Consider the following 57671-nt stretch of genomic DNA (forward strand, 5'->3'; position numbering starts at 1 on the left):
ACATGGTCACGGCGCTGGAAGGTAACGGCTTGCTGGTTGAAGCGCATTACTACGCGGACGAACGTCATGGCTTTCGCAAGGCTGGCAATCAGGCCCATGCGCTGGAGCAGGAGTGGTTGTTTTATCGGCGGGTGATGGCGTTGGCGGACTGACGTCGGCGCTTAGTGCAGATATGGCGGTGCCTCATTCGCGAGCAGGCTCGCTCCCACATTCGACCGACAAAAAAACGCCCCACGTCGAAAGAATCAGGCATGGGGCGACGCGTTATACCGCGAGACGGTTCGGGAATGTGTGTAGGTAAGGTCCGATCAGACCGCAATCCCTTTGCGGCACTGCAATTGCGCGGTGCGTACGCGTGAGAACGCACGGGCCAGGCGCAGGAGCATTTCGTCGATGTTGGCTTTGCTGACGGTGAGGGCTGGCGTAAAGCGCAGGCAATCGGGTTGCGGGGTGTTGAGCAGCAAGCCTTCGTATAACGCAGAGTTTACGACGGCGTCAGCTGAATCGTCAGACAGTGTCAGTCCCCAGAGCAGTCCTTGCCCGCGTAATTCGCCGTGACCATATCGATAGGACAAACGCTCCAGGCCTTCGCGCAAGTGCTGACCGGTGTCCTTCACATGGTCGAGAAAGCCCTTGTCCTGGACGCTGTCGAACACGGCAAGTCCTGCCGCCGTCATTAGTGCATTGCCATGATGGGTGCCCATCATTTCGCCGATGTCGAAACAGCAGGCCTTGCCTCGCGCCAGCAACGCGGCCAATGGCACGCCACCGCCGAGCCCTTTGCCGAGGGCAATAATGTCTGCCCGAACGCCATAGGACTGTTCGGCGAGCAACGTGCCACAACGGCCCATGCCGGTTTGCACTTCGTCGAAGATCAACAGGATGCCCAGCTCACGACACAGGCGTTCGACGCCCTTGAGGTAATGCTCGGTGGCGGGAATCACACCCGCTTCGCTCTGGATGGGTTCGAGCATGATCGCGACGGTCTGCGCGTCGATCGCCGCATGCAATGCGCGAAGGTCATTGAATGGCACGTGGTGGAAGTCCGGCGTCGAAATCATCCCCAGGCTACGACCATGGCAGCCCTTGCTGGCAACGATAATGCGCGAAGCGCCGCCACGATGTCGTTGACCCCATTTACGCGCCAGCTTGATCGCCGCCTCACAGGCTTCACTGCCGCTGTTGAGCAGGTACGCCTGGTCACTGCCGGTGCTTGCGCACAGACGGTCGGCTAGGCTGAGCATGCCGCGGTTATGCACGCCGAAACCGGGATTGATCAGCGACTGCGCCTGCGCCGTGATGGCGTTGACCAGTACCGAGGGGCTGTGCCCAAGGCTATTGGCCCCCCCACCCTGGGAGAAATCCAGATAGGCGCGATCATCGCTGTCCCACAACCACGAGCCTTGGCCACGTACAAAAATGTGTTTCGGCCGCTCGACACTGGGCATCAAGCACTCGCTGCAAAGGTTATCGTCCCTGGATGGCTGAGTATGGTCCACGAACAGGTCATCAAGGCTCGGTGGATTGCGACGCAAACTGAACAGATTCAATTGAAAACACCTCGTCCGAGGTTTTTTGCCTTACCTATGTAAACACCACCAAAGTAAACGGTATTCATAGCGCTCTGTGGCCCTGTAAGCCTTGTGAATACGGTTAGACTAGGCTCAGGCAAGGCGTTCAGCCATTTCGATTTCTCAGCATTTTCGATAAGTATTACTTATGGATTTCAAGCAACTGCGTTATTTCGTCGCGGTCTACGAAGAAGGCCATGTCGGCCGGGCTGCCGAGCGACTTTCGATCTCTCAACCCGCGCTGTCGCAACAGATTCGTCACCTTGAACAGAACCTCGATGTCAGTCTGTTCGAGCGCAGCAGCAAACGCCTGCTGCCAACACTGGGGGCACACACGTTGTACAACCATGCCCTGCCATTGCTCGACGGCCTGCAACGGGCACGGGAAGCCCTTGGCAATTTCAAGGGACAGGCACTGCGCACGTTAGCCATCGGCGTATTGCAGACCGTCCACAGCAGCCTGGTGCCGCAGATGCTCGAACGGGTGCGCAAGGCGCAGCCGCATCTAGTGGTGCAAATCTACGAATTGTCGGGGCTGGAAATCGAACGGCGCTTGCTCAACGGCTCGCTCGACATTGGAATCAGCTATCTGCCGCCGCGGCAGCCGGGATTGCATGGCGTGATGCTGTACGAAGATGAATTGACGCTAGTCATCCCGGCAGACCACCCATTACGCGAATTCAAGAAAGTCTCTATGAGCCAGGCCGCCGAGTTGCCCATGTTGCTGCTCGGTGAGGAGTTTCAGGTGCGGCAGATCTGGCAGGCCCAACTGGCCAATCTGGGCAGACGCCCCCAGGTTCAGGCGGAACTGAACAACATGGCAGGGATTCTCGACAGTCTGCCTCACACTCGACTCGCCACGGTGCTGCCGGGGCGCTCGCAAAAGACCCTCGACACCCATGAACTGCTGTGGAAACCGCTGACCGAACCACGGGTACCGCTCAACGTCGGATTGGTGTGTCGCGATGTGCAGCGACAACAAGCCTCGCTGGCCCTATTGCGCACGCTGTTGGAAGAAGTGATAAACGGACCGGATGAGGCTCGAAAACCCTTGATGGGCTGAGCCGGGCCACTTTTCTGCAGGCAAAAGAAAACCCCGCCGAGGCGGGGCTTTGCAGACTGTTTCCCTGACATCCATTTCACTCCGCCGTCCTGGCAGAATCCTACGTGTCCGTGTTGTTGCTTTGCGCTTCCTGCGCTACGTCCATGAGCAGTAGATTAGCGGTGGATCCAATCTGCTTCTATGGGAGAACAGCAGTACGTTGTGTAAGAGAATGCTTACGTGACGTTACATTGTCAGAACTGTGCAGCGTCCAGCAGGAACAGCGACTCGCTACCGGCCTTCACCGACGCGCTCAACGAGTGAATGCGCGGCAGCAGGCGTGCGAAATAGAACCGCGCCGTGCCCAGTTTGCTCGCGTAGAAGTCGTCCTGTGCTTCTTTGCCCAAGGCCGCCTTGGCCATCAATGCCCACATATAGGCGTAAGCCACGTAACCGAAGGTTTGCAGGTACTCGACCGAGGCCGCACCGATTTCGTTCGGATTGTTTTTCGCCCGGTCCAGCAACCACGCGGTCAATTCGTCGAGCGTGGTCACGGCCTCGTTCAGCGGCTTGGTGAACTCGGCCAGCTCCGCGCTGGCGGTCGCAGTGAAATGACGAATCTCGTCAGCAAACAGGTTATAGAACGCCCCGCCCGTGCCGACGATCTTGCGTCCTACCAGGTCCAGCGCCTGAATGCCGTTGGTGCCTTCGTAGATCTGGGTGATGCGCACATCGCGCACCAGCTGCTCCTGACCCCACTCACGGATGTAACCGTGACCGCCAAACACCTGCTGGCCGTGAATAGTGGTTTCCAGACCGAGGTCGGTCAGGAACGCCTTGGCCACCGGGGTCAGCAAGGCCACCAGATCTTCCGCGCGTTTGCGGGTCGTGGCGTCTTCGCTGAACTTGGCCGTATCGAGTTGCATGGCCACGTACGTCGAGAAGGCACGGCCGCCTTCGTTCGAGGCCTTCATGGTCAGCAGCATGCGACGCACGTCCGGGTGGACGATGATCGGGTCAGCCACTTTGTCTTTGTCCTGCGCGCCAGTCGGCGAACGGCTTTGCAGACGGTCCCGGGCGTATTCAACGGCGTTCTGGTACGAGCGTTCGCCACTGGCCAGGCCTTGAATACCGACACCCAGACGCTCGTAGTTCATCATGGTGAACATCGCGGCCAGGCCTTTGTTCGGCTCGCCGACCAGGTAACCCACGGCTTCGTCGAAGTTCATCACGCAGGTTGCGGACGCCTGGATACCCATCTTGTGTTCGATCGAACCGCAGTTTGCCGGGTTGCGTGCGCCCAGGCTGCCATCGGCATTGACCATGAACTTCGGCACCAGGAACAGCGAAATACCTTTAGGCCCCGCCGGAGCGTCCGGCAGTTTGGCCAGTACCAGGTGGATGATGTTCTCGGTCAGGTCGTGTTCGCCACCGGTGATGAAGATCTTGGTGCCGCTGACTTTATAAGAACCATCGGCCTGAGGTTCGGCCTTGGTGCGAATGATCCCCAGGTCCGTACCGGCGTGTGGCTCGGTCAGGCACATGGAGCCGGCCCAGACACCGGCGTACATGTTCGGCAGGTACGCCGCTTTCAACGCTTCGCTGGCGTGGGCATTGATCGACAGGCAGGCGCCCGCGGTCAGCATCGGGTACAGACCGAACGACAGGCTGGCGGAGTTGACCATTTCTTCGACCTGGGCCGAAACAGCCTTGGGCATGCCCATGCCGCCATAGGTCGGATCGCCACCGACACCGACCCAACCGCCTTCAGCGTAAGTCTGATAAGCCTGTGGGAAACCTGCCGGCGTGGTGACAGCACCGTCCGCCCAGTGGCAACCTTCTTCGTCAGCCGCACGGCTCAGGGGCGCGATGCTTTTGCTGGTGACCTTGCCCGCTTCCTCAAGAATGGCTTCAACGGTTTCCGCGTCGACGGTCTCGGCCAGCGCAGGCAACTCGGCCCAGAGTTTGGCAACCTCGAAAACTTCATTGAGGACGAAGCGCATATCGCGCAGGGGCGCTTTGTAGTCAGCCATGGCAAACCTCGTAAGATCTAAACAGGTGATTCGTAGGAATGGTGCTTTTGTTGGGCCGGAGTGTACCCCAACAACTTTTGCGACACATAGGGTCAGCTCATGACCATTTTGTAAACTTTAGTCACTGACTATTCAGTCACAAAAAAAGCCCGCAGTCATGCGGGCTTCTTTGTGACTGGTTTTAAAAGATTAAAGCGCAAACAGCTCCGCTGGCAGCTTCATCAGGCAATCGCTACCCGCCTCGACAGCCGCCCGATGAGCGGTGGTGCGCGGCAAAAGACGCTTGAAGTAAAACTCGCAGGTTGCCAGTTTTCCTCGGCAGTAATCGGCATCTCCACTGCCCGAATCGAGCTGCGCCTGAGCCACCAGCGCCATGCGCAACCACAGGTAGCCGAGGATGATGTAACCGCTGTACATCAGGTAGTCCACTGACGCGGCGCCGACTTCGTCCGGATTTTTCATGGCCGCGATGCCGACCTGGGTGGTCAACTCGCCCCACTGCTGATTCAGGCTGTCGAGTTGTTCCACATAGCGGGCGAGTTGCGGATGCCCGGCATTCGCCGCGCAGAACCTGTGGACGATTTTGGTAAAGCAGCGCAGCAGTTTACCCTGGCTGCCGAGCACCTTTCGCCCCAGCAGATCCAGTGCCTGAACACCGTTGGTGCCTTCGTAGATCGGAGCGATCCGGCAGTCGCGAACCAACTGCTCCATGCCCCATTCACGAATGAACCCGTGACCACCGAACACCTGCATGCCGTGGTTGGTCACTTCCAGCCCGGTGTCGGTCATGAAGGCTTTGCAAATCGGTGTCAGGAACGCCAGCAGGTCTTCAGCGGCCTGACGCGCCGATTCATCCGCACTCAGATGTGCCACGTCCAACAGCTGCGCAGTGAAATAGGTGAGGGCGCGGTTGCCTTCATTGAAGGCCTTCATGGTCAACAACATCCGGCGCACGTCAGGGTGGACGATGATCGGATCGGCAACTTTCTCCGGCGCTTTCGGGCCGGTCAGCGAACGCATCTGCAGCCGGTCATTGGCGTACTTGATCGCTCCCTGAAAACTCGCCTCCCCCAGACACAACCCCTGCATGCCGGTCCCTAGCCGCGCGTGGTTCATCATGGTGAACATGCAGTTCAGGCCCTTGTTCGGCTCACCGATCAAGAAACCCTTGGCGTCGTCAAAGTTCAGCACACAGGTGGCCGACGCCTTGATGCCCATTTTGTGTTCGATGGAGCCACAGGAAACGCCATTACGCTCGCCCGCTTCACCCTCGACATCGGGTAGGAATTTGGGAACGATGAACAACGAAATGCCCTTGGTGCCGGCCGGAGCGTCGGGCAATTTCGCCAGCACCAGGTGAATGATGTTGTCGCTCATGTCTTGCTCGCCGGCCGAGATGAAAATCTTGCTGCCACTGATTGCGTAACTGCCGTCGGCCGCAGGCACGGCGCGTGTTTTGATAATGCCCAGGTCGGTGCCGCAATGGGCCTCGGTCAGGCACATGGTGCCGGTCCATTGGCCGGCGGTGAGTTTGCTCAGGTACGTCTGCTTTTGCGCCTCGGTGCCGTGGGCATGGATCGCCGACATCGCACCGTGGGTCAGTCCGGGGTACATGCCCCAAGAGATGTTGCTGGAACCGACCATCTCGCTGATGACCACCCCCAGTGAACTCGGCAAACCCTGGCCGCCGTAAGCCGGATCGGCCGCCAGACCGTGCCAGCCACCTTCAACATAGTGTGCGAATGCCTGCTTGAAACCTGTCGGCGTCGTGACCACGCCATTGTCGAAATGGCAGCCTTCTTCGTCGCCACTGCGATTCAACGGTGCGAGAACGTTCTCACAGAACTTCGCGCCCTCTTCGAGGATCGCGTTGACCATGTCCGGACTGGCGTCAGTGGCGCCCAGCGCGGCGTAGTTGCCGTGAAAATCAAAGACATGATCGATCAGAAAGCGCATGTCGCGCAGGGGGGCTTTGTACTCGGGCATGGTCATTTCTCCGGCAGCAGATTGCTCAAACCTACTGCCGTCGACCGTGCCCCACAATCACAGTCCAGACGCTGAATGCGCCATCATTACTCAACCCGCAGCGGCATCCATACGCACCGCGCCACGACGGGTCTGACCGAAGGCCACCACACAGTTTCGCCCGGCGCCCTTCGCGCTGTAGAGCGCCTCGTCCGCGGACTTCAGCACTTTTTCGGGGGTACGCTGCTCCACGCGCTCGGCAACACCGATGCTGACGGTCACCGACACGCTTGAGGCGCCTGAACCGGTGCGGCGCTGGCGCCCCTGTTGATCGTCCTGGGGACGGTTGTCCTGATTACGCAGTTGGATATTGTAAGTGGCGATGGACTCACGGATGACTTCCAGGTGCGGCATGCACTCTTCGAGGGTTTTGCCCGCGAACACCAGCGCAAATTCCTCTCCGCCGTAGCGATACGCCCTACCGCCCCCACCGATTTTCGACAGCTTGCTGGCGACCAGTCGCAGCACTTGATCGCCAACATCGTGACCGTGGGTGTCGTTGAATTTCTTGAAGTGGTCGACGTCGCTCATGGCCAGCACGTAATTGCGCCCCAGCCGTTGCATGCGCTCGTTCAAGGCGCGGCGGCCAGGCAGACCGGTGAGTTCATCGCGGAAGGCCATTTGATAAGCCTCATGGGCAACGGCGGCGGCGATCATTAGCATCACTTGGCTGCACATGATGTTCAGCGTGAACGGCAGGATGAAGGTTTTCGGTAACATCCAGAACAAACCGAGCAGGCCCACCAATTGTGCAGCGTGCAGAGGCCTGGGGTTACGCCAGTATTGCCAGCTCAACAAAATGAACGAGGCTATGAATACCGGGTAGGACAACTGAATCAGGCTCATCCAGGCGCCGTGCAAGGCGGGCCAACGAATTTCCGACAACCACATCAACAGCGCCTGTGGGTAACTTTGCTCCAGCCCCAACGCCACGCTGCCGATCGCCAGCAACACGGCAAAACGCGCCACCATGTCCTGAAACAGATGGGTACGTTCCTGCCAGGCGGCGAATATGCCAAACAGCAGTGGCAGCAACAGGCAACACAAATGAAACACCACGGCGGCATCGTCACGAACCTTGCCGTTGTCACGGTAATAGTCGGTCTGGGTGTCGAGCAGGAAGTAGGCGATATACACCGTCACCATCAGAAACAGTTCACGCTGACGCCGGTAGACCGCGCAGTAAGCACCGCCGAGCAGCAGCACCAGGGTGGGCAGCACATTGAACAGCGAGGTGAAGAAGACGTTGAGATCCTTCACGTACGCAGCCGCAAGCCCCGCGAGTAACAGCAGTAGTGAGGGCAAAAAATGACTGAAACGTACAGCAGAAGAACGCGGCAAGGGGTAGAACTCCGACCGTCAGATCAATAGATGGCATTGTGCCCTCACTTTAGCGGCCGATTGGCTTATTTTCTGAGTGATTTGCCAGGTTTTTTTATCAAGCGCGTTAACTCGGTGCTTAGGCGCCGTTATTAGTAGTTGTTCAAACACAAAAAAACCGCCACTCCCGAAGGAGCAGCGGTTTTTTTGAAGAACGGCGTTAAGGCTTAGTAGCCCAGCGCGAAGTTCTCTTCTTTCATGTCCATCAGGTTGTTAGCGCCTGACAGCATGGTGACAACGTGAGTGCGAGTACGCGGCAGGATGCGCTGGAAGTAGAAGCGCGCTGTCTGCAACTTAGCGGTGTAGAACGCCTCTTCGGTCGTGCCGGCAGCCAGTTTATCGGCCGCCAGGCGCGCCATATCAGCCCAGAAGTAAGCCAGGCAGGTGTAACCGGAGTACATCAGGTAGTCCACCGAGGCCGCGCCGACTTCTTCGCGGTCTTTCATGGCGGCCATACCGACCTTCATGGTCAGCTCGCCCCACTCTTTGTTCAGCGCAGCCAGAGGCTCGACGAACTCTTTGACCGCTTCGTTGCCTTCGTTGGTCTGGCAAAACTTATGGACGATCTTGGTGAAGCCTTTCAGTGCTTCGCCTTGGGTCATCAGCACTTTACGGCCCAGCAAGTCGAGTGCCTGAATGCCAGTGGTGCCTTCGTACAGCATCGAAATGCGGCTGTCGCGAACGTTCTGCTCCATGCCCCACTCGGCGATGAAGCCATGGCCGCCGTAGATTTGCACGCCGTGGTTGGCGGATTCGAAGCCGACTTCGGTCATGAACGCTTTGGCGATTGGCGTCATGAACGCCAACAGTGCGTCAGCCTTCTTCTTCTCTTCCTCGTCCACGCCATATTTGACGATATCGACCTGCTTGGCGGTGAAGTAAACCATCGCGCGGTTGCCTTCGGCGAACGCTTTCATGGTCAACAACATGCGACGCACGTCAGGGTGAACGATGATCGGGTCAGCGGCTTTTTCCGGCGCTTTCGGGCCAGTCAGAGAACGCATTTGCAGACGATCGCGAGCGTATTTCAGGCCGCCCTGGAAGCCGATCTCGGCGTGTGCCAGACCTTGCAGTGCAGTGCCCAGGCGCGCGGTGTTCATAAAGGTGAACATGCAGTTCAGGCCTTTGTTCGCCGGGCCGATCAGGAAACCGGTGGCCGCGTCGAAGTTCATCACGCAGGTGGCGTTGCCGTGGATGCCCATTTTGTGTTCCAGGGAACCACAGGTCACCGCATTGCGGGCGCCGATCGAACCGTCAGCGTTTGGCATGAACTTCGGAACGATGAACAGCGAAATGCCTTTGGTGCCCGCCGGTGCGTCCGGCAGGCGTGCCAGCACGATGTGGACGATGTTGTCGGCCATGTCGTGTTCACCGGCCGAGATGAATATCTTGGTCCCGGAGATTTTGTAGGAGCCGTCAGCCTGGGGTTCGGCCTTGGTGCGCAACATGCCCAGGTCGGTGCCGCAGTGCGGTTCGGTCAGGCACATGGTGCCGGTCCATTCGCCGGAAACCAGTTTGGTCAGGTAAGCCTCTTGTTGCTCAGGCGTGCCGTGCTCGGAGATGGTGTTCATCGCGCCATGGGACAGGCCAGGGTACATGCCCCACGACCAGTTGGCTTCGCCGACCATTTCGCTGACCGCCAGGCCCAGAGACTCCGGCAGACCTTGGCCGCCGTGCGCTACGTCGTGAGCCAGGCTTGGCCAGCCGCCTTCAACAAACTGTTTGTAGGCCTCTTTGAAACCTGTCGGGGTTTTAACGCCGGCCTCGCTCCAGGTGCACCCTTCGATGTCACCCACGCGGTTCAGCGGAGCCAGCACCTGCTCACAAAACTTGGCGCCTTCTTCGAGAATGGCGTCAACCATGTCTGGAGTTGCGTCCTGGCAAGCCGGAAGGCTCTGATAGTGCGCTTCGTAGCCGAGCAGTTCGTCACGAACGAAGCGAATATCACGCAAGGGGGCCTTGTAGTCAGGCATAGCGATAAACCTCTGCTGATGTAACCGGGAATGAACGACCGCGATGATCTGTTGCGCGATCAAACAGTTGTTTGAAACATACGTTTACGCCTAAACCTTGTCAAGCGCCGATCTTTTGTCATTCGTCATCACTCCACGGTAATACAACGCCCACAGCCGCTCACCGCGGCTGACAGAGTCACAGACGGTGCAGGAAAGATTAGAGCTGGGAGAAGGACTTACGCAAAAAAATGCCGCGGATATTCGCGGCATTTCAGGTGAGGTGTCAGCGAGGGATCAGGCAAAGGTATCTATCAATGTGCCGAGCATTTCATCGGAAGCCTTGGCGACTTTTACACCGGCCTCAACTTGAAATTTGCCTTGGGCCATCTCGACCCCACTGCCGGCCAGGTCCGATTGCTGGCTGCGATCAACCGAACGCAGGCGATCCACCTGGGCCTCGGAAGACTGGCTGGTCATCGAGCGTTCAACCGTGGTGTTGGCGATCTGGCCAGCGGCTTGGTCGACGCGGTTCTGCCCTGTCTGAATAGTGCTCAGACCGGCATAAAAAGCGCTGTTTCCTGAGATTTCCATGGGAAAACTCGTCCTTAAGAAGGATCAACAGCCGCCATTGAACCAGACACGCCAACAAAAGGCCCGACAAAAACACTAATGGCACAGTGCCTTGTCATAGTTAAAACCCTAGTCCAGCAGATCCAGTTGCAAATGTTCGGCGACCGCTTCAGCCGTCAGCAGCTTGAGTTTCGGGACGCGCCCCAGGCACGGCGCGGGAATTCGCTCGGCAAGAGTCGCGAGGTTCTCTTCCAGGCGCGAAGTCTTCGGATCGATGATGTTTGCCACCCAACCCGCCAACTGCAGACCGTCCTGGGCAATCGCCTCGGCGGTCAGCAACGCATGGTTGATGCAACCCAAGCGCACGCCGACCACCAAAATCACCGGCAGACCCAGGGCCATCGCCAGGTCCGACAGGTTGTTCTGATCCGCCAACGGCACGCGCCAACCGCCAGCGCCCTCGATCAAGGTAAAGTCGGCCTGCATATCCAGAAGCTGCAGCATCGGTGCCAACAGTGATTGCACCGTCAACGCCACGCCCGCCTCCCGTGCCGCCAGATGCGGAGCAATTGCAGGTTCGAACGCCACCGGATTGACCTGTGCATAAGTCAACGGCAGCGAGCATTCTGCCAACAACGCCAACGCGTCAGCGTTACGCAAGCCGTTGGGCGTCACCTCGCAGCCAGAAGCGACAGGCTTGCCTGCCGCCGTACTCATGCCTGCCAACCGCGCGGCATGCAGCAAGCCTGCGGCGACCGTCGTTTTGCCGACATCAGTGTCAGTGCCGGTGATGAAATAGGCTGCGCTCATAAGGGCTTCTCCAAAACGGCGTAGACCACTTGATAAGTCGCTGGCAGCCCCTTGGCCTGACGAAACTGCTCATAAGACTCGATCAATCCGAGGATTCGTGCCCTGCCGGTCAAACCACCCGGCCGACCGGGGTTCAGGTTATGGGCACCTAACGCCTTGAGTTCATGCGTCAAGCTGCGTACATCCGGGTAATGCAACACATGAGGACGGTTCTCCAGGCTGACGACGTTTAAACCGCTGGCCACGCAAAGCTGTTGATAAACGTCGAACTCGCGGAAGCGGTTGACGTGCACCATGCCGTCCACCTGACGCCAGCTGTCACGCAGTTCAAAAAGAGTGCCTGCACACAGACTAGCAAACGCGAAAATGCCACCCGGTTTCAGCACCCTATGCGCCTCGCTGAGCACTGAGGCAAAGTCCGCGCACCACTGCACGGCGAGGCTGGAAAAGATCAGGTCGCAGGTCGAGTCCTGCAATGGCAAACGCTCGGCATCGCCGGCGATGAAATGCGTGGCACCGCCCAATGGGCGAGCGTGATTGAGCATGCCTTCAGCAATGTCCAGTGCCACCCCATGACCGGTCGGAAACCGCTCACCCAGCCCGCGACTGAAATACCCGGTGCCACAGCCCACGTCCAGCCAACGACTCGGCACAAAACCTTCCGGCAAACGGTTCGACAATTGGCTGCCGACATCACGCTGCAGCTCGGCCACACTGTCGTAGCTCGCCGCCGCGCGGGAAAAGGAGGCTGCCACCTGGCGTTTGTCAGGCAAACCGCCGGGCAGGTTGGGAAAGGATAAATCAGTCATCACCGGACTCGTGCAAAAAGGCCTGAATCGCCCCCGCCACACCGTGGGGGTCTTCCAGAAGAAATGCGTGGCTGGCCTGTTCAATCAGACCGATTTCGATATCCGGCAGCAACGTCAGCAGGTCCCCCGCCGCTTCGGCCGGAACCAGTCCGTCGAGGCCGGCGAACACGTGCAATTGCGGTCCGCGGAATGCTAGCAATGCCTCGCGGGTATCCAGTTGGGCGAGCAACTCCAGGCCACTCATCAGCACCTCTGCCGTCGTGTGTGGCGCGCCACCGAGCAACAGCCGCGACAACCCGCGCGGGTCTTCGGCGCCTTGAGCGCAGAGCAGCGAGAAGCGTTTCAAGGTTATGCGCGGATCAGCCTTACAGCCCGCCAGAAACGCGTCGAAGGTTTCACCGGGCATCGCGCTCGGCCATTGCTCATGGGCGACAAAAGAAGGATTGCTCGCCAGGGTCAGCAAGCCGCAGCAACGATCGCCACGCCGGGCCGCCAACTCGGAGGCGAGCATGCCACCCAGGGACCAGCCACCGAGCCAGGCATCCTGTGGCACCGTCGAATCGAGTTCATCCAGCCATTCTTCAAGATTGCTCGACGCCAATTCTGGCAACGGCTCGATTTCGATGCGCAGGTGCTCATCCAGCCCCTGCAAAGCGGCCGCCAAGGGTTCCAGCGGCGATACTCCGAGGCCCCAACCGGGTAGCAGAATCAGACGATCACGCATGGCTTGGCTCCGGTCCCAGTTGTGCAAAACAATCGGCCAGTGCGTTTAACAATAGCTGCACCTGCGCTTCGCTGTGGGCGGCGGTCAGGGTCACACGCAGGCGGGCGCTACCGGCCGGCACGGTGGGCGGACGGATCGCCGTCACCATCAAGCCGCGCTCGCGCAGCATCTGCGACAGTCGAACGGCACGTCCGGCATCGCCAATCATGATCGGCTGGATCGGCGTGAAGCTGTCCATCAACTCCAGCCCGATCTGCTCGGCACCAAGGCGGAATTGGCCAATCAGCGTTTTCAGATGCTCACGTCGCCAATGTTCGCTGCGCAACAGTTCAAGGCTTTTCAGCGTCGCGCAGGCCAACGCCGGCGGCTGGCTGGTGGTGTAAATGTAGGGGCGGGCGAACTGAATCAGGCTTTCAATCAGCTCTTCGCTGCCGGCCACGAAAGCACCGGCGGTGCCAAACGCCTTGCCGAGGGTACCGACCAGGACCGGCACATCCTCCTGACTCAAGCCGAAGTGCTCGACAATGCCGCCGCCATTAGCGCCCAGCGGACCGAAACCGTGAGCATCATCGACCATCAGCCACGCGCCTTTGGCTTTCGCTTCGCGCGCCAGCGCCGGCAGGTCGGCGAGGTCGCCGTCCATGCTGAACACTCCGTCGGTGACCACCAGCGTATTGCCGGTGGCCTTCTCCAGGCGTTTGGCCAGACTGTCGGCGTCGTTGTGCAAGTAACGATTGAAACGTGCACCGGACAGCAGACCGGCATCGAGCAACGACGCGTGATTGAGCCGGTCTTCCAACACCGTGTCGCCCTGCCCGACCAACGCCGTGACCGCGCCGAGGTTGGCCATGTACCCCGTGGTGAACAATAACGCACGAGGGCGCCCGGTCAGGTCGGCCAGGGCTTCTTCCAGCGCGTGATGCGGGCTGCTGTGGCCGATGACCAGGTGCGAGGCGCCGCCGCCGACGCCCCAACGCGCTGCGCCGGCACGCCAGGCTTCGATCACTTGCGGGTGATTGGCCAGGCCCAGATAGTCATTGTTACAGAACGCCAGCAACGGTTGCCCGTCGACCACTACTTCCGGGCCTTGAGGGCTTTCGAGTAGGGGGCGCTGACGATAGAGATGTTCGGCACGACGGGCGGCAAGGCGTGCGGCGAGATCGAAAGACATGCAGGCCTCGGCTATCAAATGACACATGTCCACTGTGGGAGCGAGCCTGCTCGCGATGAGGATTTCACATTCAACATAAATGTCTACTGTTAGATCGCTATCGCGAGCAGGCTCGCTCCCACAGGGTTTTGCATTCCTTCAGAAGGACCGGTGGTGCGTTAAACAGCCGCGTTATAAAACTGCTCGCTGCTCTTCTGCTCGACCAGCGCCTGTTCGATGGCCGCTTGATGCACTTCGTCGGCGTGCTCTTCGCGGGCTTCCGGCAGGATCCCCAAGCGCCCGAACAGTTGCATGTCCTTGTCAGCCTGCGGGTTGGCAGTGGTCAGCAGTTTGTCGCCGTAGAAAATCGAGTTGGCGCCAGCGAAGAAGGCCAGCGCTTGCATCTGATCATTCATGGCTTCACGGCCAGCGGACAGGCGCACGTGGGATTGCGGCATCAGGATGCGGGCGACCGCGAGCATGCGGATGAAGTCGAACGGGTCGATATCGTCGACGTTTTCCAGCGGCGTACCGGCCACTTTCACCAGCATGTTGATCGGCACCGACTCCGGATGCTCCGGCAGGTTGGCCAGCTGGATCAGCAGGTTCGCGCGGTCGTCGAGGGACTCGCCCATGCCGAGGATGCCGCCGGAGCAGATCTTCATACCCGATTCACGCACGTAAGCCAGGGTTTGCAGGCGCTCGCTGTAGGTGCGGGTAGTGATGATGCTGCCGTAGAACTCAGGCGATGTGTCGAGGTTGTGGTTGTAGTAGTCGAGGCCGGCGTCGGCCAGCGCAACGGTCTGGTCCTGGTCGAGACGGCCGAGGGTCATGCAGGTTTCCAGGCCCATGGCTTTCACGCCTTTGACCATTTCCAGCACGTAAGGCATGTCTTTCGCCGAGGGGTGCTTCCAGGCGGCGCCCATGCAGAAACGGGTCGAACCGATGGCCTTGGCGCGAGCGGCCTCTTCGAGGACCTTCTGCACTTCCATCAGTTTTTCTTTTTCCAGGCCGGTGTTGTAGTGACCGGACTGCGGGCAATATTTGCAATCTTCCGGGCAAGCACCGGTTTTGATCGACAGCAGTGTCGACACCTGGACCCGGTTTGCATCGAAATGCGCGCGGTGCACCGTTTGCGCCTGGAACAACAAGTCGTTGAATGGCTGAACGAAGAGTGCTTTGACTTCGGCCAAAGACCAGTCATGACGCAGGTTTGCAGTGGTGCTGGCGCTCATGGGCGTTTCCTTGTTGTATGCATGGCTTGCGGCTGCGGAAATGGAATACCCACAGCCGCTACACGGATGTTCGGCATATTTAAGGAAGAGCGATGCGCTGTCAACCACCACGCGTAGGACCGGTCTACATCTGGTTAAACAATAATCAACTCTGCTTGCTATGTTCGGAACCGTCCGACAGCGACCTAACCATTTGCACAGCCTGTGAAACCGATTTGCCCTGGCTAGGCGACCACTGCCAGACCTGCGCCCTGCCCTTACCCGCCTCGGGGCTGACCTGTGGTCAATGCCTGAAGCATCCGCCGGCCTTCGAACGAGTCTCCGCGCCCTGGCTCTATGGCTTTCCAATAGACAGTTTGATCACCCGCTTCAAACACAGCGCGAAGTGGCCGTTGGGTCGCCTGCTCGCCGAACTGCTCGCTCAGTTCCTGCAACATCGTTTCGATGAAGACCTTGAACGCCCCGACCTGCTGATTCCCGTGCCGCTGGCCACCAAGCGTCTACGTCAGCGGGGCTTCAACCAGGCCGCGATGCTGGCCCGATGGCTGAGCGCAGGCCTCGACATTCCTTGCGATGAAGCATTGCTGTGCAGGACTCAGGACACCAGCGCGCAACAGGAGCTGAACGCCGACGCCCGCAAAAAGAACCTGCGCAACGCCTTCGCCCTGACCCCCGATGCGTCGATCAAGGGTCGGCATCTGGCGCTGGTCGACGACGTGCTGACCACCGGCGCCACCGCTCAGGCTCTGGCTCGGCTGTTAATGGACGCTGGCGCCGCCAGGGTTGACGTGTATTGTCTTGCACGCACCCCCAAACCCGGTGATATGACCTGACTTAGTGGTATTCCGGGTGGGAGTGACGGTGCGACGATTCGACCTGCTCGCGAAAGCGATTTAATATTCAACACGGAAGTTGAATGTTATGGCCTCTTCGCGAGCAGGCTCGCTCCCACAAAGATAGGGTCTGACTTGACTCCCAGGCTTCCAGCAGCCAACTTCCTCTCCATCGCAACAGCCCAAAGCATTTCGCCATGTCCTTGCCTACCTTGTTGTCCCAGCACATTGTCCGTCGCCCGCAGCGCATCGCGTTGCTGCAACACATCGCCGAACAAGGCTCGATCACCCGCGCCGCGAAAAGTGCGGGCCTCAGTTACAAAGCGGCCTGGGACGCCATCGACGAGCTGAACAATCTCGCGCAGAAACCGCTGGTGGAGCGCTGTGTCGGCGGCAAGGGCGGCGGTGGCGCCAAACTCTCCAGCGAGGGCGAGCGTGTCTTGCGGCTCTATCAAAAACTGCAAGTCTTGCAGGCTCAGGTGCTGGACGCGGCTGAATACGCGAGTGACCTCAACCTGCTCGGGCGGCTAATGCTCAGAACCAGCGCGCGCAATCAGTTGCACGGCAAGGTCGTGGCCATCGATACCCAGGGGCGCAACGACCTTATCCGCCTTGAATTGGCGGAAGGCTTGAGCATCGACGCGCAGATCACCCACGACAGCACGCTACGGCTGGAACTGGAAACCGGCACCGAAGTGGTTGCACTGATCAAGGCCGGCTGGTTGGAGTTGTTGAGCATCGATAAGCCCACAACATCCGGTAACAATTGCTTGCAGGGCATCATCGAAGAAATTCTCGACGCCGAAGACGGCCCCAGTGAAGTGCGCATCGGCCTGCCAAATGGCCAGACACTCTGCGCCCTGGCCGAATCGTTGCACTTGAGAACCCTCGGTCTTGCCGCGGATAAAGCGGTGCTGGTGCAGTTCTCCCCCTCCAACGTCCTGCTTGGCACCCCGCTCTGAAACATTAACGTCATAAACGCGACCTAGGGTGACTGCAAAAACCCGCAGGGAGCCTGATGTGAGCCTATTAGAAGACAACCAATCCACCGACCTTGAGAAAATGGTCGGCCTCAGCCGCCGAAGTTTCATCAGCGCTGGAGCCCTGTGCGGTGCAGCGATGTTCCTCGGCGGCAACCTGCTGAGTCGCAGCGTGCTGGCCGCCAGTGTCAGCGCAGGCACCAGTGAACTGTTGGGTTTTGACAGCATCCCCGGCGCCACCAACGACGCCATTAGCCTGCCACCGGGTTACACCTCCCAGGTATTGATCAGTTGGGGCGAGCCTCTGCAGAACAACGGCCCGGCATTCGACCCGAGTGGCAACGGCACCGCCGAACACCAGGAAGTCCAGTTCGGGGACAACAACGACGGCATGAGCCTGTTCGAGTTTCCGGGGGAGCAAGACCGGGCGCTAATGGCGATCAACAACGAATACACCAATTACCGTTACCTCTACCCTCACGGCGGCATGCCGCAGTCGGCCAAAGAGGTGCGCAAGGCATTGGCCTGTGAGGGCGTGTCGGTGATCGAAGTGCAGCGCAGGGACGGTCAGTGGCAATTCGTCCAGGGCTCGCCTTACAACCGCCGGATTCACGGCAATTCACCGATCAGGCTGAGCGGCCCGGCTGCCGGCCACGCCTTGCTGAAAACCAGCGCCGACCCGCACGGCAAGTACGTCCTCGGCACCTTCCAGAACTGCGCCAACGGTAAGACACCGTGGGGCACTTACCTGACGTGCGAAGAGAACTTCACCGACTGCTTCGGCAGCAGCAGCGCCGAGCAAACGTTCGATGCCGCGCAGAAACGCTACGGTGCGGTGGCGGCCAGCAAGGAGATCAACTGGCACCCGCACGACCCGCGCTTCGACCTGGCGAAAAACCCGAACGAGCTCAACCGCCATGGCTGGGTCGTGGAAATCGATCCATTCGACCCGCACTCGACGCCCGTCAAACGCACCGCGCTGGGCCGTTTCAAACATGAAAACGCCGCCCTCACCGAGACCCATGACGGTCACGCCGTGGTGTACATGGGCGACGATGAGCGCGGCGAATTCATCTACAAGTTCGTCAGCCGCGACAAGATCGACCACAAAAACCCCAAGGCCAACCGCGACCTGCTGGACCACGGCACCTTGTACGTGGCGCGCTTCAACGCTGGCGACAGTAATGCCGATCATCCGAAAGGCCAAGGTGAGTGGATCGAACTGGCCCACGGTAAAAACGGCATCGACGCCAGCAGCGGTTTTGCCGATCAGGCCGAAGTGTTGATTCACGCGCGCCTCGCAGCCAGCGTGGTGAAAGCCACGCGCATGGACCGCCCGGAATGGATCGTCGTCAGCCCCAAGGATGGCCAGGTCTATTGCACGCTGACCAACAACGCCAAACGCGGAGAGGACGGTCAACCGGTGGGCGGGCCGAACCCGCGCGAGAAAAACGTCTACGGGCAGATCCTGCGCTGGCGCACCGACCGCGACGATCACGGCTCGAATAGCTTTGCCTGGGACCTGTTTGTGGTCGCCGGCAACCCGGGCGTCCATGCCGGCACAGCGAAGGGCGGTTCGTCGAACATCACCCCGCAGAACATGTTCAACAGCCCGGACGGCCTGGGTTTCGACAACGCCGGACGATTGTGGATTCTGACCGATGGCGATGCGAGCAATGCCGGCGACTTCGCAGGCATGGGCAACAACCAGATGCTCTGCGCCGACCCGGTAACCGGGGAGATCCGCCGTTTCATGGTCGGGCCGATTGGCTGCGAAGTCACCGGGATCAGTTTTTCGCCGGATCAGAAGACCCTGTTTGTCGGGATTCAACACCCGGGGGAGAACGGTGGTTCAACATTCCCTGAGCATTTGCCGAATGGCAAACCGCGGTCTTCGGTGATGGCCATCACGCGTGATGATGGTGGCATCATCGGCGCCTAATCGGGCCCCATCGCGAGCAAGCTCGCTCCCACATGGGACTGCGGTGTGCACAGAATTTTTGACACACAGGAGATCACCTGTGGGAGCGAGCTTGCTCGCGATAGCGTCTGCCCAGACACCACTCATATGAAGCCCACCCCCTAAAGACGCCCCGTCTGCGCTACCATGCTTGGCCGGACGCGGCAGCCTGCTGCGCGCAGGAGTCAGCATGGCCCACCCGTTTGCAACCCTCACCCCAGACCTCGTGCTCGATGCCGTTGAAAGCATCGGTTTTCTCAGCGATGCCCGCATTCTGGCGCTCAACAGCTACGAAAACCGCGTCTACCAGGTCGGCATCGAAGACTCCGAGCCGCTGATTGCCAAGTTCTACCGCCCCCAGCGCTGGACCAATGAAGCGATTCTCGAAGAGCACCAATTCACCTTCGAACTTGCCGAATGCGATGTACCCGTCGTCGCGCCGATGATCCACAACGGCGCGAGCCTGCACGAACACAACGGTTTCCGTTTCACCCTGTTTCCCCGCCGAGGCGGCCGGGCGCCGGAGCCTGGCAATCTCGATCAGCTGTATCGCCTGGGCCAACTGCTCGGCCGCCTGCACGCGGTTGGCGCTACCAAGCCGTTCGAGCACCGTGAAGCGCTGGGCGTGAAGAATTTTGGTCATGACTCGCTGACAACCTTGCTTGAGGGCAATTTCGTACCCAAAAGTCTGCTGCCAGCCTACGAGTCCGTGGCCCGCGACCTGCTCAAACGTGTGGAAGAGGTCTACAAGGCCACGCCGCACCAGAACATCCGCATGCACGGTGATTGCCACCCCGGCAACATGATGTGCCGCGACGAGATGTTCCACATCGTCGACCTCGACGACTGCCGCATGGGCCCGGCGGTGCAAGACATCTGGATGATGCTCGCGGGTGATCGCCAGGAATGTCTCGGTCAGCTGTCGGAATTGATGGACGGCTACAACGAATTTCATGACTTCGACCCGCGGGAACTGGCGTTGATCGAGCCGCTGCGCGCGTTGCGCCTCATGCACTACAGCGCCTGGCTCGCCCGCCGCTGGGACGACCCGGCGTTCCCGCACAGTTTTCCCTGGTTCGGTACGGAGCGGTACTGGGGGGATCAGGTGTTGGCGCTGCGTGAGCAGTTGGCTGCGCTGAATGAAGAACCCCTGAAGCTCTTCTAACCACCACGCCGCCCTTGTAGGCGCGAGCTTGCTCGCGATGAATTAGAAGTCGCCGCATTTTCGAGACAGCACGCGTTATCGTTCGCGTCCATCGCGAGCAAGCTCGCTCCTACAGGGCTCAACACATCGCGCAAAATATCCCTACAATCCCCTCTTTGTTAGCTGCCTAAGCAAGGATTCTGCATGCAAGCTGCCAACCTGCGTCGCGGGTACATTCTGGGCCTGAGTGCCTACATCATCTGGGGATTGTTCCCGCTTTACTTCAAAGCCATCGCCAACGTGCCCTCCGTGGAGATCATCATCCATCGCGTGCTCTGGTCCGCGCTGTTCGGCACCTTGCTGCTGATGGTCTGGAAGCATCCGGGCTGGTGGCGCGAGTTGCGTGACAACCCGAAGCGCCTGGCGATCCTGGCCTTGAGCGGCACGCTGATCGCCGCCAACTGGCTGACCTACGTCTGGTCGGTCAACAACGGGCGCATGGTCGAAGCCAGCCTCGGTTACTACATCAACCCGCTGGTGAACGTGCTGCTGGGCATGGTGATCCTCGGCGAACGGCTGCGGCGCATGCAATGGTTGGCGGTTGCCCTGGCGGCGATTGGCGTCGCGCAACAAGTGTGGCAAGTCGGCAGCTTGCCGTGGGTGTCCCTGGTGCTGGCGGTATCCTTTGGTTTCTACGGCTTAATCCGCAAACAGGCACCGGTCAAGGCGTTGCCGGGACTGGTGGTGGAAACCTGGATGCTGGTGCCGATTGCGGTCGCCTGGTTGTTGTTCAACCCGTCGGCAGCGAGCGCTCAACCTGAATTCTGGACCACGTCCCAAGCCTGGTGGCTGGTGGCCGCTGGCCCGGTCACGCTGGTGCCACTGGTGTGCTTTAACGCCGCCGCACGGCATTTGCCCTACACCACGCTCGGATTCCTCCAGTACATAGCGCCGACGCTGGTGCTGTTGCAAGCCGTGCTGTTGTTTGGCGAACACCTCTCGTCCAGCACCTTGGTCGCGTTTATCTTTATCTGGGCCGGTCTCGCGGTTTACAGCGTCGATGCGTGGATAAGTCTGCGCCGCCGCTGATCAAAAATCGCACAAACCTCTACAGGCCACGTCCCTCGTGGCCTGCAACCATCCTTCCAAAGGTTATCCACAACGTGATCCCCGGCGTTTGTGCGCAACTTGTTGAAACTGATGGTTTTTTGATCAGATCTTGAAGAAGCCCGGCCGGCGTGGGCTGGCGGGCTGTCTCTACAGGTTATCCACAGGCAGGTGCACGTATAACTTGGATAACCCTGTCAGGGTTCGCTACGCAGCACCAATTCCACCATCAAGTCGTCCGCCAGGGTTTCCAGTCGTGATTGCAGCACCTCGAGTGACAAGGTCAGCGGCACGGCGAGAATCGCTTCGGCGTGAAACAGTGGCTCGCTGCTCATTGGCGCCGGCCGCACTTCGGTCACCAGTCGTTCCAGGTTCACCCCCTGCTCACTGAGCAAACGCGTAATGTCGCGAACGATGCCCGGACGATCATTGCCGACCAACTCCATGGCAATCGGCTTCCAGGTGCAGGATTGTTCGATGCCGCTTTCGGCGATCAGCACACGAATGCCTTGGGCGGACAACGCCTGCAGGGCATCCACCAATTCGTCGTAGGCCTCGGCCGGCACGCCCACCCGAAGTATGCCGGCGAACTGCCCGGCCATGCGCGACATGCGGCTTTCCAGCCAGTTGCCGCCGTGCTCGGCAATGCATTGGGCAATGCGCTCGACCTGCCCAGCCTTGTCCGGAGCGAATACAGTGAGTACGAGGTGGTCCATGGCGCAGCCCTCTTGTCATGACTTTTGTTATCGAAAACCAAGTATAGGCAAGGGGCGATTCCGTGTTGGTCCTGTGGTGAATCTCCTGACGCCTTCGCGAGCAGGCTCGCTCCCACAGGGATTGCGCGGACCTTTGTAGGAGCGAGCTTGCTCGCGATTGGATCACCGACAACAAGCCTGCCGAAAACAAATCGTGTACAAGTTTTTATATTTAACTGGAACAATCTAATAGTTTTTTGAGAACATCCCGTTCCCCGACATGACTGCAATGCGTCATGGGGTCGCAGAACGACGTAATTAGTCTGATTTTCACAACCGCAATTCATCATGTAGTATGCCGCAGCGCGCACTACATAACGTTGGATCGATGTCTGCCACAGGCGCAGTCGCATCCCTGAAAGCCCTATCAGCAAGGCCTCAACGCCGTTGATCGGTTCCATCCCAGCCGCCCGAAATGGCATGTACTGGTGGAAGGGGTTTGTGGTTTAAATAGCCAGAGGCTTCATTGTTAATTTGAAGAGCTGAAAAGCGAAATAGCTGAGCAGAGTGAGGCAAGCAATGACTGAACACGTTCAAGTCGGTGGCCTGCAGGTCGCCAAAGTCCTGTTCGACTTCGTGAACAACGAAGCCATTCCCGGTACCGGCCTCACCGCCGATAAGTTCTGGGCCGGTGCCGACAAGGTCATTCATGACCTGGCGCCGAAGAACAAAGCCCTACTCGCCAAACGCGATGATTTCCAGGCTCGTATCGACGGCTGGCACCAATCCCGTGCTGGCCAGGCGCACGACGCCGTGGCTTATAAAGCCTTCTTGCAAGACATCGGTTATCTGCTGCCAGAAGCGGCCGATTTCCAGGCAACGACGCAAAACGTCGATGACGAAATCGCCCGCATGGCCGGTCCACAACTTGTGGTGCCGGTAATGAATGCCCGTTTCGCGCTCAATGCTTCGAACGCCCGCTGGGGTTCGCTGTACGACGCGCTCTACGGCACCGACGCAATCAGCGAGGCTGACGGCGCGGAAAAAGGCAAAGGCTACAACAAGGTTCGTGGCGATAAGGTAATTGCTTTCGCCCGCGCGTTCCTCGACGAAGCGGCGCCATTGGCGGCGGGCTCTCATGTCGATTCCACCGGCTACAAGATCGTTGACGGCAAACTGGTAGTCGCCCTTAAAGGTGGCAGCAATTCCGGCCTGCGCAACGATGCGCAACTGATCGGCTTCCACGGCGACGCTAGCGCCCCAACCGCGATCCTGCTGAAGAACAACGGCCTGCATTTCGAAATCCAGGTCGATGCCAACACTCCGGTCGGCCAGACCGATGCGGCAGGCGTCAAAGACATTTTGATGGAAGCCGCGCTGACCACCATCATGGACTGCGAAGACTCTGTCGCCGCCGTCGATGCTGATGACAAAGTGGTGATCTACCGCAACTGGCTCGGCCTGATGAAGGGCGACCTGTCGGAAGAAGTCTCCAAGGGCGGTCAGACCTTTACCCGCACCATGAACGCCGACCGCACCTACACCGGCGTCGACGGTAAGGAACTGAGCCTGCACGGTCGTTCATTGTTGTTCGTACGCAACGTCGGTCACCTGATGACCATCGACGCGATCCTCGACAAAGATGGCAACGAAGTGCCAGAAGGCATTCTCGACGGCCTGGTGACTTGCCTCGCGGCTATCCACAGCCTCAACGGCCACAACTCGCGCAAGAACAGCCGCACTGGCTCGGTCTACATCGTGAAGCCGAAGATGCACGGCCCGGAAGAAGCCGCGTTCACCAACGAGCTGTTCGGTCGCATCGAAGACGTACTCGGCCTGCCGCGCAACACCCTGAAAGTCGGGATCATGGACGAGGAGCGCCGTACCACGGTCAACCTCAAGGCCTGCATCAAGGCTGCCAGCGAGCGCGTGGTGTTCATCAACACCGGTTTCCTCGACCGCACGGGCGACGAAATCCACACCTCCATGGAAGCCGGCCCGATGGTGCGCAAGGCGGACATGAAGGCCGAGAAATGGATCGGCGCCTACGAGAACTGGAACGTCGATATCGGTTTGAGCACCGGCCTGCAGGGCCGCGCCCAAATCGGCAAGGGCATGTGGGCCATGCCCGACCTGATGGCTGCGATGCTCGAACAGAAAATCGCTCACCCGCTGGCCGGTGCCAACACCGCCTGGGTTCCATCGCCGACCGCTGCCGCGCTGCACGCGCTGCATTACCACAAGGTCGATGTGTTCGCCCGTCAGGCCGAACTGGCCAAACGTGCTCGCGCCTCGGTGGACGACATCCTGACCATCCCGCTGGCCGTCAATCCGAGCTGGACCGCAGAGCAGATCAAGAACGAACTGGACAACAACGCCCAGGGCATTCTTGGCTACGTGGTGCGCTGGATCGATCAAGGCGTGGGCTGTTCGAAAGTGCCGGACATCAACGACGTCGGCCTGATGGAAGACCGTGCAACGCTGCGTATCTCCAGCCAGCACATCGCCAACTGGCTGCGTCACGGTATCGTCACCCAAGAGCAAGTGATGGAAAGCCTCAAGCGCATGGCGCCGGTGGTTGACCGTCAAAACGCCAACGACCCGCTGTATCGCCCGCTGGCTCCGAATTTCGACAGCAACATCGCCTTCCAGGCGGCGGTCGAGCTGGTGGTCGAAGGCACGAAGCAGCCAAACGGCTACACCGAGCCGGTGCTGCACCGTCGTCGCCGCGAGTTCAAGGCTGCCAATGGCCTGTAACTGATCGCTGACGCCGGACAAAAAAAGGCCCTGATCTTTCGATCAGGGCTTTTTTGTTTATGCTGTCTGTCGCGTCCTGATTAAGGTTTACACCTGTTTCAGGACTAGACACGGATGCGCTCCCACATGGAATGTGCGGTGCTGACAGCGTTGAACTAAGGCTCCATCCCAAGTTCATGCTTGACCAGCTCCAACAGCTTGCCGGAATCAATGGGTTTTAGCAGGAAATCGACCACGTGCAAATGCATCGCAGCGATCGCATCTTCCACGTCGGCGTCTCCGGAAACGATGATAATCGGCATCGCCGCCCGGACCGACTCACGTACCTGGCGGATCAAGTCCAGGCCATCGATATGCCCCATCCGCAGATCGGTAATGACCAGGCCAATCGATGGGTTCTCGTCCAACATCTTGAGCGCAGTCTCACCACTGGCAGCGTTCAAGCAACGAATACCGTCCAGGCCAAGAATCTCTGAAAGCAACTCCCGCGCGTCTTTATCGTCATCAACGATCAGCACCCGTTGCGGCGGCAGGTCAGGTTCCAGCATGACGGCACTGAGCGCTTTTCGCTCGGCGTCACTCAAAATATCGTGGTCGGACATGGCTATCTCTGCGTTTTCAATTTCAATTCCCTAGCACCGTGGTGAGACATCGCTAAGCAGACCTCCAATGTGCACTTCGTCGGATATTTTTCCAAGGGGGGAGCACAGCGGTTTTTCCGACAGTTGCGTAAGGTTTTTCCGACACTTAATCCGCTACAAGCCCTACCTAGACTTACGTCCAATGGGCACGCTACGCGTAGGGGCCGACCATGGCCGAAACATCCAACAACAAATAAAAGACTGCGGTCATGGTTATGAGTAAAGCGGACGCCTTCACACAGGCAGGAAAAACCGCGGTGTTGCAAAACATCCAGGGCACTGTGCAATTCCTGCAGCGCTTCCCGCCCTTCAATCAAATGGAACACGCTCACCTGGCGTACCTGGTCGAGCAATGTCAGCTGCGCTTTTATGCCCCCGGCGAAAGTATCATCAAACCCGCCGACGGCCCGGTTGAGCATTTCTACATCGTCAAACAAGGTCGAGTCGTGGGTGAACGCCCCCACTCAGCCAAAGGTGGGACCGAAACCACCTTCGAAATCACCACGGGCGAGTGTTTCCCCCTCGCCGCGCTGCTGGGGGAGCGTGCGACCCGCACCGAACACCTGGCCGCCGAAGACACCTTTTGCCTACAACTGAACAAGCTGGCCTTCATCAAACTGTTTGCACTGTCCAACGCGTTTCGCGACTTTGCCCTACGCGGTGTCAGCAGTTTGCTGGATCAGGTCAACCATCAAGTCCAGCAAAAAGCCGTGGAGACCCTCGGCACTCAGTACTCGCTCAATACCCGTCTGGGCGAATTGGCCATGCGCCATCCGGTGACCTGCAGCCCGGCCACGCCCCTGCGTGAAGCCGTGACCCTGATGCACGAACAGCAGGTCGGCAGCATTGTGGTGGTCGATGAACACAAAGCGCCGCTGGGGATTTTCACCCTGCGCGACTTGCGCCAAGTGGTCGCCAACGGCACCAGCGACTTCAACGAAGCCATCGAACGGCACATGATCCAGGCGCCGTTTTACCTGACGCCGGACCACAGCGCCTTTGATGCGGCCATCGCCATGACCGAACGGCATATCGCCCACGTCTGCCTGGTCAAGGATCAACGCCTGTGTGGCGTGGTCTCGGAACGCGACCTGTTTTCCCTGCAACGGGTCGATCTGGTGCACTTGGCGCGGGCGATTCGCAGCGCTCAGCGCGTAGAAAACCTGGTGGCGATGCGCGGCGAAATCGGCCAACTGGTAGAGCGCATGCTGGCCCACGGCGCGTCTTCGACCCAGATCACCCACATCATCACCCTGCTCAACGACCACACCGTCTGCCGGGTAATCGAGCTCACCCTGGCCGAGAAAGGCGACCCCGGCGTGCCGTTCAGTTGGCTGTGCTTTGGCAGTGAAGGACGTCGCGAGCAGACGCTACACACCGATCAGGACAACGGCATTTTGTTCGAAGCGCGGGATGCGGCCCATGCGGCGCAAATTCGCGGCAAGCTGTTGCCCATCGCCCAGCAGATCAATCAGAGCCTGGCGCTCTGCGGCTTCACCCTGTGCAAGGGCAACATCATGGCCGGCAACCCTGAGCTGTGTTTATCCCGGGCCGAATGGGCGCAGCGTTTTGCGACGTTTATCCGCGAAGCAACGCCGGAGAACCTTCTGGGTTCAAGCATCTATTTCGACTTACGGGTGGTCTGGGGTGATGAGCAAGGCTGCGAGCAACTGCGTCGGGGGATTCTCGATCAAGTGGCGGACAACCGGCTGTTCCAGCGAATGATGGCCGAAAACGCCCTGCGTAACCGTCCGCCGGTAGGGCGTTTCCGTGAGTTCGTGCTGGCGCGCAAGAATGGCGAGAAAGCCACGCTGGACCTGAAAATCCAGGGCCTCACGCCTTTCGTCGACGGCGCCCGACTGTTGGCGTTGGCCCATGGCATCGGAGCCAACAACACGCTGGAGCGCTTTCGCCAACTGGTGGCCAAAGAAGTCATCGAACGGCTGGACGGTGCGGCGTATGAAGAGGCGTATCACTTCATCCAGCAAACCCGCATGCAGCAACATCAACTACAGACCCGCGAGAATTTGCCCTACTCCAACCGGGTCGATCCTGACAGCCTCAATCACCTTGACCGACGGATCCTGCGTGAATCCTTGCGCCAGGCGCAACGCCTGCAAAGCAGCCTGACCCTGCGGTATCAACTATGAGCCTGTTTTCATGGCTGCGCCCGGCAGGCCCGGTCCTGCCCGGCGAACTGCAGCAACGTCTGGAAGGCTTGCCGGCGGCTGCCGAGTTGAGTGAATGCAGCCTGCGCGAGCAACGCTGGGTGGTGCTCGATCTGGAGACCACCGGGCTGAACCTGAATCGAGACCGGGTGTTGTCCATCGGTGCGGTGGTGATTGAAGACGGCGCCATCGACTTCAGTCAGCAATTCGAACGAACGCTGCAATGCGCCGATATGAAATTGGCCCCCAGCGTGCTGATTCATGGCCTGGGCCCGAGCGCGATTGCAGCGGGCAGCGATCCGGCTCTGGCGTTGCTCGATTTCATGGAGTTTGTGGGCGACAGCCCGCTGTTGGCGTTTCATGCGCCGTTCGATCAGCACATGCTTGGGCGCGCATTGAAAGATCACCTGGGCTACAAGTTGCAGCATCCGTTTCTGGATGTGGCGGATATCGCGCCGATGCTTTGCCCTCAGGCGAACATTCGAGAAGCCGGGCTGGATGAATGGATCGACTGGTTCAAGCTGGAAGTGTTCGAACGCCATAATGCCAGTGCTGATGCGTTGGCCACGGCGGAGCTCGCATTGATTTTGTTCAGCCGGGCGCGGCAGCAACAGATTCATAGCCCGTTGAATCTGCAGCAGCGATTGAATCAGTGGAAGCGCAGGCAGCAAGCCCCATCCTTTTGACATCCCCCGCTCCTACACGGCGCCGCGTGGCTGGGGATGGCGTGTGGGACGCCTTGAGCTGGCTTGGCCTCGCCCTGCGCAGCCTGCTGCAACGCCACTGGCCTTTGTAGGAGCGAGCTTGCTCGCGATGGTCGTCAACGATAACGCGTCGAATCAGACACCCCGCGGCGTTCTCAGATTTATCGCGAGCAAGCTCGCTCCTACAAAGGTTGTTGGTGAGTTTCTTATAGTCATACGACGACACCACCCCCCACCCGTCGCCTTAGCCTGCAAAATCCCTGACATATTTGTTGACAGCTTTACCGTTGCACTCCTATAAAGGCTCATGTTGTACGACAACCTACAACAAATGATTAACACCAAAAATCCAAAAACAATCCTGGTGAAATGATGAAAGTCAAAGGCATCCGCTGGTGGATGGTCGGGCTCGTGACGGCTGGCCTGATGGTTAACTACCTCGCTCGAAATACCTTGTCAGTGGCCGCGCCGACTCTGATGAGCGAAATGAACATCTCCACCGAGCAGTATTCGCACATCGTGGTTGCCTGGCAGGTGTGCTACGCGCTGATGCAACCGGTGGCCGGGTACATCATTGATGCCATTGGCACGAAGATGGGTTTTGCGATTTTCGCGTTCGCCTGGTCGATTGCCTGCGCACTCGCGGCGCTGGCGACGGGTTGGCAAGGGCTGGCGTTTGTCCGGGGCCTGCTCGGATTGACCGAAGCCGCGGGGCTGCCGGCGGCGGTCAAAGCCTCTACCGAATGGTTTCCGGCCAAGGAGCGTTCGGTCGCCATCGGCTGGTTCAACATCGGTTCCTCGATTGGCGCACTGCTGGCGCCGCCACTGGTGGTCTGGGCGATTCTGCACAGCGGCTGGGAACTGGCGTTCCTGATCGTCGGTGGCCTCGGCGTGGTCTGGAGCTTCCTGTGGGTGATCCTCTACAAGCATCCGCGCAACCAAAAGCGCCTGAGCGACGAAGAACGGGATTACATCCTCAGCGGCCAGGAAGAACACTTCAAAGACCCGACGGCCCAAAAAGGCAGCTGGAAAAAAATCATCGTCAGCCGAAATTTCTACGCCATCGCCAGCGCCCGGATGCTCTCCGAACCTGCCTGGCAGACCTTCAACGCGTGGATTCCGCTGTACCTGATGACTGAACGGCACATGAACATCAAAGAGATCGCGATGTTTGCCTGGCTGCCGTTTCTCGCCGCCGACCTTGGCTGCGTACTCGGCGGTTATTTAAGCCCGCTATTCCACAAACACCTGAAAGTATCGTTGTTCACTTCGCGCAAAATGGTCTTGCTGTTCGGCGCCTCGTGCATGATCGGCCCGGCCTGCATCGGCCTGGTAGCCAGCCCGTATACCGCCATTGCGCTGTTGTGCATCGGTGGTTTCGCCCACCAGACATTGTCCGGCGCGCTGTATGCGATCACCTCCGACTCGTTCGGCAAAAATGAAGTGGCCACCGCCACGGGCATGGGCGGGATGTTCGGTTACCTCGGCGCCGCCGCTTTCACCCTGGTGTTCGGTGTGATGGTGACCCAGATCGGTTACAGCCCGTTGTTCGTGGTGCTGGCGATTTTTGACATCGTCGCCGCGTTCATCGTCTGGACCGTCGCCCGTGAACTGAAGTCTCAGGCGGTTCCAGGGCCTCAATCCGGACAGCAAACACTGCAACCCGTCAGCTAAAACGCAAAAAACTGTAGGAGCGAGCTTGCTCGCGAAAGCGGCACATCATCAACGGAGTTGTTGAATGTGATCCTCTTCGCGAGCAAGCTCGCTCCTACAGCTGCCGGTTCAACGCGCTATGCTGCCGACTCTGTTATCGACCGAGACGCCGCCATGTCCACCCCGAGCATGACCCTGTACCACAACTCCCTCTCGCCTTTCGTTCGCAAAGTCATGGTGCTGTTGCACGAAACCGGTCAACAGGACCGCGTCGCCCTGCAAAACTGCGTACTCACACCAATAGACCCGGACCAGACGCTGATCGACGATAACCCGCTGAGCAAAATCCCCGCCCTGCGCCTGGCTGATGGCAGCGTCATCCATGACAGCCGCGTGATCCTCGATTACCTCGATCACCAGCACGTCGGTAACCCGCTGATCCCCCGCGAAGGCTCCGCCCGCTGGCGCCGCCTGACCCTGGCCTCCCTGGCCGACGGGATCATGGATGCCTCAGTGATGGTGCGTTATGAAGTCGTCCTGCGCGCCCCGGAGAAACAGTGGGACCAATGGCTCGACGGCCAGCGCGACAAGATCCGCCGTGCCCTGGCGCTACTGGAGAAAGACGCGATAGCCGAGCTGACCAGCCATTTCGACGTGGCGGCAATCAGCGTCGCCTGTGCGCTGGGTTACCTGGATTTGCGCCATCCGGATCTGGCATGGCGCGACGCCAATCCGCAGCTGGCAGCGTGGTATTTCGAGGTGAGTCAACGACCTTCGATGCTGGCGACGATGCCGAAGGTTTAGATCTTCGCAGGCTACACGGGCCTCATCGTCGGAACGCCGCCCGGAGCAGGCTTGCTCCCACCGTTGAACTGTGGCGTACACATTTCTTGTGTTCACCGCAGATCCCTTGTGGGAGCGAGCTTGCTCCGGGCGGCGTTCCGACGATGGCACTACACCGAATCAAACGAAAACACCCCGGCAATACGCGTCGCTGGCACCTCCCCAACTCTTCAGCAGGATGAACACGCGTAGCGCCCCGAACGACAGCGACGAGCTCATCAACTTTAGCGAGCAACTCAATCAGCAGTCGGGCTTATCCGCCGTAAACCGACGAGCCGGATTCACCGCCGCGCCAAATTCACGCAACGCCTTGGCACCAATCAATAGCGGGTAGTTAAAGCTGCTGCGATCCGTCAGGTTGACCTCGACCGTGCGCTTGACGTTGCCCAGGCACAACTCCAGATCCACCACTGGCCGTTTGGTGGGCGCGGCCGTGTCTTCATCCTCGCCCTCTTCGGAGCGGGTCTTGATCTTGCTGATGCGTGCGACCTTGTGTTCATAGACCTTGTTGCTGGCGTCCTTGGTACCGAGGCGGAAACGTACCCAGGTCTCGCCGTCGCGGGTGAAGGTTTCGATGTCTTTGGCCGACAGTGAAGCGGTCAGGGCGCCGGTGTCCATTTTGGCCTTGAGCACTTCGCCGCCGATTTCCGGCAACGCGATGTATTCGTAGCGCCCGTACAGGGTCGGCTCGGCGGCCAGAACCGGCAGGGCCACCAGGGAAAGCAGTGCGAGGAGCGATTTCACGTAATGGGGCATCCTTGGGGAAATTAGGGTGTCGATCGCGGGATTTTAGACCGTCAGCAAAGAATTCGTTCGTTCTTCAGATCCCTTCGCGAGCAGGCTCGCTCCCACAGGTTTTGCGTACTACCTGCTCGCGAAGGGATCAAAACATCACCGCAGCCATTTGATCTGTTTAGTATCAGTCCAGCATAACGAGCTCAAGGTGAAACATTCGTCACCACCGATTTGGCCTGCTGCCTGAAGCTGCTTATCATGGCGCGCCCAAACGCTTTCAAGAGTTACTTATGCGCCGCCTGCTCACCGGCTGTTTCGTTACCCTGCTGCTGTTGCTCAATACCTTGGTCCTGTTCGGACCGTTGATGGTGTTTGCCCTGCTCAAACTGGTCCTGCCCGGCCGCTTTCGCGATTTTGCCTCATGGGCGGTGATGTGGATCGCCGAGACCTGGGCCGAGATCGACAAGCTGATCTTCCGCCTGTGCATTCCCACCCAATGGGACATTCGCGGGGGTAACGAGCTGCGCAGTGACACCTCGTATCTGGTGATCAGCAACCATCAATCCTGGGTAGATATCCCGGCATTGATCCAGACCCTCAACCGGCGCACGCCATTCTTCAAGTTCTTCCTCAAGAAAGAACTGATCTGGGTTCCGTTCCTGGGCCTGGCCTGGTGGGCACTGGACTATCCGTTCATGAAGCGCTACAGCAAGGCGTTTCTGGCGAAGCATCCCGAATGGGCGGGCAAGGATCTGGAGATCACCCAACAAGCCTGCGAGTTGTTCAAGCGTCAACCGGTGACGGTGGTCAACTACCTGGAAGGCACCCGGTTCACTGCGGCGAAAAACGTTCAGCAGCAATCACCGTTTACTCACTTGCTCAAGCCCAAGGCCGGTGGCGTAGCGTTCGTGCTGGCGGCGATGGGTGAACAGCTGGACGCCATCCTTGATGTGACGGTGGTGTATCCGCAACAGCAGATTCCGGGGTTCTGGGATTTGCTCAGCGGCAACGTGCCGAGGATCATCATTGACATCAAGACCCGCGAACTCGATCCGGCGCTGTGGCAGGGCGATTATGAAAACGATCCGGTGTTTCGCCAAACCATCCAGAACTGGGTCAACCAGCTCTGGGTCGAGAAGGACCAGCGCATCGACGTATTGCGCGCCGAAGCCATTGAATCAGCTACCGGTACCGGCACCCCAGATTCCGCCAAGGCTTTCCAGCAGTGAACCGCCAAGGCCCTGATCGCCGAGGTATTTGAGGATCACCGGGGCAAACTGGCCGACCATGCTGTCGTCCATGCCCAGAGCGCCGAACGCGCTGTCCAGGTCACTGGTGTTTTTCACGTTGCCCAGTGCGTTCCCCAAGCCGGCCGACTTGTCGGACGATCCAAGCAAACCGCTGAGCGCGCCCAATTGACCGACGCCCGACAGCATGTCCAGCCCCGGCACGCCTTTGGCCAATTGCGAGTAGTCAGTAGAACTCAATTGATTCTTCGCCAGGCCCAACATCGCCCCGGTGCCGCCGATGGCCTGCTCTGGAGTGACGTTCAGTTGCGAGGTCAGCACATCGAGCAGACCTGCCGTTTCCGAGGTGGGTGCGGCGGTTGTTGCTGCGTTGCCGCCCTGCATGCTCGAGGCTGCCTTGGTCACATCATCCAGGCTGAAACCGGCGAAGACCGGGCTGGCCGCCAGACTCATCAGCGAAGCCAATGCAAAACCGCGTGAAATCTTCATCCAGACATCCTCTTGTGTCATGAAAACCGCCCATCGATGGGCGGTGAAAAAAACTGTCCGTTGGACTGGTATCCCGAAGGATTGTTCCCTGCCCCCCTGTAGGAGCGAGCTTGCTCGCGATGGACTTGAGTGCAACGCGCTGGTCCAGGAAGTACGCGTCATCGTTGACGTCCATCGCGAGCAAGCTCGCTCCTACGGAGAAAAAAATTCTCCTGCGCTGCATCCGGTCCAGTCCCCGCCACGTATATCAAGCACGGACAGACATTCCTGGCCGATTCTCCCCACAAAGGATCATCACCATGAAACGCACTTCGATCAAAACACCGTTGATTGCCAGCCTGCTGACCCTGGCCCTTGGCGGCGGACTCGCCCTGAACGCCGTGCAAGCGGCAACCATGAGCCACGACACCGTCATGGTCGGCGGCCAAACCATGCTGCCAAGCAAGGACATCGTCGATAACGCGGTGAACTCCTCCGACCACACCACGCTGGTGGCGGCAGTGAAAGCGGCCGGTCTGGTCGACACCCTCAAGGGCAAAGGCCCATTCACTGTATTTGCCCCGGTCAACTCGGCCTTCGCCGCCCTGCCCGCTGGCACCGTCGATACCCTGCTGAAACCGGAAAACAAAGCCACCCTGACCAAAATCCTCACCTACCACGTGGTCGCCGGGAAACTCGACATGGCGACCCTGGCCGAGAAGATCAAGGCCGGTGGCGGCAAGACCGAACTCACCACCGTCGCGGGCGGCAAGCTGTGGGCGATGATGAACGGCCCGCACAACATCACCATCAAGGATGAAAAAGGTGACGTCGCCGACATCACCACCTACGACGTGTACCAGTCCAACGGCGTGATTCAGGTCATCGACAAAGTGTTGATGCCAAAAAGCTGAGCAATGCCGTCGCCCTCGCACAGCGGGGGCGACGGTTTTCCGAGGTGTCCCCCGTGAATGGAACAACGGCGCGCCGTGAACTAACCTCTGCCTGCAACCGGCACCGCGCGCCGCCTACCGTCACTGCCTCGACTGCCAGGAGAACCACTATTTCCATCGCCGACGCCGATCAGCTCAGGCGGCTTCTGGCCCAGTGTTCACTGGGTGACCGCCGCGCGTTCGAGACGCTTTACCGCAGTGTCGGCCCGCGCTTGCATGGCGTGGCTCTGCGTTTCATGGGGCGTTCGGATCTGGCGGAAGAAGTGCTGCAGGAAAGTTTCGTGCGCATCTGGAATAACGCCTCGCGCTACGAATCGCATCTGTCGGCACCACTGACGTGGATGATCAACATCACTCGCAACCAAGCCATCGATCAGTTGCGCAAACACCGCGACCGGCCGCTGACCGATCTCGAAGAACAGGCGCTGGTGGATGAAAGTCCCTCGGCCGACGAACAATTAAGCAGTGCCCGCGAGGCCAGTGCCTTGAACCGCTGCCTGGAAAGCCTCGACGGCATGCAGCGTCAATCGATCACCGTTGCCTACTTTCAGGGGTTGTCGTGCTCTGAACTGGCCGAACACCTGGCCGCACCGCTGGGCTCGGTGAAATCCTGGATCCGCCGCGGCATGGAGCGCCTGCGCAGGTGCCTTGAATCATGAACTATCAAACCCCGACCCTGCGCCGCGCCCTCGCCGCCGATTACGCCATTGGCTTGATGCCCGCTGCCGCGCGTCGACGTTTTGAACAGTTGTTGCTGGAAGACGCGGCGCTGCGTGTGGAACTGGCGCAGTGGCAGGAAAGCCTCGCCAGCCTGACCGACGCCCTGCCCGAGCAACCGGTACCGGATCGCGTGTGGCAAGGGATTAAGGCGCGGATAGAACCGCAAGTGCTGCATGTGCCCGAGAAACGTCCGTTCTGGAACTGGTTGCGGGTGACGGCGGCGGTGTGTTCGCTGGTGGTCGCGGTGTCCTTGGGCGTGATCTACAACCGCGACAGTGCACGTTACAGCGCCACGCTGCTCAGCGCCGACGCACAGCCGGCACTGAAGGTCGAAGCGCACGAGGATTATCTGAAAGTCGAAGCGCTGGCGCTGGCCGCGGTTGATCAGGGGCGCAGTCTGGAACTGTGGGCCATTCCGGCGGACGGCAAACCGATTTCCCTCGGGGTGATTCCGGCAGGCGGCAGCGGCAAGGTTGAGCTGAGCGATACGCAGAAAGCGCTGATCGGCAAACCGATTGCGCTGGCGGTCAGTCTTGAACCGAAGGGGGGATCGCCAACCGGGCAACCGACGGGGCCGGTGTTGTATCAAGGTGCGTTGGCAGCCCTGTAATCGATTTTAGCCAGGGAACGAAAACCACCCTTTTGAGCAGCTGGCGAAGCCTGCGTCCGGCTGCGCAGCAGTCGTAATCCGGCAGGCGTGGTCTGCCTGACACCCCGCGAATTCTGATTTTACGACTGCTGCGCAGCCGAACGCAGGCTTCGCCAGCTGCTACGGATTGCGTTGCGGCTTAAGCTTGCCCCTCACCCGTTCCTATCAGTTCTGATAGTAGCCAGCCCCGCCCGATTACCTCACAGTGAAACCCTGAACCAAAGGATTTTCAGGGAGCCCAGCCCATGCAGTCCAACCGCGAAACGCTGCTCTGTCACTACCTCTACGATCCGCTGGATCGGCTGACCGCTTGTACGCCTTCAAAGGAGGCAAGCACTCAGCGCTTCTACCTCAAGGATCGCCTCGCCACCGAGGTGCAAGGCGCGGTGCAGCGCTCGATCGTTCAGCATGAAGATCATCTGCTGGCGCAACAAACACACCAGAACGGCATAGCTAAAACGACCCTGCTCACCACCGATCAGCAACGCTCGGTGTTGAACGTACTCGCAACAGCACGCCCTAATCTTCTTGCTTACACACCTTATGGTCATCGCCTACCAGAGAACGGCTTGCTCAGCTTGCTCGGTTTCAACGGCGAACGGTCAGATCCGGTCACCGGGCATTATTTATTGGGGAATGGTTATCGAGCGTTTAACCCGATGTTGATGCGGTTTAACAGTCCGGACAGTTCGAGTCCGTTTGGGAAGGGTGGGTTGAATGCGTATGCGTATTGTGTGGGGGATCCGGTGAATCGGATTGATCCGACAGGACATATTCCGAGTTTCCTAAAACCTGCGCTGAGAAACCTCGGACTCATAAAAAAATCGATGCCCACCAAACCCTCGATTGTTAGGCAAGTACCCCCTGTTTCCATACAGAACGATGATGGCTTGTATAAACTCGTCGGATACCATGGAACTTCAGCGGAATATGCTGAACGGATGCAAATCACCGGCCCTAAACCCGAATTCGACACAAAGCCCAACCTGTCATTCGGACCTGGCTTTTATACAACATCGAATATTGATAAAGCACAACGTTATGCCAACTCAAAATCCAAGGTAATGTTCGGCAAAAACCCAGATGGACTACTTGCGGCTTATGTGAAGAATCCCTCTACAAAAAAACCAAACGCGGATTACAAATTCATATCTGATGCCGAAGAACTTGTCATAAATCGCCCCATGTACTCGGACGTTCTACTTGTCAGATTTAGAAAGGATGGTTATACGCCAGAACCGGACATTGTTAACATTTTCAATACACAGAACAATAATCAATCAATACGAAAACCATGAGCAATAAAAAAGGGCGACACAATGTCGCCCTTTTAATTGTGCAAAATAATCCTACGCCGCACTAAACAACTTATGCGGATCAATCACAAACTTCTTCGGCACGCCCGCATCAAACTCGCCATACCCACGAGGCGCATCATCCAAGCTAATGACCTCAACCCCGACGATGTCAGCAATATGAATGCGATCCCACATAATCGCCTGCATCAACTGGCGGTTGTACTTCATCACAGGCGTCTGGCCAGTGTGGAAGCTGTGGGATTTGGCCCAGCCCAGACCGAAGCGAATGCTCAGGCTGCCCATTTTCGCGGCGGCGTCCACTGCACCCGGATCTTCAGTCACGTACAGGCCAGGGATACCGATTTTTCCCGCCACACGGACCACGCCCATCAACGAGTTGAGCACGGTGGCCGGAGCTTCGTGTTTCACGCCGTCATGGCCGTGACCGCGTGCTTCGAAGCCCACGGCGTCGACGGCGCAATCCACTTCTGGCTCGCCCAGCAGTGCGGCGATTTGTTCGTGCAGTGGGGTATCGAGTGACAGGTCGGCGATTTCGAAACCCTGGGCCTTGGCGTGTGCCAGGCGGACGGTGTTGACGTCGCCGATGATCACCACGGCTGCGCCCAGTAAGCGAGCGGAAGCGGCAGCCGCCAGACCGACCGGGCCGGCGCCAGCGATGTACACGGTGCTGCCTGGGCCAACTCCAGCCGTCACTGCGCCGTGGTAACCGGTCGGCAGGATGTCGGAGAGGCAGGTCAGGTCACGGATTTTTTCCATGGCGCGATCGCGATCCGGCAGTTTCAGCAGGTTGAAGTCCGCGTACGGCACCATCGCGTATTCGGCCTGGCCGCCGGTCCAGTCGCCCATGTCGACATAACCGTAGGCACCGCCCGGACGCGCCGGGTTAACACTGAGGCAAACACCGGTGTGCATTTCCTTGCAGGAGCGGCAGCGCCCGCAAGCCACGTTGAACGGCACCGACACCAGGTCGCCGATCTGCAGGTTTTCGACGTCGCGGCCCTTCTCGATCACTTCACCGGTGATCTCGTGGCCGAGTACCAGGCCGGTTTGAGCTGTGGTACGGCCACGCACCATGTGCTGGTCGGAACCACAGATGTTGGTGGACACCACGCGCAGGATGACAGCGTGTTCGATCTTCCTGCCGCGCGGGTCCTGCATTTTGGGATAGTCGATTTTCTGTACTTCGACCTGGCCATTGCCGAGATACACGACACCACGATTACCAGACATGCTTTCACCTCGCTGTTGTTTTTATGTAGCGGTCGCGTCGCCCTGGATCGGCGGCGCGTTGATTGCTCGGGTTATTGCTTGTGTCTTTTTGCGTTGTCTGTTGTGCCGCCATCGCGAGCAAGCTCGCTCCCACAGTAGATCGGGGTGTACACAAGGTCTGTGGCCCAACACAAAACCCTGTGGGAGCGAGCTTGCTCGCGATAGCGATCTAAAGAACAACGGTGCGATTGGCGTTCAAAAACACCCTTCTTTCAATGTGATAACCCACCGCCCGCGCCAGGGTCAGCCCTTCGATATCGCGCCCTTTGGCGATCAGGTCTTCCGGGTAATGACTGTGGTCCACCACCTCCACGCCCTGGGCGATGATCGGTCCTTCGTCCAGGTCGTTGTTGATGTAGTGCGCTGTGGCGCCCACCAGTTTCACGCCCTTGTTGTAGGCCTGGTGATACGGCTTGGCGCCCTTGAAACCCGGCAGCAGGGAGTGGTGAATGTTGATCGCCTTGCCGTCGAGTTTCCGGCACAGCTCCGGCGACAGGACTTGCATGTAGCGGGCAAGGATCACCAGTTCAGCACCGGACTCTTCGATGACCTGCCAGACCTGACGCTCCTGGGACGGTTTGTCATTCGGGTCCAGCGGGAAGTGGTAATACGGAATCTGGTGCCAGTCCGCCAAGGGCTTGAGGTCCGGGTGGTTGGACACCACGGCGACCACGTCCATCGACAGTTGGCCGATACGCTGACGGTAGAGCAAATCGTTGAGGCAGTGATCGGCCTTGGACACCATGATCACTACTTTCGGCCGGTGGTGTGGCGGGGTCAGTTCGAAAACCATGCCGAAGGCTTCACCCCGTTCGGCCAAGCCTGTGCGGAACGACGCTTCGTCGAAGCCATCAGGCTGACGGAACTCCACACGAATGAAGAAACGGCCCGAGAGCCGGTCATCGAAGGAATGGTGTTCGGTAACGTAACAGCCCTGCTCGAACAGAAAGCGCGTCACCGCGTCCACGGTGCCGAGAACGCTTGGGCAGTCGGCGGTCAGAATCCATGTGTCTGGGGCGCGGCTCATAGTGCGGTGACTCCTGAGAGGTCTGTAAACGACGCTACCTCTGTAGGAGCGAGCTTGCTCGCGATGGACGTCAACGATAACGCGTACTGCCTGGGTTAACGCGTCGTCCTCAAGTCCATCGCGAGCAAGCTCGCTCCTACAGGAAGGTTGTGATCAAGCCTGGACGCTGAGGCCGTACTCGGCGGCAGCATCCTGCAACCACAACCACCAGTAATCCGAGAAGCTGCGACGGATCAGCAGTTCCCAGGTGTCTTCAGCGGTATGGCGGATCACCAGTTGCGACTTGGCGAACACCGTGCCGACAGCCTTGCCCACCGGGAAGCTGTTCGGGTGCACGTCGTAGCTGGTGGATTTCATCAGCACCTGACGCACCTTCGGGCCGCTCAGTTCGAGCAGTTGCTGGCCGCCACTGACGTTGGTGATGGCGATGTGCAGGTCGCCCAGCGCTTTACGCAGTTTTTGCTCGGCGGCGAATTCCTCGCCGGTCGGCACGATCAGCAGCCATTCATCCGGCCCCATCCATTGCAGGCTGGTTTCGCCTTTGACCACGACAGTCAGCGCGCCCGGCAATTCGATGCCGAGTGCCTTGTGCACACCCGCGGCGAACGCCGCATCGTGGCCATCGCCACGAATGGTCAGGTGGCCGAGGAGTTTTTTCTCACGCACGATCACGCCGGCGTTTTTGCGGCCCTTGCCCACCAGGCTGGCGAGGTCGGCATGATGCAGCGACGACTCGGCCTTGGCCCCAGTGGTTGGGCGTTGTTGGTAAACATTGGCTGCGGTCATAAAGCACCTTTCCTGAATTCTTGCATCTCACCTGTAGGAGCGAGCTTGCTCGCGATGAAGGCCAACGATTACGCGTACTTTCTGGTTTAACGCGTCGCCCTCAAGTCCTTCGCGAGCAAGCTCGCTCCTACAGGGGCTGTGGTGTCAGATGTTCTGGCGATCACCCTTCGGATCGAAGAACACCGAAGAAACGATTTCCGCCTCGATCACGCTGCCGTCGGCCAGCGGTGCGAACACGCGCTCACCCATGCGACTCAAGCCGCCCTTGACCACGCCCATGGCAAACGAATAGCCAAGGGAGTTATGGGCATAGCTGGAGGTGACGTGACCGACCATGCTCATCGGGATGGCTTGCTTGGTGTTGAACACCAGTTGCGCACCTTCCGGCAGCCATTTGGTCGGATCAATCGGCTTCAGACCGACCAACTGTTTGCGCTGATCACGCACGCAGTCTTCGCGGTTCATGCCACGCTGGCCAATCCACGAGAACGGTTTGGTGCGGCCCACACACCAGCCCATGTTCAGGTCGTCCGGGGTCATCGAGCCATCGGTGTCCTGGCCGACGATGATGAAGCCCTTCTCGGCGCGCAAAACGTGCATGGTTTCGGTGCCATATGGCGTCAGGTTGTACTGCTTGCCAGCCTCGACGATTTTTTCGAGCACGCCCATGGCGTAGTCGGCCTGAACGTTGACTTCGTACGACAGTTCACCGGTAAACGAAATCCGGAACACCCGTGCCGGCACACCGCCGACCAGGCCTTCTTTCCAGGTCATGAACGGGAAGGCTTCGTTGCTCAGGTCGATGTCGGTGACCTGGGTGAGCAGCTTGCGGCTGTTCGGCCCGGACAGGGTCATGGTTGCCCAGTGGTCCGTCACGGACGTGAAGTACACCTTCAAGTCTGGCCATTCGGTCTGGTGGTAGATTTCCAGCCATTGCAGCACGCGTGCAGCGCCGCCGGTGGTGGTGGTCATCACGAAATGGTTGTCGGCCAGGCATGCCGTCACGCCGTCGTCGAACACCATGCCGTCTTCTTTGCACATCAGGCCATAACGGGCCTTGCCCACATCGAGCTTGGTCCAGGCGTTGGTGTAGATGCGGTTAAGAAACTCGCGGCAGTCCGGGCCCTGGATGTCGATCTTGCCCAGGGTCGACGCGTCCAGCAGGCCGACGCTGTCGCGCACGGCTTTGCATTCGCGCTTGACCGCGGTATGCAGGTCTTCACCGTTTTTCGGGAAGTACCACGGACGTTTCCACTGACCGACGTCTTCGAACTCGGCGCCGTTCTTCACGTGCCAGTGATGCAGCGCGGTGTGACGGACAGGCTCGAAGATGTGCCCACAGTGACGACCGGCTACGGCGCCAAAGGTGACCGGCGTGTAGTTCGGGCGGAACATGGTGGTGCCCATTTGCGGGATGGTCACGTTCAGCGAACGGGCGGCGATGGCCAGGCCGTTGACGTTGCCGAGTTTGCCCTGGTCAGTACCGAAGCCCAGTGCGGTGTAGCGTTTGACGTGCTCGACCGACTCGAAGCCTTCGCGGGTCGCCAGTTCGATGGCTGCCGCGGTGACGTCGTTTTGCAGGTCGACGAATTGCTTCGGCGCACGTGCGGTGTTCTTTTCGTGCGGCACCTGGAACAGCGCCAGCGTCGGTTCTTCGAGACGGCTCAGGGCTTTGGGCAGTGTGCCTTCAACCACGCTGAAACCGGCTTCGCTGGCGGCACGAGCGCCGCCTTCAAAACCATCGGCCAGAGAATCACCAAGACCATAGACGCCGTTTATGCCGCCGACGCACACGCGTTTCTGCGGAGCTTCGCCCGGTACGAAACCGAGGATGTCTTCACGCCAGATCGGCTTGCCGCCCAGGTGCGATGCCAAGTGAACCACCGGGCTGTAACCACCGGAACTGGCAACCAGGTCGCATTCGAGCCATTCACCGGGGCTGGTCACGGCATGCGATTTAACATCGATCGCGGCAACGCGAGCAGCGGTGACGTGCTTGCTGCCACGGGCCTCGATCACGGCGCTGCCGGTCAGGATGCGGATGCCTTTGGCACGCGCTTCTTCCACCAGCGCACCGCGAGGATTGCTACGAGCGTCAGCGATGGCCACGACTTGCAGGCTGGCATCCAGCCAATCCAGAGCAACGCGGTAGGCGTGGTCGTTGTTGGTCGACAACACCAGTTTCTTGCCCGGTGCCACGCCGTAACGACGAATGTAAGTCGAGACGGCGCCAGCGAGCATGTTGCCCGGCACGTCGTTGTTGCCGTAAACCAGTGGACGCTCATGAGCGCCGGTCGCCAGCACCACACGTTTGGCGCGAACACGGTGGATGCGCTGACGTACCTGGCCAATCGGGGCGCGGTCGCCGAGGTGATCGGTGAGGCGTTCGTGAATGGTCAGGAAGTTATGGTCGTGGTAGCCGTTGACCGTAGCGCGCGGCAACAGCAGCACGTCCGGGGTGTCTTTCAGTTCGGCGATGACGCTGGCGACCCACTCGGTCGCAGGCTTGCCGTCCAGGCTTTCGCGGGAATCGAGCAAGCTGCCGCCGAACTCTTCCTGCTCATCGGCGAGGATCACGCGGGCACCACTGCGAGCCGCCGCCAGTGCAGCGGCCAGGCCTGCGGGGCCACCGCCGACGATCAGCACGTCGCAGTGCTGGTTCATGTAGTCGTAGGTGTCCGGATCGTTCTCGGTCGGCGAGCGCCCAAGACCGGCGGCCTTGCGAATGTACTTCTCGTAAGTCATCCAGAACGATTGCGGGTACATGAAGGTTTTGTAGTAGAAGCCCGGCGGCATCAGCTTGCCGCCGACCTTGCCGAGAATCCCCATCATGTCGTTGTTCACGCTCGGCCAGCCGTTGGTGCTGGTGGCGACCAGGCCCTGATACAGCGCTTGTTGCGTGGCGCGTACGTTCGGGATCTGCGTGGCTTCGGTCGCGCCGATCTGCAGCACCGCGTTCGGCTCTTCGGCACCGGCGGCGAAGATGCCGCGCGGACGGGAATACTTGAAGCTGCGACCGATGATGTCGACACCGTTGGCCAGCAAGGCTGCGGCCAGGGAATCGCCTTCAAAGCCTTTGTAGATCTGGCCGTTGAAGGAGAAGCTCAGCACTTTGTTGCGGTCGATCCGTCCGCCGTTGGACAGGCGATTGATCTGGCTCATACCTTCTCTCCCAGAGCCGTCGTGGCCGCTTTCGGGCTATCGGTCTTGTCAGTGAACTGCGGCTTGGTGCCGATCTTGTAGGTTTCGAGAATCTCGTAAGTCACGGTGTCGCGTGTGGCGTTGAAGTACTGACGGCAACCGGCGACGTGATCCCACAGCTCGTGGTGCAGGCCACGAGGGTTATCGCGGAAGAACATGTAGTCGCCCCACTCCTCGTCGGTGCAGGTGTTCGGATCCAGAGGACGCGGAATGTGCGCCTGGCCGGATGCGTGGAATTCCTCTTCGGAGCGCAGTTCGCCGCAGTGAGGACAGAAGATATGCAACATGGGGATTTCTCCTGTTAGTGGGCAACCGCAGCAGCGCCGTGTTCATCGATCAACGCACCGTTGTGGAAACGGTCGATGGAGAAAGGTGCAGCCAATGGGTGCATTTCACCCTTGGCCAGGCTCGCGGCAAAAACGTTGCCCGAGCCAGGTGTTGCCTTGAAGCCACCGGTGCCCCAACCGCAGTTGAAGAACATGTTCGGTACCGGGGTTTTCGAGATGATCGGGCACGCATCCGGCGTGGTGTCGACGATGCCGCCCCACTGACGGTTCATGCGTACGCGGGACAGCACCGGGAACATCTCGACGATGGCCTGAATGGTGTGCTCGATCACCGGGTACGAACCCCGCTGGCCGTAGCCGTTGTAGCCGTCGATACCGGCGCCGATCACCAGGTCGCCCTTGTCGGACTGGCTGATGTAACCGTGTACGGCGTTGGACATGATCACGCTGTCGATAATCGGCTTGATCGGCTCGGACACCAGCGCTTGCAGCGGGTGGGATTCGATCGGCAGACGGAAACCGGCGAGCTTGGCCATGTGCCCGGAGTTACCGGCAGTCACTACACCGACGCGTTTGGCGCCGATGAAGCCCTTGTTGGTTTCAACACCGATGCACACACCGTTTTCCTTGCGGAAGCCGATCACTTCGGTCTGCTGGATCAGGTCCACACCCAAGGCGTCAGCGGCACGGGCAAAGCCCCACGCCACGGCATCGTGACGGGCCACGCCGCCACGACGCTGGACGGTAGCGCCCATCACCGGGTAACGGGTGTTCTTCGAGCAGTCGAGGTACGGAATCTCGTCGGCCACTTGTTTGGCATCGAGCAGTTCGCCGTCCACGCCGTTGAGGCGGTTGGCGCTGACCCGACGCTCGGAATCACGAATGTCCTGCAGGGTATGACACAGGTTGTAAACGCCGCGCTGGGAGAACATCACGTTGTAGTTCAGGTCCTGGGACAAGCCTTCCCACAGTTTCATCGCGTGTTCGTACAGGTGCGCCGACTCGTCCCACAGGTAGTTGGAGCGAACGATGGTGGTGTTGCGCGCGGTGTTACCGCCGCCCAGCCAGCCCTTTTCGACCACGGCCACGTTGGTGATGCCGTGCTCTTTGGCCAGGTAGTAGGCGGTCGCCAGACCATGCCCGCCACCGCCGACGATGACCACGTCATAGACCTTTTTCGGGGTCGGCGTGCGCCACATCTTCTGCCAGTTTTCGTGATGGCTGAGGGAGTGTTTGAAGAGGCCGAAGCCCGAGTAGCGTTGCATAGTCATTTACTCCAAAACCGCGCTCAGCGATAAACCGGGAAGTCCGCGCACAGAGCCGAAACCTGCTCGGCGACATTGGCCTCGACATCGGCGTCGCCGAGGTTGTCGAGGATGTCGCAGATCCAGCCGGCCAGCGTGACGCACTGGGTCACCTTGAAGCCGCGCGTGGTCACCGCCGGGGTGCCGATACGCAGGCCGGAGGTCACGAACGGCGACTGTGGATCGTTCGGGACAGCATTCTTGTTGACGGTGATGTGGGCGCGACCGAGTGCTGCATCCGCCTCTTTGCCGGTGAGGCCCTGACGGATCAGGCTGACCAGGAACAGGTGGTTATCGGTACCGCCGGACACTACATCGTAGCCGCGTTTGATAAATACGCCGGCCATGGCCTGGGCGTTATCGATCACTTGTTGTTGGTAAGCCTTGAAACCGGGCTCCAGCGCTTCCTTGAAGCACACCGCTTTACCCGCGATCACGTGCATCAGCGGGCCACCTTGGCCGCCGGGGAATACGGCTGCGTTGAATTTCTTTTCCAGCTCTTCGTTGGCCTTGGCCAGGATCAGGCCGCCACGTGGACCGCGCAGGGTTTTGTGGGTGGTGGTGGTGACCACGTCGGCGTACGGCAGCGGGTTCGGGTACAGGCCGGCAGCGACCAGACCGGCGACGTGGGCCATGTCGACGAAGAAGTAGGCGCCAACCTTGTCAGCGATCTGACGGAAGCGCGGGAAGTCCAGGGTCTTGGAGTAAGCCGAGAACCCGGCGATGATCATTTTCGGCTTGTGCTCGACCGCCAGGCGCTCGACTTCGTCGTAATCGATCAGGCCGGTGGTGGTGTCGATGCCGTACTGAACAGCGTTGTAGAGTTTGCCGGAGAAGCTGACTTTGGCGCCGTGGGTCAGGTGACCGCCGTGGGCCAGGCTCATGCCCAGCACGGTGTCGCCCGCATTCAGCAGCGCGAGGTAGACAGCGGCGTTGGCCTGGCTGCCGGAGTGCGGCTGCACGTTGGCGTAATCAGCACCAAACAGTTGCTTGGCGCGCTCGATGGCCAGGGCTTCAACCTTGTCGACGTGCTCGCAGCCACCGTAGTAGCGCTTGCCCGGATAACCTTCGGCGTACTTGTTGGTCAGGCCACTGCCCTGCGCTTCCATGACGCGTTTGCTGGTGTAGTTCTCTGACGCGATCAGCTCGATGTGATCTTCCTGGCGTTGCTCCTCGGCATTCATCGCCGCCAGCAGTGCATCGTCATAACCCTGGATCTGGTCTTTCTTGCTGAACATCGCGTCTCTCCCAGCGGCGGCGGTGCGCCTTTCGTCTCGGTGAGGCACGTCCCTTGCGGTCGTGCCCTTTGATGCGATGGTATGACCGGCGCAGACAGGCCAAATGCCTATGGACGCCACGCAAAGGTGCGTTTACGACATGGACTGAAATGGCTGCCTGAACACGATCCCGGAACACGCTGAGATACCCTGTGGGAGCGAGCCTGCTCGCGAAGGCGGTGTGTCATCCAGCACAAGGGTGACTGACCCGACGCCTTCGCGAGCAGGCTCGCTCCCACAAGGGTTAGGCGATTGCCTGGCGCACCGCGAGCAGTAGAAGGAAATGCAGCGGATACAGGGCGTACGCCCAGCGGCGCATCGGCGGCGGCTTAATGCCTCGGGCATGTCGCAATAGCAACAGCCCAAGCAATGGCGCGATCAGACAAGCGACGATACCGGGGACGGCCGCGTGGTTGCCAAGCCGGGCAGCGTAATACAGCACGTGCCATTGATTCGCTGCCAGACATACCACCCCCGGTAACAGACTGAAATACCAGGGACGGTTGATCACCAGCAGCATCGCCAGCGGCAACAGTACACCGAAGAAGCCGAACATCAGTCGTTCCGAGACCAGTGCCGCCAACGTCAGGGCGCCGACCGCCAGCAGTCTCGACTGAAGCGTCTTATGCTGCCAACCACGCGCCACCAGCAGGCCCAACGTCAACGTGGGCAACACATTGAGGGTGTCGTGCTCAACAATGAACATCCGGTACGGGATTTCGCTGATGGCGCTAAACAGCAACAGCCACCCCAGGTAACGCCACGGCTGGCCAGTCGTCTCTGCGCGGGCCCGGGACAGGTTCGCCGCCATTGCCAGACAGAACCAGGGAAACGCCAGTCGTCCAGGAACAAACAGCAGATCGATGGAGTAGCCGACATATCGCAGGTGATCGAGCACCATGCTCAACACGGCCAGCCACTTGAGCAGATCCAGTGCACCGTCTCGTTGAGTCACGTGCATAATTGCCCGTCGTCTTTGTATTTTTCTGTCAGACACATCGCGTGTGCTCCCCGGATGATCTTCGGTAAAGTGTGCACCATCATTGACCACGGGACGCTTCACCATAGGCGTCTCGATTACGGAAAGCAGGGCCATGACCGATAAGAGCCAACAATTCGCCAGCGACAACTATTCCGGTATCTGCCCTGAAGCCTGGGCGGCCATGGAACAGGCCAACCACGGCCACCAACGCGCTTATGGCGACGACGAATGGACCGCCCGCGCGTCCGACGATTTCCGCAAACTGTTCGAAACCGACTGCGAAGTATTCTTCGCCTTCAACGGCACCGCCGCCAACTCCCTGGCCCTGTCGTCGCTGTGCCAGAGTTACCACAGCGTGATCTGCTCGGAAACCGCCCACGTCGAAACCGACGAATGCGGCGCACCGGAATTTTTCTCCAACGGCTCCAAGTTGCTTGTCGCCCGTACCGAAAACGGCAAGCTGACCCCGGAATCGATCCGCGAAGTCGCGCTCAAGCGTCAGGACATCCACTACCCGAAACCACGTGTCGTGACCCTGACCCAGGCCACTGAAGTCGGCAGCGTCTACACCCCGGAAGAAATCCGCGCCATCAGCGCCACCTGCAAAGAGCTGGGCCTGAACCTGCACATGGACGGCGCACGCTTCTCCAACGCCTGTGCGTTCCTCGGCTGCTCGCCAGCAGACCTGACCTGGAAGGCTGGCGTCGACGTGTTGTGCTTCGGCGGCACGAAAAACGGCATGGCGGTGGGCGAGGCGATTCTGTTCTTCAACCACAAACTGGCTGAAGACTTCGACTACCGCTGCAAACAGGCCGGTCAGCTGGCGTCAAAGATGCGCTTTCTGTCGGCGCCGTGGGTCGGGATTCTGGAAAACGACGCCTGGCTCAAATACGCCCGCCACGCCAACCGCTGCGCGCAATTGCTGGCCGAACTGGTCAGCGACATTCCCGGTGTGGAACTGATGTTCCCGGTGCAGGCCAACGGCGTATTCCTGCAACTGTCGGAACCCGCCATCGCCGCGCTGACCGCCAAGGGCTGGCGCTTCTACACCTTCATCGGCAACGGCGGCGCACGCTTCATGTGCTCGTGGGACACCGAAGAAGAGCGCGTACGTGAATTGGCGGCGGATATTCGCGAAGTGATGTCCCGCTAAGCACGATTATCTGCTTCGACGCAATCTCTGTAGCAGCTGGCGAAGCCTGCGTTCGGCTGCGCAGCAGTCGCAAATCCATATAACGCGGTGTGCATGACGCACCGCGTCGTCTGACTTCACGACGGCTTCGCCGCCGAACGCAGGCTCCGCCAGCTGCTACAGAATTCAGCAGTCATTGAAGGTGCCTGGCGCCGATCAGAACTCGATGCGCACGTCGCCCTTCGGCACGCTGCAGCAAGAAAGAATGAAACCTTCGGCTTCGTCTTCCTCGGTAATTCCGCCGTTGTGCTCCATCTCGACCTCGCCCCCCAGCTTCATCACCTTGCACGTCCCGCAAATCCCCATCCCGCATGCTTTCGGAATCAGCAGGCCGAGCTTCGCCGCCGCCGCATGCACGGTTTCACCGGGCGCCACACGAATGCTCTTGCCGGATGCGGTGAATTCCACCTGATGCAGGTCCGCCAGATCGACTTCCGGCGCGTCTGCGGCAATTTCTGCTTGTTCCACCGCATCGGCACGGGCTTCCGGCGGCGTGGCGCCGAAGGATTCCTCGTGATAACGGGTCATGTCGAAGCCAGCCGCTTCCAGCATGCGCTTGACCGCATTCATATAGGGCGTAGGGCCGCAGCAGAAGACTTCGCGCTCGAGGAAGTCCGGCGCCATCAGCTCCAGCATTTTGTGGTTCAGGTAACCGCGATAACCGGCCCAAGGTTCGCCCAGACCATGTTTCTCGCAAATCAGGTGCAGGCTGAAGTTATCGATCCGCGATGCCATGTGTTCCAGCTCGCGGTGGTAAATGATGTCTTTGGGCGAACGGGCGCTGTGGATAAACACCATGTCGACATTGCCGTTGGTGTCGTAGAACCAGCGCGTCATCGACATGACGGGTGTGATGCCGACACCGCCGCTGAGGTACAGCACCTTCGGCGCCGTGAAGTCCATCGCGTTAAACAGCCCGACAGGCCCGTGCACCGCCAGTTCCTGGCCTTCATGCAGCGTGTCGTGCAGCCAGTTGGAGACCTTGCCGCCCGGTACGCGCTTGATCGTCACCGAAAAGCTGTACGGCACCGACGGCGAGCTGGAAATTGTGTAGGAGCGCATGATCGGCACGCCTTCGATTTCCAGCTCCAGGGTGACAAACTGCCCCGGCTTGAAAAAGAACAGGATCGGCTGGTCAGCCATAAAGCAGAAGGTGCGCACATCCCAGGTTTCCTGGATGACTTTGACGCAACGGACGATGTGTCGACCATTGGCCCAGGTCTGGGTGGTTACTGGATTCAGGAAGCTGTTGGACATGCTGTTCTCCACCGCCGATGCTCGGCCTTATGTTGGCGATTCTGCGTATAGCGCAGATCATCCATTTACCTATCTGCGACATTCACATACTTATCGCGACCAGCCCGCAACTACCGGGGGTTGCGCGTCGGGATCAGATTGGGCCATGTCGCCCATGGATAAGGTTCTGGTCAGCGTCGGCCCCACACTCGCCTCATACCAAGACATAACCTTTACACCTTGCGTAGCAACCCTGATCAGCCACTTTCGCGGCCACACATAATGGCCTTGAGGATTAAATGATGGACGTCACCACTACCCTGAGCCTGGGCGATCCACTGGAACCCGCACGCAAGGCCACCGCGCAGATGCTGCAAGAGCGCGAGCGTACTTTCTCGCTGCCGCAGCCGTTTTACTCTGACGAGCGGCTGTTTGATATCGACATGCAGGAAATCTTCCAGAAAGAGTGGTTGATCGCCGGCATGACCTGCGAGATCCCGACCAAGGGCAACTACCTGACCCTGCAAGTGGGCAAGAACCCGATCATCGTGATTCGCGGCGCCGACGGCGTGGTGCATGCGTTCCATAACGTCTGCCGCCATCGCGGTTCGCGGCTGTGCACCAGTGAAAAAGGCAAGGTTGCCAAACTGGTTTGCCATTACCACCAGTGGACATACGAACTGGACGGTCGCCTGCTGTTCGCCGGCACCGAAATGGGCGACGACTTCGACATGAAGCAGTACGGCCTCAAACCGGTCAACGTGAAGACCGCCGGTGGTTACATCTTCATCAGCCTGTCGGAGAACCCGCCCGCCATTGATGATTTCCTGTCGACGCTGAGCCATTACATGGAACCGTACGACATGGAAAACACCAAGGTGGCGGTGCAAACCACCTTGGTGGAACAGGCCAACTGGAAACTGGTGCTGGAAAACAACCGCGAGTGCTACCACTGCAACGCGTCGCACCCGGCACTGCTGAAAACCCTGCTGGAATGGGACGACGTTACCGACCCACGCGCCGACCAGGCGTTCAAGGACCATGTGGCCGCCTCTGCCGCTGCCTGGGAAGCCGAGAAGATTCCATACGCTCACGCCAGCTTCGGCTTGCGTAACCGCATCGTGCGCATGCCGCTGCTCAAGGGCACCGTGTCGATGACCCTGGACGGCAAGCAAGCCTGCAAGAAACTCATGGGCCGGATCCAGAACCCGGACCTGGGCTCAATGCGCATCCTGCACCTGCCGCACTCGTGGAACCACTGCATGGGCGATCACATCATTGTGTTCACCGTGTGGCCGATCAGCGCGCAGGAAACCATGGTCTCCACCAAGTGGATCGTGCACAAGGACGCGGTCGAAGGCGTGGATTACGACGTCGACCGCATGCGCAAGGTGTGGGACGAAACCAATAACGAGGACCGTCGCCTGGCCGAAGAGAACCAGCGCGGCATCAACTCCACCGCGTACCAACCAGGGCCTTACTCCAAGACCTATGAGTTTGGTGTGGTGAATTTTGTGGATTGGTACAGCGAGCGTCTGTTGAACAACCTCGGCGCCGAGCCTGCGCCTTACCTGAAAGGCGTTCCGGTTCAGGGTTAACTCCCCCTGTAGGAGCGAGCTTGCTCGCGAAAAACCCCAGAGCGCCGCGGGGTATCAGACTTGACGCGTTATCGTTAACGACCATCGCGAGCAAGCTCGCTCCTACAGGGGCTTGCTCGTTTTAGAACTGTACGAAATATGACCTATTACGTTCAGGCCTATACGCAACGTGGCTTCCAGCCTTCAGCAAACAAGTTATCCACACCTCCACCCACAGCTAATGGGGACAAGTGCGGATTTGCCGAAAACTTTCTCCACAGAAACTGAAGAAAATCCGTGACTTATCCAGAACCAGGGTTTTTAACGGCGATTGGCTGTTTTTTGATCGACAGCTTGAAAGGCACGTTTTACATGGGCTGCAGAGGATGGCGAACACCTTATCCACAGAAGCGCCAACAGACTTTGGGGGCAACTTCGGTGGCTCTGTGGAAAACCGCCTCAAGCCGCGATAAATCAAGGCTTGCGCATGATTTATCTGATCAAAACGCCGGATTGATCGTTTTTTAACCGCCAACCTGAAAGGCCCGGTTTGTATGGCCTGCAGCGGACAGCGAACATCTTATCCACAGAAGCGCCAACAGAGATTGGGGGCAAGTATTGGCGCTCCAGCACACTTATCCTCTGGAAAAAGCTCGAAAAAACCGGGAGTTAGGCTGGTTGTTTTTTATACGAAGGCTTGCAGGGCTTGACGGGTATGGTGTGTAGCGAAGGACGAACATGTTATCCACAGAAGCGCTAACAGGGATTGTGGGTAAAAATGCATAACAACTGTAGGAGCGAGCCTGCTCGCGATAGAGGTCTGTCAGTCAACATCATCGTTGAGTTTGATGGCCTCTTCGCGAGCAGGCTCGCTCCCACGGGGATTTTCTTATGCTTAAGGCCGATACATCAAATAGGCTTCCCCCGTCACCCGAATCATCGGATGCGGCGTGATCTGGCAGGTATCGACGATACGGAAGCCATGCCGCTGATAAAACCGGCAGGCGCCGGTATTCGCGGCATAGTCGATCAGGCTCAAGCCGTTGAGCCCCAACTGGTTGGCACGGTCGTAAGCGTAGGCGAGGAATTGTTGGCCCAGGCCCTGATTGCGCCAGCCTTCATGCAACGCCAGGCTCGAAATATAAAGCGTGTCGGGGATTTCCATCGTGGCATACGGCGCCAGGACTGGATCGGTGACGGGAGCCGCCTGTGGATCGTAACGCATCACATAGCTGTGCATCATGCCAATGACCTTCCCTTCTGCCTGCGCTATCACGCAGTTCTGATAGGAAAAATCGACGTCCTCACGGGCGTAACGACTGGCGCCTACGTCCAACAGGTCCTGGCCGGGCTGTGCCAGTTGGCTCCAGATGTAATCCGCAGCGCCCTCCGACGAAATCTGAAACAAACGCGCAATCTCCCGCGCATCGCTGCGCAGGGCCAAACGAAATTCAACTGCCATTTTTTTTCCTTGTGGGAGCCAGCCTGCTCGCGAATGGGGTGGTTCAACCAGCATCAATATTGAATGTTCGGCCCCCTTCGCGAGCAGGCTCGCTCCCACATTATTAGCGCTGCGCCGGTTATCCGTTAGCGAACCACGCCTTCTTCGATCAGCAACTTGAGAATCGCTTCAGCTCCCGCTTGCGCAGTAACGCCTTTAAGCACTTGCCCGCCACCGCCACTGGCCTTGGCCGTCGCAGCTTTCATCCGGTCCGCGCCGCTCTTGGCTTTGATCACCTTCAAGCGTTTGGGCCGTGGCTTGGCCGGTTGCAGGGTCGCCACCGCCAGCAATTCATCGTCGACGACTTCCACCTCATCCGCCTGCAATACCCCGCGGCGGGCCGGGCCGTAGGCGCTTTGCCGAGCCTTGGGCGCGGCGTTATCCACAGTGGCCAGAAACGGCAGGCGCACCTTCAAGCGACGCCGCTGACCACGGGGCAACGCTTGCAGTACCAGGGCCGAACTGCCGTCGATGGATTCCACCTGGGCCAATCCCACCACCAGCGGCCAGCCGAGGCTTTCGGCCAGCAGGAACGGCAACATGCCCGAGCCTTCGCCGGTTTCCGCCTGGCTACCGGTCAGCACGACCTGAGCCCCGGCGTCACGCAAATAGGCGGTCAACGCCGGCAGCGCATCGGCGCCGTCCGGTTGTTCCAGCACATGCAGTTGTTCCAGGCCCATGCCCAAGTAGGCCCGCAGCGCCGGTTCGGCAACGTCCCCGGCATGCAGCACTTGCAGGTTATCCCCCGCCAGTTGCAGGCCCAGTTCCACGGCCCGCGCATCTTGCTCGGCGCGACGTGGCCGGCCGGAGGTCGGGTGGGCGCCGATGGACACCAGGCTGATGATTTTCGTGCTCATAACCCTTTCCTTCCCTTAAGCCGCATCGCGCTTGGCGTCGTTGCGGTAAGCCGCTACCGCATCGATCAAGGCTTGAAGAATCTCGGCGCTCTCGCCAATCACCGACAGGTCGGCCCGCTTGATCATGTCGCAGCCAGGGTCCAGGTTGATGGCCACCACCTTGTCGCAGGCACCAATGCCTTGCAGGTGCTGGATCGCCCCGGAAATGCCCACCGCCACATACACCCGTGCGGTGACCCAGGTGCCGGACGCACCGACCTGACGGTCGCGCGCCATGAAGCCATCGTCTACCGCCACGCGGGAGGCGCCTTCGGTGGCGCCCAGGGCTTCGGCCGTCCTGTGGAAAAGTCCCCAGTCCTTGACGCCGTTGCCGCCGGAGAAGATGAACTCGGCTTCGGCCATCGGAATCGCTGCCGGGTCCACCGCCACGGCACCCAAATCCTCAATGCGCGACAGACTGCGGGCCACGGCTGTGGATAACTCCACCGGCAATGCTTCGTGACGGGTTTCGCTGACCGGTTCGGCGCATTCGGCCGCCGCCAGAATCAGTCGCGCAACCGGGCGTACAAGGTCCTGCAGGCCAGCACCGGCGCGGCCGATGCACTCTTGATCCTTGATCTGCCAGACCCGCGTGGCCGGGCGTTCACCCAGCGCAGCGGCAAAGCGCCGGCCGAGCTCGCCGCCACCGCTGCGGCTGTCCGGCAGCAGCCAGTGACGTGGGCTGAACTGGTTATCCACAGCCCGCAGACCCTGGACCCGTTGTTCCGGTGCATAACCGCTGAACTCTTCGCCCGCCAGTACCAACAGGCGATCGACGCCAGCCGTAGCAAAGGCATTCTCTTTGTGTTCGCCGAAGACCACGGCCAACACCGCGCCTTCCTTGCCGGCCAACTGATGAGCCAGGCCCAGCAAGTCGCGGTCGTGACTGCTCAAACGGCCGCCGACCATATCCGGCACCACGCTGATGTAGTACGCCGGTTGCGGCACTTGATGCAGCGGCAATTGCACTTCAACGGCGGCCGAGCGTTTGCTCGCCCCACCCTGTTGAGCGCCGCTACGGTCAATCCGCTTGATACCGTTAGGGCCGATGAAACCGATGCCATGCACATTCTTGCGGATGAGGCCGTTAGGGCCCATCCAGCTGTGTTGCGCTGGTTGCATGGCCGCGTGCAGCGGGTGCAGGCGGTTACGGGCAATCCATTCAGCGCGGGGGTCGCGGCGGATAATGTCGCTCATCAGTGAGCCTCCGCAGGTTCACGTTGGGCCGGCGTGGTCGGCTTGCTCGGAGCCGCGTCTTCAAGCAACGCGTCTGCCACCAGTTCGGCGATGTCCTTGATCAGCGGCCGGGGTTCGACCACACCTTCGAGCATCGCGGTGCACTGTGGACAGCCCACGGCCACCAGTTCGGCGCCGGTTTCACGGATGTCCTCCATGCGCATGTCGGGAATCCGCTGCTTGCCCGGAATGTCGGTGATCGGTGCACCGCCGCCACCGCCGCAGCAGCGCGAGCGGAAACCGGAACGTTGCATTTCCTTGATCTCGATACCCAGGGCGCGCAGCACTTCACGCGGCGCCTCGTATTCGCCGTTGTAGCGACCGAGGTAGCACGGATCGTGGTACGTCACGCTGCTGCCTTTGTGCTGACCGAGGTTGAGCGCGCCAGCGCCGATGATTTCCGCCATGTAGGTGCTGTGGTGCTGCACGACGTAGTTGCCATCGAAGGCGCCGTACTCGTTTTTCAACACGTGGAAGCTGTGCGGGTCGCACGTGACAATGCGGTTGAAGCTGTACTTGGCCAGGGTCTGGATGTTGCGTTTGGCCAACAGCTGGAAGGTCGCTTCATCGCCCAGACGGCGGGCCACGTCACCGCTGTCGCGCTCTTCGAGGCCCAGCACGGCAAAGTCGACCTTGGCCGCTTTCAGCACTTTGACGAAGGCACGCAGGGTGCGCTGGTTGCGCATGTCGAAGGCACCGTCGCCGACCCAGAACAGCACGTCGACGGATTTCTTGTCGCTGAGCAGATTCAGGTTCAAATCCGCCGCCCAGTTCATCCGGCCGCCTGGCGCGAAGCCGCCAGGGTTATCGGTGGCGATCAGGTTTTCCAGGACTTCGGCGCCCTTGTTCGGGGTCGCGCCTTTTTCCAGGGTCAGATGGCGGCGCATGTCGACGATGGCGTCGACGTGCTCGATCATCATCGGGCATTCCTCGACGCAAGCGCGGCACGTGGTGCATGACCACAGCGTCTCAGCGTCTACCAGGCCGTTGACGATCGGTTGATGCGGATTGCCGGCATGCTCGCCGATGGCTTTGCCTGGATACGGACTGCCGGCGAACTTGGCATCGGTGCCGCCCGCCAGACCGACCACCATGTCCTGAATCAGCTTTTTCGGGTTCAGCGGCTGGCCGGCGGCGAACGCCGGGCACGCGGCCTCACATTTACCGCACTGCACGCAGGCGTCGAAACCGAGCAGTTGGTTCCAGGTGAAATCCTTGGGTTTTTCCACGCCCAGCGGCGCGGTCGGGTCGTTCAGGTCCAGCGGCTTCAAACCGGTGGAACGACCGCCGTTAAAGCGTTCGGCGCGACGGTGCCAGGCCAGGTGCAGCGCACCGGCGAAGGCGTGCTTCATCGGGCCGCCCCAGGTCATGCCGAAGAACAATTCCGAGACGCCCCACAGCACGCCGATTCCGAGAATGATCGCCAACAGCCAGCCACCGAAGTTTTCCGGAAGAATGCCCGCCACCGGCAGGGTTACCAGGAAGAACGACGCGGAGAAAGCCAGCAGGCTTTTCGGCAGGCGCATCCACGGCCCCTTGGACAAACGGGCCGGCGGGTTGCGCCGACGCAGGTATACAAAGATCGCACCGACGAACATCACGGCCGTCATCAGCAGCAGTGCATAACCGAGGAAGCGGTTATGCAGTCCGAAACCGTGAACCAGAATCGCCAGCACGATGGACGCCACTGCACCACCGGCCGTGGCGACGTGGGTGTTGGCAATGTATTTGTCCCGCGCGACGACATGGTGCAAGTCGACCATGTAGCGCTTGGGCATGGCGAAGAGGCCGCCGATCAGGTCGACCTTCGAGGCACGACCTCGGCGCCACATTGCCACCCGCCGCAAGGCGCCCAGAACCGCAAGGCCCAAGGCAGCGAACAACAGGATTGGAAGAAGGGTGTTCAACATGTGGAGCTCCCAAAGACCGCAAGGTCTTGCAGGCTTAACTAGCTGGATGCCTTGCCCGATTCCCTGTGTAGGAGCGAGCTTGCTCGCGATGGAGATAAACGATGACGCGTGCGGTCAGGAAAAACGCGTCGCCTTCAAATTCATCGCGAGCAAGCTCGCCCCTACAAGGGTTATCCACAAGCTCTTAGAAATCCTTGCACAACCGCAGCGCGTCGTAGATCGCCGCGTGGGTGTTGCGCTGCGCCACACAGTCGCCGATGCGGAACAGCAAGTAGCCGTCGCCCGCCTGGCTCAGTGATGGCTGCGGCTTGATCGCGAACAAGGCTTCGATGTCCATCTGGCCTTTGTTGCGCGAGCCTTCCTTCAGCGCGTAGTAGATTTCTTCGTCCGGACGCACGCCGTTTTCGACGACCACCTGGTCCACCACCCGCTCCTCTTTGGCGCCGGTGTATTCGTTTTCCAGCACCGCCACCAGCTTGTCGCCTTCGCGGTAGACCTTCTCCAGCATCATGTCCCCGGTCATGATCACTTCTTTGGGGTACATGCTGCGGTAGTACGTCGGGAACGATGTACCGCCAATCGCCACACCTGGCTTGATGTCGTCGGTGACGATCTCGACCTGGCTGCCCTTGTCGGCGAGGAAGTCCGCGGTGGACATCCCGGTGAATTCGCAAATGGTGTCGTAGACCAGCACATTCTTGCCCGGTGCCACCTTGCCATCGAGGATGTCCCAGCTGCTGACCACCAGGCCTTCAGCCGCGCCCCAGTGCTCGTTCTGCTCCAGGAAGGGATGGCCGCCGACGGCGAGTACCACGACGTCCGGACGCAGGTCGAGAATGGTCGCCGCATCGGCCGCCACGCCCAGGCGCAGATCGACTTTCAGACGGGCCAGTTCCAGCTGGAACCAGCGCGTGATACCGGCGATCTGGTCCCGTTGCGGCGCTTTCGAGGCAGTGGTGATCTGCCCGCCAATGAATTCTTTTTTCTCGAACAGGGTCACGTCGTGGCCTCGTTCGGCCGAGACGCGAGCGGCTTCCATCCCGGCAGGGCCGGCACCGACCACCACGACTTTGCGCTTCACACCGGTCGATTTCTCGATGATGTGCGGCA

The 57671-nt window shown here is 59.7% G+C and carries 49 protein-coding genes (2 of these 49 cut by a window edge); 20 read left to right on the forward strand and 29 right to left on the reverse strand.

Going from position 1 to position 57671, the window contains the following annotated elements:
* On the forward strand, positions 1-152 hold the final stretch of the coding sequence (locus AC1MDT_RS19680) for a S9 family peptidase (RefSeq protein WP_480418559.1). It extends 1675 nt beyond the left edge of the window; the window shows 152 of its 1827 coding nt (coding positions 1676-1827); the start codon falls outside the window, past its left edge; it ends in the stop codon at positions 150-152.
* Between the two features lie 156 nt (positions 153-308).
* Here AC1MDT_RS19680 and AC1MDT_RS19685 read toward each other — a convergent pair whose 3' ends face one another.
* On the reverse strand, positions 309-1550 hold the full coding sequence (locus AC1MDT_RS19685; protein WP_480418560.1) for an aspartate aminotransferase family protein: 1242 nt from the start codon (positions 1548-1550) through the stop codon (positions 309-311).
* Positions 1551-1719: 169 nt separating this feature from the next.
* On the opposite strand from AC1MDT_RS19685, the gene AC1MDT_RS19690 reads away from it, so the two are divergent.
* The gene (locus AC1MDT_RS19690) at positions 1720-2634 is read left to right on the forward strand and encodes a LysR family transcriptional regulator (protein ID WP_480418561.1); all 915 of its coding nucleotides are present in this window, start codon (positions 1720-1722) and stop codon (positions 2632-2634) included.
* Between the two features lie 233 nt (positions 2635-2867).
* Here the strand turns inward: AC1MDT_RS19690 and AC1MDT_RS19695 are convergent, their stop codons facing one another.
* The 10 genes from AC1MDT_RS19695 to bioB form a co-directional block, all read right to left on the reverse strand.
* On the reverse strand, positions 2868-4646 hold the full coding sequence (locus AC1MDT_RS19695; RefSeq protein ID WP_480418562.1) for an acyl-CoA dehydrogenase C-terminal domain-containing protein: 1779 nt from the start codon (positions 4644-4646) through the stop codon (positions 2868-2870).
* Between the two features lie 189 nt (positions 4647-4835).
* Complete coding sequence (locus tag AC1MDT_RS19700) at positions 4836-6632, reverse strand: acyl-CoA dehydrogenase C-terminal domain-containing protein (RefSeq protein ID WP_480418563.1); 1797 nt, start codon at positions 6630-6632, stop codon at positions 4836-4838.
* Between the two features lie 90 nt (positions 6633-6722).
* The gene (locus AC1MDT_RS19705) at positions 6723-8012 is read right to left on the reverse strand and encodes a GGDEF domain-containing protein (protein WP_480418564.1); all 1290 of its coding nucleotides are present in this window, start codon (positions 8010-8012) and stop codon (positions 6723-6725) included.
* A gap of 206 nt (positions 8013-8218) precedes the next feature.
* Complete coding sequence (locus tag AC1MDT_RS19710; protein WP_480418565.1) at positions 8219-10024, reverse strand: phenylacyl-CoA dehydrogenase; 1806 nt, start codon at positions 10022-10024, stop codon at positions 8219-8221.
* Between the two features lie 276 nt (positions 10025-10300).
* A complete protein-coding gene (locus AC1MDT_RS19715; protein ID WP_480418566.1) occupies positions 10301-10597 on the reverse strand; it encodes a pyrroloquinoline quinone biosynthesis protein PqqE in 297 nt (98 codons plus the stop codon).
* A gap of 108 nt (positions 10598-10705) precedes the next feature.
* Positions 10706-11386: a dethiobiotin synthase gene (gene bioD, locus AC1MDT_RS19720; RefSeq protein WP_480418567.1), complete on the reverse strand. Its 681-nt coding sequence runs from the start codon at positions 11384-11386 to the stop codon at positions 10706-10708.
* The gene (gene bioC / locus AC1MDT_RS19725) at positions 11383-12195 is read right to left on the reverse strand and encodes a malonyl-ACP O-methyltransferase BioC (protein ID WP_480418568.1); all 813 of its coding nucleotides are present in this window, start codon (positions 12193-12195) and stop codon (positions 11383-11385) included. Before bioC ends, bioD begins: the two co-directional genes overlap by 4 nt.
* Complete coding sequence (locus AC1MDT_RS19730) at positions 12188-12919, reverse strand: alpha/beta fold hydrolase (protein ID WP_480418569.1); 732 nt, start codon at positions 12917-12919, stop codon at positions 12188-12190. The genes bioC and AC1MDT_RS19730 overlap by 8 nt, the downstream gene beginning before the upstream one ends.
* Entirely contained in the window at positions 12912-14090 is a 1179-nt protein-coding gene (gene bioF, locus AC1MDT_RS19735) for an 8-amino-7-oxononanoate synthase (RefSeq protein WP_480418570.1), read from the reverse strand. The genes AC1MDT_RS19730 and bioF overlap by 8 nt, the downstream gene beginning before the upstream one ends.
* 158 nt (positions 14091-14248) lie before the next feature.
* Entirely contained in the window at positions 14249-15304 is a 1056-nt protein-coding gene (bioB, locus tag AC1MDT_RS19740; protein ID WP_480418571.1) for a biotin synthase BioB, read from the reverse strand.
* A gap of 92 nt (positions 15305-15396) precedes the next feature.
* On the opposite strand from bioB, the gene AC1MDT_RS19745 reads away from it, so the two are divergent.
* The 5 genes from AC1MDT_RS19745 to rarD all read left to right on the forward strand — a co-directional run bounded on the left by AC1MDT_RS19745 (position 15397) and on the right by rarD (position 21310).
* Positions 15397-16137: a double zinc ribbon domain-containing protein gene (locus AC1MDT_RS19745; RefSeq protein WP_480418572.1), complete on the forward strand. Its 741-nt coding sequence runs from the start codon at positions 15397-15399 to the stop codon at positions 16135-16137.
* A 197-nt stretch (positions 16138-16334) separates the two neighbouring features.
* Positions 16335-17099, forward strand: a complete 765-nt coding sequence (locus AC1MDT_RS19750; protein ID WP_480418573.1) for a TOBE domain-containing protein — start codon at positions 16335-16337, stop codon at positions 17097-17099.
* 58 nt (positions 17100-17157) lie between these two features.
* Positions 17158-19059: a PhoX family protein gene (locus AC1MDT_RS19755; protein WP_480418574.1), complete on the forward strand. Its 1902-nt coding sequence runs from the start codon at positions 17158-17160 to the stop codon at positions 19057-19059.
* Positions 19060-19267: 208 nt separating this feature from the next.
* Entirely contained in the window at positions 19268-20242 is a 975-nt protein-coding gene (locus tag AC1MDT_RS19760) for a serine/threonine protein kinase (RefSeq protein WP_462020845.1), read from the forward strand.
* 183 nt (positions 20243-20425) lie between these two features.
* Positions 20426-21310, forward strand: a complete 885-nt coding sequence (gene rarD, locus AC1MDT_RS19765) for an EamA family transporter RarD (RefSeq protein WP_480418575.1) — start codon at positions 20426-20428, stop codon at positions 21308-21310.
* A gap of 215 nt (positions 21311-21525) precedes the next feature.
* On the opposite strand, the gene AC1MDT_RS19770 is transcribed toward rarD, so the two are convergent.
* The gene (locus AC1MDT_RS19770) at positions 21526-22044 is read right to left on the reverse strand and encodes a glycine cleavage system transcriptional repressor (RefSeq protein WP_480418576.1); all 519 of its coding nucleotides are present in this window, start codon (positions 22042-22044) and stop codon (positions 21526-21528) included.
* A 558-nt stretch (positions 22045-22602) separates the two neighbouring features.
* Between AC1MDT_RS19770 and AC1MDT_RS19775 the strand changes: the two genes are divergently transcribed.
* Positions 22603-24780 (forward strand): malate synthase G, encoded by a 2178-nt coding sequence (locus AC1MDT_RS19775; protein ID WP_480418577.1) that lies wholly within the window; start codon positions 22603-22605, stop codon positions 24778-24780.
* Between the two features lie 155 nt (positions 24781-24935).
* On the opposite strand, the gene AC1MDT_RS19780 is transcribed toward AC1MDT_RS19775, so the two are convergent.
* Complete coding sequence (locus AC1MDT_RS19780) at positions 24936-25382, reverse strand: response regulator (protein ID WP_480418578.1); 447 nt, start codon at positions 25380-25382, stop codon at positions 24936-24938.
* A 248-nt stretch (positions 25383-25630) separates the two neighbouring features.
* Here AC1MDT_RS19780 and AC1MDT_RS19785 point away from each other — a divergent pair, with 248 nt between their 5' ends.
* The 4 genes from AC1MDT_RS19785 (at position 25631) to AC1MDT_RS19800 (ending at position 30750) form a co-directional block, all read left to right on the forward strand.
* Positions 25631-27571 (forward strand): putative nucleotidyltransferase substrate binding domain-containing protein, encoded by a 1941-nt coding sequence (locus tag AC1MDT_RS19785; RefSeq protein ID WP_480418579.1) that lies wholly within the window; start codon positions 25631-25633, stop codon positions 27569-27571.
* Positions 27568-28275 carry a 3'-5' exonuclease gene (locus AC1MDT_RS19790; protein WP_480418580.1) on the forward strand — a complete coding sequence of 236 codons (708 nt, stop codon included), beginning with the start codon at positions 27568-27570 and terminating at the stop codon, positions 28273-28275. The genes AC1MDT_RS19785 and AC1MDT_RS19790 overlap by 4 nt, the downstream gene beginning before the upstream one ends.
* Before the next feature lie 390 nt (positions 28276-28665).
* Complete coding sequence (locus AC1MDT_RS19795) at positions 28666-29967, forward strand: MFS transporter (protein WP_480422831.1); 1302 nt, start codon at positions 28666-28668, stop codon at positions 29965-29967.
* Between the two features lie 153 nt (positions 29968-30120).
* The gene (locus AC1MDT_RS19800; RefSeq protein ID WP_480418581.1) at positions 30121-30750 is read left to right on the forward strand and encodes a glutathione S-transferase; all 630 of its coding nucleotides are present in this window, start codon (positions 30121-30123) and stop codon (positions 30748-30750) included.
* Between the two features lie 279 nt (positions 30751-31029).
* Here the strand turns inward: AC1MDT_RS19800 and rloA2 are convergent, their stop codons facing one another.
* Positions 31030-31533, reverse strand: a complete 504-nt coding sequence (gene rloA2 / locus AC1MDT_RS19805) for a retropepsin-like aspartic peptidase RloA2 (RefSeq protein ID WP_480418582.1) — start codon at positions 31531-31533, stop codon at positions 31030-31032.
* Positions 31534-31814: 281 nt separating this feature from the next.
* Here rloA2 and AC1MDT_RS19810 point away from each other — a divergent pair, with 281 nt between their 5' ends.
* A complete protein-coding gene (locus tag AC1MDT_RS19810; RefSeq protein WP_480418583.1) occupies positions 31815-32753 on the forward strand; it encodes an acyltransferase in 939 nt (312 codons plus the stop codon).
* Here the strand turns inward: AC1MDT_RS19810 and AC1MDT_RS19815 are convergent.
* Positions 32703-33260 (reverse strand): DUF2780 domain-containing protein, encoded by a 558-nt coding sequence (locus AC1MDT_RS19815; RefSeq protein WP_480418584.1) that lies wholly within the window; start codon positions 33258-33260, stop codon positions 32703-32705. The two genes, AC1MDT_RS19810 and AC1MDT_RS19815, sit on opposite strands and share 51 nt — an antisense overlap.
* A gap of 299 nt (positions 33261-33559) precedes the next feature.
* Here AC1MDT_RS19815 and AC1MDT_RS19820 point away from each other — a divergent pair, with 299 nt between their 5' ends.
* From AC1MDT_RS19820 to AC1MDT_RS19835, 4 genes are all read left to right on the forward strand, one after another.
* On the forward strand, positions 33560-34153 hold the full coding sequence (locus AC1MDT_RS19820) for a fasciclin domain-containing protein (RefSeq protein WP_480418585.1): 594 nt from the start codon (positions 33560-33562) through the stop codon (positions 34151-34153).
* 53 nt (positions 34154-34206) lie between these two features.
* On the forward strand, positions 34207-34851 hold the full coding sequence (locus AC1MDT_RS19825) for a sigma-70 family RNA polymerase sigma factor (RefSeq protein ID WP_480418586.1): 645 nt from the start codon (positions 34207-34209) through the stop codon (positions 34849-34851).
* Positions 34848-35522 (forward strand): anti-sigma factor, encoded by a 675-nt coding sequence (locus AC1MDT_RS19830; RefSeq protein WP_480418587.1) that lies wholly within the window; start codon positions 34848-34850, stop codon positions 35520-35522. Before AC1MDT_RS19825 ends, AC1MDT_RS19830 begins: the two co-directional genes overlap by 4 nt.
* 284 nt (positions 35523-35806) lie before the next feature.
* Entirely contained in the window at positions 35807-36859 is a 1053-nt protein-coding gene (locus AC1MDT_RS19835; RefSeq protein WP_480418588.1) for an RHS repeat-associated core domain-containing protein, read from the forward strand.
* A gap of 51 nt (positions 36860-36910) precedes the next feature.
* On the opposite strand, the gene fdhA is transcribed toward AC1MDT_RS19835, so the two are convergent.
* From fdhA to AC1MDT_RS19875, 8 genes are all read right to left on the reverse strand, one after another.
* Positions 36911-38110, reverse strand: coding sequence for a formaldehyde dehydrogenase, glutathione-independent (gene fdhA / locus AC1MDT_RS19840; protein ID WP_201115957.1), 1200 nt, complete (start codon positions 38108-38110; stop codon positions 36911-36913).
* A 208-nt stretch (positions 38111-38318) separates the two neighbouring features.
* Complete coding sequence (gene purU / locus AC1MDT_RS19845; protein WP_480418589.1) at positions 38319-39176, reverse strand: formyltetrahydrofolate deformylase; 858 nt, start codon at positions 39174-39176, stop codon at positions 38319-38321.
* 153 nt (positions 39177-39329) lie between these two features.
* Entirely contained in the window at positions 39330-39962 is a 633-nt protein-coding gene (locus AC1MDT_RS19850) for a sarcosine oxidase subunit gamma (RefSeq protein ID WP_480418590.1), read from the reverse strand.
* Positions 39963-40106: 144 nt separating this feature from the next.
* The gene (locus AC1MDT_RS19855; protein ID WP_480418591.1) at positions 40107-43124 is read right to left on the reverse strand and encodes a sarcosine oxidase subunit alpha; all 3018 of its coding nucleotides are present in this window, start codon (positions 43122-43124) and stop codon (positions 40107-40109) included.
* Positions 43121-43450 (reverse strand): sarcosine oxidase subunit delta, encoded by a 330-nt coding sequence (locus AC1MDT_RS19860; protein WP_480418592.1) that lies wholly within the window; start codon positions 43448-43450, stop codon positions 43121-43123. The genes AC1MDT_RS19855 and AC1MDT_RS19860 overlap by 4 nt, the downstream gene beginning before the upstream one ends.
* 14 nt (positions 43451-43464) lie before the next feature.
* On the reverse strand, positions 43465-44715 hold the full coding sequence (locus AC1MDT_RS19865; RefSeq protein ID WP_007947735.1) for a sarcosine oxidase subunit beta: 1251 nt from the start codon (positions 44713-44715) through the stop codon (positions 43465-43467).
* A gap of 23 nt (positions 44716-44738) precedes the next feature.
* The gene (glyA, locus tag AC1MDT_RS19870) at positions 44739-45992 is read right to left on the reverse strand and encodes a serine hydroxymethyltransferase (RefSeq protein WP_480418593.1); all 1254 of its coding nucleotides are present in this window, start codon (positions 45990-45992) and stop codon (positions 44739-44741) included.
* 283 nt (positions 45993-46275) lie between these two features.
* On the reverse strand, positions 46276-46992 hold the full coding sequence (locus tag AC1MDT_RS19875) for a TraX family protein (RefSeq protein WP_480418594.1): 717 nt from the start codon (positions 46990-46992) through the stop codon (positions 46276-46278).
* A 133-nt stretch (positions 46993-47125) separates the two neighbouring features.
* Here AC1MDT_RS19875 and AC1MDT_RS19880 point away from each other — a divergent pair, with 133 nt between their 5' ends.
* Positions 47126-48166: a threonine aldolase family protein gene (locus AC1MDT_RS19880; RefSeq protein WP_480418595.1), complete on the forward strand. Its 1041-nt coding sequence runs from the start codon at positions 47126-47128 to the stop codon at positions 48164-48166.
* A gap of 195 nt (positions 48167-48361) precedes the next feature.
* Here the strand turns inward: AC1MDT_RS19880 and gbcB are convergent, their stop codons facing one another.
* The gene (gene gbcB / locus AC1MDT_RS19885; protein WP_480418596.1) at positions 48362-49462 is read right to left on the reverse strand and encodes a glycine-betaine demethylase subunit GbcB; all 1101 of its coding nucleotides are present in this window, start codon (positions 49460-49462) and stop codon (positions 48362-48364) included.
* Between the two features lie 281 nt (positions 49463-49743).
* Here gbcB and gbcA point away from each other — a divergent pair, with 281 nt between their 5' ends.
* Complete coding sequence (gbcA, locus tag AC1MDT_RS19890) at positions 49744-51039, forward strand: glycine-betaine demethylase subunit GbcA (protein WP_480418597.1); 1296 nt, start codon at positions 49744-49746, stop codon at positions 51037-51039.
* Positions 51040-51315: 276 nt separating this feature from the next.
* The gene (locus AC1MDT_RS19895; protein ID WP_480418598.1) at positions 51316-51546 is read left to right on the forward strand and encodes a hypothetical protein; all 231 of its coding nucleotides are present in this window, start codon (positions 51316-51318) and stop codon (positions 51544-51546) included.
* A 367-nt stretch (positions 51547-51913) separates the two neighbouring features.
* Here AC1MDT_RS19895 and AC1MDT_RS19900 read toward each other — a convergent pair whose 3' ends face one another.
* The 5 genes from AC1MDT_RS19900 to dgcA form a co-directional block, all read right to left on the reverse strand.
* Positions 51914-52480, reverse strand: coding sequence for a GNAT family N-acetyltransferase (locus tag AC1MDT_RS19900; RefSeq protein WP_414906218.1), 567 nt, complete (start codon positions 52478-52480; stop codon positions 51914-51916).
* 125 nt (positions 52481-52605) lie between these two features.
* Complete coding sequence (etfB, locus tag AC1MDT_RS19905; protein ID WP_480418599.1) at positions 52606-53376, reverse strand: electron transfer flavoprotein subunit beta; 771 nt, start codon at positions 53374-53376, stop codon at positions 52606-52608.
* Between the two features lie 15 nt (positions 53377-53391).
* Positions 53392-54612 carry an electron transfer flavoprotein subunit alpha gene (gene etfA, locus AC1MDT_RS19910; RefSeq protein WP_480418601.1) on the reverse strand — a complete coding sequence of 407 codons (1221 nt, stop codon included), beginning with the start codon at positions 54610-54612 and terminating at the stop codon, positions 53392-53394.
* Positions 54612-56561: a dimethylglycine demethylation protein DgcB gene (gene dgcB / locus AC1MDT_RS19915; RefSeq protein ID WP_480418603.1), complete on the reverse strand. Its 1950-nt coding sequence runs from the start codon at positions 56559-56561 to the stop codon at positions 54612-54614. The genes etfA and dgcB overlap by 1 nt, the downstream gene beginning before the upstream one ends.
* Positions 56562-56745: 184 nt before the next feature.
* Positions 56746-57671: the 3' portion of a dimethylglycine demethylation protein DgcA gene (gene dgcA / locus AC1MDT_RS19920; protein ID WP_480418604.1), read on the reverse strand. The gene runs 1135 nt beyond the window's last position; the window shows 926 of its 2061 coding nt (coding positions 1136-2061); its start codon lies off the right edge, out of view — the gene reads right to left on this strand; its stop codon occupies positions 56746-56748.

It is taken from the genome of Pseudomonas sp. ASL7 (assembly GCF_056680375.1).

Excerpts from the sequence above, each read along its gene's own strand:
- AC1MDT_RS19830 (WP_480418587.1), top strand. The coding sequence starts at position 34,848 with ATGAACTATCAAACCCCGACCCTGCGCCGCGCCCTCGCCGCCGATTAC.
- AC1MDT_RS19865 (WP_007947735.1), bottom strand. The coding sequence starts at position 44,715 with ATGCAACGCTACTCGGGCTTCGGCCTCTTCAAACACTCCCTCAGCCAT.
- AC1MDT_RS19700 (WP_480418563.1), bottom strand. The coding sequence starts at position 6,632 with ATGCCCGAGTACAAAGCCCCCCTGCGCGACATGCGCTTTCTGATCGAT.
- fdhA (WP_201115957.1), bottom strand. The coding sequence starts at position 38,110 with ATGTCTGGTAATCGTGGTGTCGTGTATCTCGGCAATGGCCAGGTCGAA.
- AC1MDT_RS19850 (WP_480418590.1), bottom strand. The coding sequence starts at position 39,962 with ATGACCGCAGCCAATGTTTACCAACAACGCCCAACCACTGGGGCCAAG.
- AC1MDT_RS19695 (WP_480418562.1), bottom strand. The coding sequence starts at position 4,646 with ATGGCTGACTACAAAGCGCCCCTGCGCGATATGCGCTTCGTCCTCAAT.
- bioB (WP_480418571.1), bottom strand. The coding sequence starts at position 15,304 with ATGAGCGCCAGCACCACTGCAAACCTGCGTCATGACTGGTCTTTGGCC.
- AC1MDT_RS19770 (WP_480418576.1), bottom strand. The coding sequence starts at position 22,044 with ATGGACCACCTCGTACTCACTGTATTCGCTCCGGACAAGGCTGGGCAG.
- AC1MDT_RS19710 (WP_480418565.1), bottom strand. The coding sequence starts at position 10,024 with ATGCCTGACTACAAGGCCCCCTTGCGTGATATTCGCTTCGTTCGTGAC.
- AC1MDT_RS19875 (WP_480418594.1), bottom strand. The coding sequence starts at position 46,992 with ATGCACGTGACTCAACGAGACGGTGCACTGGATCTGCTCAAGTGGCTG.
- dgcB (WP_480418603.1), bottom strand. The coding sequence starts at position 56,561 with ATGTTGAACACCCTTCTTCCAATCCTGTTGTTCGCTGCCTTGGGCCTT.
- AC1MDT_RS19730 (WP_480418569.1), bottom strand. The coding sequence starts at position 12,919 with ATGCGTGATCGTCTGATTCTGCTACCCGGTTGGGGCCTCGGAGTATCG.
- bioD (WP_480418567.1), bottom strand. The coding sequence starts at position 11,386 with ATGAGCGCAGCCTATTTCATCACCGGCACTGACACTGATGTCGGCAAA.
- AC1MDT_RS19880 (WP_480418595.1), top strand. The coding sequence starts at position 47,126 with ATGACCGATAAGAGCCAACAATTCGCCAGCGACAACTATTCCGGTATC.
- AC1MDT_RS19775 (WP_480418577.1), top strand. The coding sequence starts at position 22,603 with ATGACTGAACACGTTCAAGTCGGTGGCCTGCAGGTCGCCAAAGTCCTG.
- AC1MDT_RS19790 (WP_480418580.1), top strand. The coding sequence starts at position 27,568 with ATGAGCCTGTTTTCATGGCTGCGCCCGGCAGGCCCGGTCCTGCCCGGC.
- etfA (WP_480418601.1), bottom strand. The coding sequence starts at position 54,612 with ATGAGCGACATTATCCGCCGCGACCCCCGCGCTGAATGGATTGCCCGT.
- AC1MDT_RS19855 (WP_480418591.1), bottom strand. The coding sequence starts at position 43,124 with ATGAGCCAGATCAATCGCCTGTCCAACGGCGGACGGATCGACCGCAAC.
- glyA (WP_480418593.1), bottom strand. The coding sequence starts at position 45,992 with ATGTTCAGCAAGAAAGACCAGATCCAGGGTTATGACGATGCACTGCTG.
- AC1MDT_RS19820 (WP_480418585.1), top strand. The coding sequence starts at position 33,560 with ATGAAACGCACTTCGATCAAAACACCGTTGATTGCCAGCCTGCTGACC.
- AC1MDT_RS19810 (WP_480418583.1), top strand. The coding sequence starts at position 31,815 with ATGCGCCGCCTGCTCACCGGCTGTTTCGTTACCCTGCTGCTGTTGCTC.
- AC1MDT_RS19745 (WP_480418572.1), top strand. The coding sequence starts at position 15,397 with ATGCGCTGTCAACCACCACGCGTAGGACCGGTCTACATCTGGTTAAAC.
- AC1MDT_RS19815 (WP_480418584.1), bottom strand. The coding sequence starts at position 33,260 with ATGAAGATTTCACGCGGTTTTGCATTGGCTTCGCTGATGAGTCTGGCG.
- purU (WP_480418589.1), bottom strand. The coding sequence starts at position 39,176 with ATGAGCCGCGCCCCAGACACATGGATTCTGACCGCCGACTGCCCAAGC.
- etfB (WP_480418599.1), bottom strand. The coding sequence starts at position 53,376 with ATGAGCACGAAAATCATCAGCCTGGTGTCCATCGGCGCCCACCCGACC.
- AC1MDT_RS19795 (WP_480422831.1), top strand. The coding sequence starts at position 28,666 with ATGAAAGTCAAAGGCATCCGCTGGTGGATGGTCGGGCTCGTGACGGCT.
- bioC (WP_480418568.1), bottom strand. The coding sequence starts at position 12,195 with ATGACTGATTTATCCTTTCCCAACCTGCCCGGCGGTTTGCCTGACAAA.
- AC1MDT_RS19690 (WP_480418561.1), top strand. The coding sequence starts at position 1,720 with ATGGATTTCAAGCAACTGCGTTATTTCGTCGCGGTCTACGAAGAAGGC.
- AC1MDT_RS19785 (WP_480418579.1), top strand. The coding sequence starts at position 25,631 with ATGGTTATGAGTAAAGCGGACGCCTTCACACAGGCAGGAAAAACCGCG.
- AC1MDT_RS19715 (WP_480418566.1), bottom strand. The coding sequence starts at position 10,597 with ATGGAAATCTCAGGAAACAGCGCTTTTTATGCCGGTCTGAGCACTATT.
- gbcA (WP_480418597.1), top strand. The coding sequence starts at position 49,744 with ATGGACGTCACCACTACCCTGAGCCTGGGCGATCCACTGGAACCCGCA.
- AC1MDT_RS19860 (WP_480418592.1), bottom strand. The coding sequence starts at position 43,450 with ATGTTGCATATCTTCTGTCCTCACTGCGGCGAACTGCGCTCCGAAGAG.
- AC1MDT_RS19835 (WP_480418588.1), top strand. The coding sequence starts at position 35,807 with ATGCAGTCCAACCGCGAAACGCTGCTCTGTCACTACCTCTACGATCCG.
- AC1MDT_RS19750 (WP_480418573.1), top strand. The coding sequence starts at position 16,335 with ATGTCCTTGCCTACCTTGTTGTCCCAGCACATTGTCCGTCGCCCGCAG.
- AC1MDT_RS19900 (WP_414906218.1), bottom strand. The coding sequence starts at position 52,480 with ATGGCAGTTGAATTTCGTTTGGCCCTGCGCAGCGATGCGCGGGAGATT.
- AC1MDT_RS19800 (WP_480418581.1), top strand. The coding sequence starts at position 30,121 with ATGTCCACCCCGAGCATGACCCTGTACCACAACTCCCTCTCGCCTTTC.
- gbcB (WP_480418596.1), bottom strand. The coding sequence starts at position 49,462 with ATGTCCAACAGCTTCCTGAATCCAGTAACCACCCAGACCTGGGCCAAT.
- rarD (WP_480418575.1), top strand. The coding sequence starts at position 20,426 with ATGCAAGCTGCCAACCTGCGTCGCGGGTACATTCTGGGCCTGAGTGCC.
- bioF (WP_480418570.1), bottom strand. The coding sequence starts at position 14,090 with ATGTCTTTCGATCTCGCCGCACGCCTTGCCGCCCGTCGTGCCGAACAT.
- AC1MDT_RS19760 (WP_462020845.1), top strand. The coding sequence starts at position 19,268 with ATGGCCCACCCGTTTGCAACCCTCACCCCAGACCTCGTGCTCGATGCC.
- AC1MDT_RS19780 (WP_480418578.1), bottom strand. The coding sequence starts at position 25,382 with ATGTCCGACCACGATATTTTGAGTGACGCCGAGCGAAAAGCGCTCAGT.